53 protein-coding genes (1 of these 53 only partly in view) are annotated in these 56925 nt (G+C 72.0%); 20 read left to right on the top strand and 33 right to left on the bottom strand.

Annotated elements, in window-relative coordinates; translation table 11 throughout:
* The 3 genes from AB0B14_RS22600 to AB0B14_RS22590 form a co-directional block, all read right to left on the bottom strand.
* On the bottom strand, positions 1–392 hold the start of the coding sequence (locus AB0B14_RS22600; protein WP_357523992.1) for a type III polyketide synthase. Its footprint begins 658 nt before the window's first position; 392 of the gene's 1050 nt are visible here — the first part of the coding sequence; its start codon is at positions 390–392; its stop codon lies beyond the left edge, outside the window.
* A 94-nt stretch (positions 393–486) separates the two neighbouring features.
* Positions 487–1653 carry an acyl-CoA dehydrogenase family protein gene (locus tag AB0B14_RS22595; protein WP_357523990.1) on the bottom strand — a complete coding sequence of 389 codons (1167 nt, stop codon included), beginning with the start codon at positions 1651–1653 and terminating at the stop codon, positions 487–489.
* Between the two features lie 42 nt (positions 1654–1695).
* A complete protein-coding gene (locus AB0B14_RS22590; protein ID WP_357067989.1) occupies positions 1696–2466 on the bottom strand; it encodes a methyltransferase domain-containing protein in 771 nt (256 codons plus the stop codon).
* 46 nt (positions 2467–2512) lie between these two features.
* Between AB0B14_RS22590 and AB0B14_RS22585 the strand changes: the two genes are divergently transcribed.
* The 4 genes from AB0B14_RS22585 (at position 2513) to disA (ending at position 7162) form a co-directional block, all read left to right on the top strand.
* The gene (locus tag AB0B14_RS22585) at positions 2513–3352 is read left to right on the top strand and encodes a UbiA family prenyltransferase (protein WP_357067987.1); all 840 of its coding nucleotides are present in this window, start codon (positions 2513–2515) and stop codon (positions 3350–3352) included.
* A gap of 140 nt (positions 3353–3492) precedes the next feature.
* Entirely contained in the window at positions 3493–4302 is an 810-nt protein-coding gene (locus AB0B14_RS22580) for a hypothetical protein (protein ID WP_357523988.1), read from the top strand.
* A gap of 85 nt (positions 4303–4387) precedes the next feature.
* The gene (gene radA / locus AB0B14_RS22575; protein ID WP_357067983.1) at positions 4388–5845 is read left to right on the top strand and encodes a DNA repair protein RadA; all 1458 of its coding nucleotides are present in this window, start codon (positions 4388–4390) and stop codon (positions 5843–5845) included.
* A gap of 132 nt (positions 5846–5977) precedes the next feature.
* Entirely contained in the window at positions 5978–7162 is a 1185-nt protein-coding gene (gene disA / locus AB0B14_RS22570; RefSeq protein WP_124772010.1) for a DNA integrity scanning diadenylate cyclase DisA, read from the top strand.
* A 6-nt stretch (positions 7163–7168) separates the two neighbouring features.
* Here disA and AB0B14_RS22565 read toward each other — a convergent pair whose 3' ends face one another.
* The 3 genes from AB0B14_RS22565 to AB0B14_RS22555 form a co-directional block, all read right to left on the bottom strand.
* The gene (locus tag AB0B14_RS22565) at positions 7169–7885 is read right to left on the bottom strand and encodes a hypothetical protein (RefSeq protein WP_357067980.1); all 717 of its coding nucleotides are present in this window, start codon (positions 7883–7885) and stop codon (positions 7169–7171) included.
* Positions 7886–8003: 118 nt separating this feature from the next.
* A complete protein-coding gene (locus tag AB0B14_RS22560; RefSeq protein WP_357068429.1) occupies positions 8004–8570 on the bottom strand; it encodes a peptide deformylase in 567 nt (188 codons plus the stop codon).
* A 14-nt stretch (positions 8571–8584) separates the two neighbouring features.
* Positions 8585–9097, bottom strand: a complete 513-nt coding sequence (locus tag AB0B14_RS22555; protein ID WP_357067978.1) for an ACT domain-containing protein — start codon at positions 9095–9097, stop codon at positions 8585–8587.
* Between the two features lie 96 nt (positions 9098–9193).
* Between AB0B14_RS22555 and AB0B14_RS22550 the strand changes: the two genes are divergently transcribed.
* Positions 9194–10105 (top strand): A/G-specific adenine glycosylase, encoded by a 912-nt coding sequence (locus tag AB0B14_RS22550; RefSeq protein WP_357523986.1) that lies wholly within the window; start codon positions 9194–9196, stop codon positions 10103–10105.
* A gap of 753 nt (positions 10106–10858) precedes the next feature.
* Here AB0B14_RS22550 and AB0B14_RS22545 read toward each other — a convergent pair.
* The 3 genes from AB0B14_RS22545 to lysS form a co-directional block, all read right to left on the bottom strand.
* A complete protein-coding gene (locus AB0B14_RS22545) occupies positions 10859–13402 on the bottom strand; it encodes an ATP-dependent Clp protease ATP-binding subunit (RefSeq protein WP_357067974.1) in 2544 nt (847 codons plus the stop codon).
* Positions 13403–13927: 525 nt separating this feature from the next.
* Positions 13928–14272: an Lsr2 family protein gene (locus AB0B14_RS22540; RefSeq protein WP_110563841.1), complete on the bottom strand. Its 345-nt coding sequence runs from the start codon at positions 14270–14272 to the stop codon at positions 13928–13930.
* A gap of 111 nt (positions 14273–14383) precedes the next feature.
* The gene (gene lysS / locus AB0B14_RS22535; protein WP_357067971.1) at positions 14384–15892 is read right to left on the bottom strand and encodes a lysine--tRNA ligase; all 1509 of its coding nucleotides are present in this window, start codon (positions 15890–15892) and stop codon (positions 14384–14386) included.
* A gap of 88 nt (positions 15893–15980) precedes the next feature.
* Here lysS and AB0B14_RS22530 point away from each other — a divergent pair, with 88 nt between their 5' ends.
* Complete coding sequence (locus tag AB0B14_RS22530) at positions 15981–16718, top strand: class I SAM-dependent methyltransferase (RefSeq protein ID WP_357523984.1); 738 nt, start codon at positions 15981–15983, stop codon at positions 16716–16718.
* 3 nt (positions 16719–16721) lie between these two features.
* On the opposite strand, the gene AB0B14_RS22525 is transcribed toward AB0B14_RS22530, so the two are convergent.
* The 8 genes from AB0B14_RS22525 to AB0B14_RS22490 form a co-directional block, all read right to left on the bottom strand.
* Positions 16722–17480 carry a type III pantothenate kinase gene (locus AB0B14_RS22525; RefSeq protein ID WP_357067967.1) on the bottom strand — a complete coding sequence of 253 codons (759 nt, stop codon included), beginning with the start codon at positions 17478–17480 and terminating at the stop codon, positions 16722–16724.
* Positions 17481–17542: 62 nt separating this feature from the next.
* Positions 17543–18439 carry a carboxylating nicotinate-nucleotide diphosphorylase gene (gene nadC / locus AB0B14_RS22520; RefSeq protein WP_357067965.1) on the bottom strand — a complete coding sequence of 299 codons (897 nt, stop codon included), beginning with the start codon at positions 18437–18439 and terminating at the stop codon, positions 17543–17545.
* 53 nt (positions 18440–18492) lie between these two features.
* Positions 18493–20190: an L-aspartate oxidase gene (locus AB0B14_RS22515; protein WP_357523982.1), complete on the bottom strand. Its 1698-nt coding sequence runs from the start codon at positions 20188–20190 to the stop codon at positions 18493–18495.
* A 99-nt stretch (positions 20191–20289) separates the two neighbouring features.
* Entirely contained in the window at positions 20290–21186 is an 897-nt protein-coding gene (locus tag AB0B14_RS22510) for a septum formation family protein (protein WP_357067961.1), read from the bottom strand.
* A gap of 98 nt (positions 21187–21284) precedes the next feature.
* A complete protein-coding gene (gene panD, locus AB0B14_RS22505; protein WP_357067958.1) occupies positions 21285–21713 on the bottom strand; it encodes an aspartate 1-decarboxylase in 429 nt (142 codons plus the stop codon).
* A gap of 41 nt (positions 21714–21754) precedes the next feature.
* Positions 21755–22603, bottom strand: coding sequence for a pantoate--beta-alanine ligase (panC, locus tag AB0B14_RS22500; protein ID WP_357067956.1), 849 nt, complete (start codon positions 22601–22603; stop codon positions 21755–21757).
* Positions 22600–23556, bottom strand: coding sequence for a Rossmann-like and DUF2520 domain-containing protein (locus AB0B14_RS22495; RefSeq protein WP_357067954.1), 957 nt, complete (start codon positions 23554–23556; stop codon positions 22600–22602). The genes panC and AB0B14_RS22495 overlap by 4 nt, the downstream gene beginning before the upstream one ends.
* A gap of 125 nt (positions 23557–23681) precedes the next feature.
* Positions 23682–24251, bottom strand: coding sequence for a TetR family transcriptional regulator (locus AB0B14_RS22490; protein WP_357067952.1), 570 nt, complete (start codon positions 24249–24251; stop codon positions 23682–23684).
* Positions 24252–24371: 120 nt separating this feature from the next.
* On the opposite strand from AB0B14_RS22490, the gene AB0B14_RS22485 reads away from it, so the two are divergent.
* The 3 genes from AB0B14_RS22485 (at position 24372) to AB0B14_RS22475 (ending at position 27910) form a co-directional block, all read left to right on the top strand.
* A complete protein-coding gene (locus tag AB0B14_RS22485) occupies positions 24372–25280 on the top strand; it encodes an SDR family oxidoreductase (protein ID WP_357067950.1) in 909 nt (302 codons plus the stop codon).
* A gap of 156 nt (positions 25281–25436) precedes the next feature.
* Positions 25437–26726 carry an SAM-dependent methyltransferase gene (locus AB0B14_RS22480; RefSeq protein ID WP_357523980.1) on the top strand — a complete coding sequence of 430 codons (1290 nt, stop codon included), beginning with the start codon at positions 25437–25439 and terminating at the stop codon, positions 26724–26726.
* Positions 26723–27910 (top strand): NADH-quinone oxidoreductase subunit D, encoded by a 1188-nt coding sequence (locus AB0B14_RS22475; RefSeq protein WP_357067946.1) that lies wholly within the window; start codon positions 26723–26725, stop codon positions 27908–27910. Before AB0B14_RS22480 ends, AB0B14_RS22475 begins: the two co-directional genes overlap by 4 nt.
* An 18-nt stretch (positions 27911–27928) precedes the next feature.
* Here AB0B14_RS22475 and AB0B14_RS22470 read toward each other — a convergent pair whose 3' ends face one another.
* From AB0B14_RS22470 to AB0B14_RS22455, 4 genes are all read right to left on the bottom strand, one after another.
* Complete coding sequence (locus AB0B14_RS22470) at positions 27929–29932, bottom strand: hypothetical protein (protein ID WP_357523978.1); 2004 nt, start codon at positions 29930–29932, stop codon at positions 27929–27931.
* A gap of 108 nt (positions 29933–30040) precedes the next feature.
* Positions 30041–31045: a glycine betaine ABC transporter substrate-binding protein gene (locus AB0B14_RS22465; RefSeq protein ID WP_357523976.1), complete on the bottom strand. Its 1005-nt coding sequence runs from the start codon at positions 31043–31045 to the stop codon at positions 30041–30043.
* Positions 31046–31246: 201 nt separating this feature from the next.
* Positions 31247–31987: an ABC transporter permease gene (locus AB0B14_RS22460; protein ID WP_357067940.1), complete on the bottom strand. Its 741-nt coding sequence runs from the start codon at positions 31985–31987 to the stop codon at positions 31247–31249.
* Positions 31984–32670, bottom strand: coding sequence for an ABC transporter permease (locus tag AB0B14_RS22455; protein WP_357067938.1), 687 nt, complete (start codon positions 32668–32670; stop codon positions 31984–31986). The genes AB0B14_RS22460 and AB0B14_RS22455 overlap by 4 nt, the downstream gene beginning before the upstream one ends.
* 29 nt (positions 32671–32699) lie before the next feature.
* On the opposite strand from AB0B14_RS22455, the gene AB0B14_RS22450 reads away from it, so the two are divergent.
* Positions 32700–33677: an ATP-binding cassette domain-containing protein gene (locus AB0B14_RS22450; protein ID WP_357523974.1), complete on the top strand. Its 978-nt coding sequence runs from the start codon at positions 32700–32702 to the stop codon at positions 33675–33677.
* A gap of 102 nt (positions 33678–33779) precedes the next feature.
* Here the strand turns inward: AB0B14_RS22450 and AB0B14_RS22445 are convergent, their stop codons facing one another.
* The 7 genes from AB0B14_RS22445 to folP all read right to left on the bottom strand — a co-directional run bounded on the left by AB0B14_RS22445 (position 33780) and on the right by folP (position 38377).
* On the bottom strand, positions 33780–34283 hold the full coding sequence (locus tag AB0B14_RS22445) for a hypothetical protein (protein ID WP_357523972.1): 504 nt from the start codon (positions 34281–34283) through the stop codon (positions 33780–33782).
* Between the two features lie 53 nt (positions 34284–34336).
* Positions 34337–34645 (bottom strand): hypothetical protein, encoded by a 309-nt coding sequence (locus AB0B14_RS22440; protein WP_030489956.1) that lies wholly within the window; start codon positions 34643–34645, stop codon positions 34337–34339.
* A gap of 53 nt (positions 34646–34698) precedes the next feature.
* Positions 34699–35913, bottom strand: a complete 1215-nt coding sequence (locus AB0B14_RS22435; protein WP_357523970.1) for an ABC transporter permease — start codon at positions 35911–35913, stop codon at positions 34699–34701.
* Positions 35914–36032: 119 nt separating this feature from the next.
* The gene (locus AB0B14_RS22430) at positions 36033–36572 is read right to left on the bottom strand and encodes a DUF3180 domain-containing protein (protein ID WP_357523968.1); all 540 of its coding nucleotides are present in this window, start codon (positions 36570–36572) and stop codon (positions 36033–36035) included.
* Positions 36573–36591: 19 nt separating this feature from the next.
* Complete coding sequence (gene folK, locus AB0B14_RS22425; protein ID WP_357067927.1) at positions 36592–37119, bottom strand: 2-amino-4-hydroxy-6-hydroxymethyldihydropteridine diphosphokinase; 528 nt, start codon at positions 37117–37119, stop codon at positions 36592–36594.
* Entirely contained in the window at positions 37116–37484 is a 369-nt protein-coding gene (gene folB, locus AB0B14_RS22420) for a dihydroneopterin aldolase (RefSeq protein ID WP_357067925.1), read from the bottom strand. Before folB ends, folK begins: the two co-directional genes overlap by 4 nt.
* Entirely contained in the window at positions 37481–38377 is an 897-nt protein-coding gene (gene folP, locus AB0B14_RS22415) for a dihydropteroate synthase (RefSeq protein ID WP_357523966.1), read from the bottom strand. The genes folB and folP overlap by 4 nt, the downstream gene beginning before the upstream one ends.
* A gap of 354 nt (positions 38378–38731) precedes the next feature.
* Here folP and AB0B14_RS22410 point away from each other — a divergent pair, with 354 nt between their 5' ends.
* The 7 genes from AB0B14_RS22410 (at position 38732) to AB0B14_RS22380 (ending at position 47402) form a co-directional block, all read left to right on the top strand.
* Entirely contained in the window at positions 38732–39046 is a 315-nt protein-coding gene (locus AB0B14_RS22410; protein WP_074315118.1) for a hypothetical protein, read from the top strand.
* A 13-nt stretch (positions 39047–39059) separates the two neighbouring features.
* Complete coding sequence (locus tag AB0B14_RS22405) at positions 39060–39422, top strand: hypothetical protein (RefSeq protein ID WP_007466101.1); 363 nt, start codon at positions 39060–39062, stop codon at positions 39420–39422.
* A gap of 211 nt (positions 39423–39633) precedes the next feature.
* Positions 39634–43113 (top strand): ATP-binding protein, encoded by a 3480-nt coding sequence (locus tag AB0B14_RS22400; RefSeq protein WP_357067921.1) that lies wholly within the window; start codon positions 39634–39636, stop codon positions 43111–43113.
* Between the two features lies 1 nt (position 43114).
* The gene (locus AB0B14_RS22395) at positions 43115–45064 is read left to right on the top strand and encodes an MFS transporter (protein WP_357523964.1); all 1950 of its coding nucleotides are present in this window, start codon (positions 43115–43117) and stop codon (positions 45062–45064) included.
* Positions 45061–45618, top strand: a complete 558-nt coding sequence (locus AB0B14_RS22390; RefSeq protein ID WP_357523962.1) for a hypothetical protein — start codon at positions 45061–45063, stop codon at positions 45616–45618. The genes AB0B14_RS22395 and AB0B14_RS22390 overlap by 4 nt, the downstream gene beginning before the upstream one ends.
* Positions 45615–46790 carry a M23 family metallopeptidase gene (locus AB0B14_RS22385; RefSeq protein WP_357523960.1) on the top strand — a complete coding sequence of 392 codons (1176 nt, stop codon included), beginning with the start codon at positions 45615–45617 and terminating at the stop codon, positions 46788–46790. The genes AB0B14_RS22390 and AB0B14_RS22385 overlap by 4 nt, the downstream gene beginning before the upstream one ends.
* 12 nt (positions 46791–46802) lie before the next feature.
* Positions 46803–47402: a hypothetical protein gene (locus tag AB0B14_RS22380; RefSeq protein ID WP_357523958.1), complete on the top strand. Its 600-nt coding sequence runs from the start codon at positions 46803–46805 to the stop codon at positions 47400–47402.
* Between the two features lie 2 nt (positions 47403–47404).
* Here AB0B14_RS22380 and AB0B14_RS22375 read toward each other — a convergent pair whose 3' ends face one another.
* Positions 47405–47962 (bottom strand): hypothetical protein, encoded by a 558-nt coding sequence (locus tag AB0B14_RS22375; protein ID WP_357524108.1) that lies wholly within the window; start codon positions 47960–47962, stop codon positions 47405–47407.
* Between the two features lie 195 nt (positions 47963–48157).
* Between AB0B14_RS22375 and AB0B14_RS22370 the strand changes: the two genes are divergently transcribed.
* Both AB0B14_RS22370 and AB0B14_RS22365 read left to right on the top strand, forming a co-directional pair.
* Positions 48158–50719, top strand: a complete 2562-nt coding sequence (locus AB0B14_RS22370; protein ID WP_357523956.1) for an FtsK/SpoIIIE domain-containing protein — start codon at positions 48158–48160, stop codon at positions 50717–50719.
* A gap of 28 nt (positions 50720–50747) precedes the next feature.
* Positions 50748–51467, top strand: a complete 720-nt coding sequence (locus tag AB0B14_RS22365) for a hypothetical protein (protein WP_357067909.1) — start codon at positions 50748–50750, stop codon at positions 51465–51467.
* 173 nt (positions 51468–51640) lie between these two features.
* Here the strand turns inward: AB0B14_RS22365 and folE are convergent, their stop codons facing one another.
* From folE to AB0B14_RS22345, 4 genes are all read right to left on the bottom strand, one after another.
* Positions 51641–52306 (bottom strand): GTP cyclohydrolase I FolE, encoded by a 666-nt coding sequence (gene folE, locus AB0B14_RS22360; protein WP_357524106.1) that lies wholly within the window; start codon positions 52304–52306, stop codon positions 51641–51643.
* A 35-nt stretch (positions 52307–52341) separates the two neighbouring features.
* A complete protein-coding gene (gene ftsH, locus AB0B14_RS22355) occupies positions 52342–54360 on the bottom strand; it encodes an ATP-dependent zinc metalloprotease FtsH (RefSeq protein WP_357067907.1) in 2019 nt (672 codons plus the stop codon).
* 475 nt (positions 54361–54835) lie between these two features.
* Positions 54836–55411: a hypoxanthine phosphoribosyltransferase gene (hpt, locus tag AB0B14_RS22350; protein WP_179781302.1), complete on the bottom strand. Its 576-nt coding sequence runs from the start codon at positions 55409–55411 to the stop codon at positions 54836–54838.
* A gap of 100 nt (positions 55412–55511) precedes the next feature.
* The gene (locus AB0B14_RS22345; protein WP_357524120.1) at positions 55512–55700 is read right to left on the bottom strand and encodes a hypothetical protein; all 189 of its coding nucleotides are present in this window, start codon (positions 55698–55700) and stop codon (positions 55512–55514) included.
* A 99-nt stretch (positions 55701–55799) separates the two neighbouring features.
* Here AB0B14_RS22345 and AB0B14_RS22340 point away from each other — a divergent pair, with 99 nt between their 5' ends.
* Positions 55800–56762 (top strand): helix-turn-helix domain-containing protein, encoded by a 963-nt coding sequence (locus AB0B14_RS22340; RefSeq protein ID WP_357523954.1) that lies wholly within the window; start codon positions 55800–55802, stop codon positions 56760–56762.
* Positions 56763–56925 lie beyond the last annotated feature (163 nt).

Raw genomic sequence — 56925 nt, 5'->3', positions numbered from 1 at the left:
TGGGTGTCCGCGGCCATGCCGAGGTCCCGGGCGAGCAGGATGTCCAGCCCGGGCGTGGCGTAGCCGGTGCAGGAGCAGACGATGAACAGCCCGATGTCACCGGCGCCCAGCCCGGCGGCGGTCAGCGCGCGACCCACCGCCTCCTTGCCCAACGGCAGCGCCTCCACCTGGTAGCGGCGCATCCGGCGCTCGGTCGGCCAGTCCGAGACGTCCTCCAACAGCGGGTTGACCGCCGCCTGGCGCCGGGCCACCCCGGAGTTCGCGAAGATCCGCTGGGCCAACGACCGGGTGGTGCCGGTGAAGTGCCGGGCGAAGAAGCCCTCCCACAACTCGTCCTGCGAAGCGGACGGCGGCTGCGCAGCCCCGAGCCCCGCGATCACTGGTACGGACACGATCCCCACCTCTCGTCAGATGCTGTCCTCCCCCTGGCCGTCCCACCAGCCACCTCGGCTGGCCGTTCTTTCCTGCGAGCCGCGTGCGGTCGGCTCACCAACGCGGTGCCGATCCGTCACGATCCGGGTCGCCGCCCAACGCGGCGATGCCGAGCCAGTCGGCGCAGACATCCGACGTGGCCGGGTGCAGTGAGCCGCAGCGGGCATCCCGGTAGAGCCGCTCCAACGGGTGACCACGGCGGGTCGCCGAGGTGCCCGCCGCCTCCAGCACCGACGCGGCCACCTCCGCCGCCGTGCTGCCGGCGAGCAGCTTCGCCCGCCACACCCAGCGGTTGGTCTCCTCGTCGCCGGGTGCCTCGTCCACCCGACGGGCCGCCTCGGCGACCACCAGCTGGGCGGCAGCGGTCGTGGCGTCCGCTCGCCCCAGCCGGGCCCGCACCGCCGGCAGGCCGGCCAGGTTGCGGGCGTTGAGATGCTCCGCCGCCGCGTCGATCGCCGCGCGGGCGACCCCCACGTAGACGGCCGCGTAGCTGGCCACCAGCCAGTGCGGCATCAGCTGGGCGACCACCAGCGCCAACCCCTCCACGCCACCGAGCAGCCGGTCGGCCGGCACGCTCACGTCCAGGTGCAGGTCGTGTGAGGAGGTGGCCCGCATGCCGAGCGCGTCCCAGGTCGACTCCACGGTCAGCCCGTCGCCGGCCGGCACCAGGAACTGCGAGACCACCGACTGGTCGGCCGCGCTGCGCGCCGCCACCAGGTAGCCGTCGGCGTGCCCGGCACCGGAACAGAAGGTCTTGCTGCCCTTGAGATGCCAGCCCTCGTCGGTCGCCTCGTAGACAGTGCTCAGTTGGGACAGCCGGGCGCCGGCGCCACGCTCGCTCATCGCGACCGCGTACCAGGAGCCACCCGCGGCGGCGGTGAGCAGTCGGTCCCGGGCGGCCAGCGCCTCGTCCGGCACACCCAACGCCTCGGCCAACTCCTCGGTGACCGCACCCAGCGCGCCGGTCACCGAGGCGTGCATGTTGAACACCAGGGCGGTCGCCCCGTTGCCCCGGGCAAGCTCAGTGGCCACTGCGGTGTACTCGGCGAAGGTCGCTCCCATGCCTCCCAGCGCGCGGGGCACCAGCAACCCGAACAGGCCGGCCTCCCGCAGATCACGGAAGTCGTCCACCGGAAAGGAACCGTCCCGGTCGTGCTGGGCCGCCCGCGCGGCGAACCGGGGCGCCAACCGGCGGGCCGCCTCAAGCGCGTGCACCGTCATCTCGTCTCCTCCACTCCAGTGCCGTACCCCGCCACGGCCCGACTATCCGTTTCGGACTCCCCAGCCCTGGTAGAGCACGGCGGTGGACCTGGTGGGCACGATGCGCGGAACGGGGCCGGCTGGCGTCGCACCCGACCGGTTTGCCCGGGCGCGTCGCAGCAGCCAGGCGACCAGGCCGCCGGCCTGCGGGCGGATGCCGCGCACCCGCAGGTCGACGCCGTGTCGAGCACACTCGGCGACCAACGCCCGAGCATCCACGAACAACCGTGGATCGTGGATGCCGCGCGGCACCGTCGGCAGTCGCTCGGCGATCCGTACCGCGACGAGCCGGGCCAGCGCCGTGTCGTTCAGCGTGTCCAACACCAGCAGGCCGCCCGGACGCAGCAGCCGGCACGCCTCGGCCACCACGCGCGGCCAGGCCGGCACGTGCTCCAGCAACTCGCCAGCGGAGACCACGTCGGCACAGCCGTCCGGGAGCGGCACGGCTGTCGCGTCACCCTGGACGACGCGCACCCCGTGCTCGGCCGCCTGGACCAGCGCCGAGCGGGTCAGATCCACACCGACGTGGCGGTAACCCCTGCCGGTCAGGTGCGGCGCGAGCAGGCCGGCACCGCAGCCCAGGTCCACGAGCAACGCGCCGGGGCGGGTCGCCGGTGGCACCAGCGCCGCGCGGGCCGCGGCAAGCCAGTGCAGCATCGCGAACGCGCCATCCGGCCGCCACCACTCACCGGCCAGGTCGTCGTACTGGCGCGGGTCGTTACGCGGCAACACCCTCGGGCCGGCGGGCGCCGCGGCCGCAGCCACGTCTCGCATGGCACCGAGCGTGGCACGACTGCTCGGTAACGACCAGACTTCCCTTATGTCGTCGAGGGTGTTAGGGCTGGTCAGAGCGAGCCATCCAGAACCGGCCGCAGCGGTGACCACGGTCGCCGGTCTGCTGGCGTGGGGAGTGGGCCACCGGGCGTCCGGAATCGTCTCGGTGGTGCTCGCCGTGCTGGCCAGTCAGCTCGCCGTCGGGTGGACCAACGACGCCCTGGACGCCGAGCGGGACGCCACTGTGGGGCGTACCGACAAACCGGTCGCCGCCGGCGCGGTCGGCCGGCGCGCCACGGCCTGGGCGGCGGCGGTGGCCGCGGTCGCCTGCCCGCTGCTGGCGCTGACCACGAACCCGACGGCGGCGTTCTGGCTGACCGTCGCCCTGGTCTCCGCGCTGCTCTACGACTGGCCGCTCAAGGCCACCGCCTTCTCGGTGCTGCCGTACGCCGTCTCGTTCGGCGCCCTGCCCGCCTTCGTGGTGCTGGCGCTGCCCGGCCAGCCGACCCCACCGCTCTGGTTGGTGACGGCGGCGGCCTGCCTGGGAGCCGGGGCGCACTTCGCCAACGTGCTGCCCGACCTGGCCGACGACGCCCGGACCGGGGTGCGCGGCCTGCCCCACCGGCTGGGGGCCGCCGGCAGCCGGGCGGCGGCGGCCGGCCTGCTGCTCGCGGCGACCGCGACCCTGGTCCTCGGACCACCCGGGCCGCCGTCGGCCATCGGGCTGGCGGCGGTCGGCACGGCCGCCGTGGTGCCGGCACTGAGCTGGTACGCCGGACGCTCGGCGGTCCGGGCGGGCCGGCGGCCGGTGGCGGCCTTCCGGGCGGTGATGCTGGTGGCCCTGATCGACGTGGTCCTGCTGGTGGCGAGCGGTCGGGTGGTCTGAGCGGCACCCGGCCAGGTGGCATTGCCGGGTCCGCGTGCGGGCCTCGATCAGCCCCAACTACCCTGGAGCGCGGTCTGCGCGGGTATGGCCACCGTGCCCGGCATGCGGTCCGGGTGGGGATTGTGACGAGGAGGACCGACGTGACGCGCTCGATCAGGGGATCCCGGCGGGCGGCCCTGTTGCTGTCCGGGATTGCGGCAACCGGCCTGCTGGCGTCCGGATGCGGCACCGGTCAGATCGCCGAGACCGCGTTGAAGGAGCCGTCGGTCCAGGGCGCCAACCTCACGACCAGCAACGGTTTCTTCTCCGTCCGGGGCCTGCTGGTGAACTACCCGGGCGTCGAGGGCTACAAGGCCGGCCAGGATGCTCCGCTGAACGCCGTGATCTACAACGACTCCAAGGAGACGGTCACCGTCACCGTCACCACCGAGGGCGCTCGCGAGGTGCGGATCAGCGACGGCTCGGCGTCCGCGTCGGCCAGCGCGTCCGCGTCGGCCAGCGCGTCCCCGTCCGGCAGCGTGTTGCCGTCCGGCAGCGCGTCGCCGTCCGGCTCACAGAGCCCGTCGGTGTCCACGTCCCGCCCGGCCAGCCCGTCGGCTACCCCGTCCGAGACCGGGTCGTCCTCGGCCACGCCGTCCGCTCCGGAGTCGGCGCGGGCGTCGGGCTCGGCCAGCCCCGCGGCCCCCGGCGAGCTGGCCCGCATCGAGCTGGCTCCGCTGAGCTACCTCCAGCTCAACTCCGAGGCCACCTCGCAGCTCCGGCTGATCGGCCTGACCGAGGCGCTGCGTTCCGGTCAGAACGTCTCGGTGACCTTCGACTTCGGCAACGGCATCAAGCTGACCGGCCAGGCGCCGATCGCGGTGCCGCTCACCCCGGCCGCACCCCCCTCGCCGATCATCGAGCGCGAGGGCGGCTACGAGGGCGACGAGGGCGGCACGACCCACGAGTGACACGACCTCCGCATCGACAGACGCCCCGGCGTGGTGACCACCACGCCGGGGTGTTTTCGTCGTACGCGAGGGCTAGCGTCCTGATGTGACCACCTCCCGATCGACCCCTCCGCGTGGCGGCACGACAAATGCCGCCCGTGGTCGGTCCACCGCCCGCGAGCCTCGTCCGGCCTACCAGTGCGACGCCTGTGGGCACCAGCCGCCCAAGTGGGTGGGGCGCTGCCCGGAGTGCGGCGAGTGGGGCGCGGTGGTCGAGAGCACGGTGACCGGCCCGACCGTCTCCGGTCGGGTGGTCAGCTCCCGGGTGCCGTCCGAGCCGGCCCGGCCGATCGCCACCATCAGCGCCGCCCCGGCCCGCGCCGTGCCCACCGGGGTGAGCGAGCTCGACCGGGTGCTCGGCGGCGGCCTGGTGCCCGGTGCCGTGGTGCTGCTCGCCGGCGAGCCCGGCGTGGGCAAGTCGACCCTGCTGCTGGATGTGGCCCAGCAGTGGGCGGTCAATGCCGGCAGCCCTTCGCTGGTGGTCAGTGGCGAGGAGTCGGTCAGTCAGGTGCGGTTGCGCGCCGAGCGGATGGGCACCCTGCACGACCGGCTCTACCTCGCGGCCGAGAGCGACCTGGCGTCGGTGCTCGGCCACCTCGACGCGGTCAAGCCGGGCCTGCTGGTGCTCGACTCGGTGCAGACCATCTCCACCACCGGCACCGAGGGGGTGCCCGGCGGGGTGACCCAGGTGCGCGCGGTCACCGCCGCGCTGGTCTCGGTCGCCAAGGAGCGCGGCATCGCCACCGTGCTGGTCGGGCACGTCACCAAGGACGGCCAGGTGGCCGGGCCGCGGGTGCTGGAGCACCTGGTCGACGTGGTGTTGCACTTCGAGGGTGACAAGCACTCCTCGCTGCGCCTGGTGCGCGGCGTGAAGAACCGGTTCGGCGCGGCCGACGAGGTCGGCTGTTTCGAGATGCACGAGGGCGGCATCAGCAGCCTGGCCGACCCGTCCGGGCTGTTCCTGACCCGCTACGCGGAGCCGGTTCCGGGCACCTGCGTGACGGTGGCCATGGAGGGGCGGCGGGCCCTGGTCACCGAGGTGCAGGCGCTGATCGGCGCGACGGTGGCCGGCTCTCCCCGGCGCACCGTCTCCGGCCTCGACTCGGCGCGCCTGGCGATGGTGCTCGCGGTGCTGCAACGGCGCACCGAGCGGCTGACCCTGCACGACCGGGAGGTCTTCGCCGCCACGGTGGGCGGCATCCGGGTGGTGGAGCCGGCCGCCGACCTCGCGGTCGCGTTGGCGGTCGCCTCCGGCGGGCTCAACCTGGCCATCGCCCCGCACCTGGTGGCGATCGGCGAGGTGGGTCTGACCGGCGAGGTGCGTCGGGTCGGTGCGGTGCCTCGCCGACTGGCCGAGGCGGCCCGGCTGGGGTTCAAGGTGGCCCTGGTGCCGCCCGGTTGCGGCCCGACCAGCGCGGGCGCCGGTCCCGAGCAGATGCGCGTGACCGAGGTCACGGATGTCCGTTCTGCACTGCACCATGCGGCTCGCGCGTCCGCTGAGTGACCCACCGTGCCGACGGAGACGGCGAAACCGGACAGCACGTCGCAACCAGGAAACGGGTTGGAAGGGCCGCATCGTGACACATCACAGTAACCACGACAGCACCCACCGCACGGCAGTCCGTAGACTGTCCCCGTGCCGATCGACCGCGATACCACCAAGCCAGCCGGCGCGCCGCCCCAGGCCCGCACCGGCGCCGTGGGCTCGCCCGCCCGCACGATCAGCGTGAGCGTGACCGCGGGAGCCACCGGGAGCGCCGGGGACCCACTGCGCGCCAACCTCGCCCTGATGGCCCCGGGCACCGCCCTGCGCGACGGTTTGGAGCGCATCCTGCGCGGCCGCACCGGCGCGCTGATCGTGCTCGGCTACGACAAGGTCGTCGAGGGCCTGTGCACCGGTGGCTTTCCACTGGACGTGGAGTTCTCCGCGACGCGGGTCCGGGAGCTGTGCAAAATGGACGGCGCCGTCGTGCTCTCCAGCGACGGCACCAGGATCGTCCGGGCGGCCGTGCACCTGATGCCCGACCCGTCCATCCCGACCGAAGAGTCCGGCACCCGGCACCGCACCGCCGAGCGGGTGGCCCGGCAGACCGGCTATCCGGTCATCTCGGTCAGCCAGTCGATGCGGATCATCAGCCTCTACGTCAACGGCCAGCGGCACGTGCTGGACGACTCGGCGGCGATCCTCTCCCGGGCCAACCAGGCGCTCGCCACCCTTGAGCGATACAAGCTCCGGCTGGACGAGGTCTCCGGCACGCTCTCCGCACTGGAGATCGAGGATCTCGTCACCGTCCGGGACGCGGTGGCCGTGGTGCAGCGACTGGAGATGGTTCGCCGGATCGCCGACGAGATCGCCGGCTACGTGGTGGAGCTGGGCACCGACGGCCGCCTGCTGGCCCTGCAGCTCGACGAGCTGATGGCCGGCGTGGACGCCGACCGGACGCTTGTCATCCGGGACTACCTCCCGGTCGGCCGCAAGTCGCGCACCCTGGACGAGGCACTTGTCGAGCTGGACCTGCTCGGCGCCACCGAGCTGATCGACCTGGTGTCGGTGGCCAAGGCCATCGGCTACCCGGCCGCGTCCGACGCACTGGACGCCGCGGTCAGCCCTCGCGGTTTCCGACTGCTGGCCAAGGTGCCGAGGCTGCCGGTGGCGGTGGTCGACCGTCTGGTGTTGCATTTCGGCAGCCTCCAACGGCTGCTCGGCGCGACAGTCGAGGATCTGCAGGCCGTCGAAGGGGTCGGCGACGCCCGGGCACGCGGCGTCCGTGAAGGGCTGTCTCGGCTCGCCGAGGCATCGATCCTGGAACGCTACGTCTGATCCGGCTCAGCCGGTGACGGTGAGCTTCACCGGCGCGCTGAGCTTCGTGCCGACCCGGGCGAACACCTCGTACGCGCCGGTCGGCGGGAACGGCCCGGCGGCCAGCCCGCTGCCGTCGCACCGGCTGGTGTCCCGCCCGTTCCACGCCACGGTGTAGGAGCGCTCCAGGTTCGGGGTGAAGGACTGCACGTCCGAGCCCTGGACCTTGCCGCAGGTGTCCGAGGACCAGACCTTCTCGGCACCGGACTTGATGAAGATCTCCTGTGCCTCGGCACCGACGTTCCGGCTGCACGTCCGGTCCGACGTGTTTTTGATCTTGAGGTGCAGATCAACGAGCGCCCCACGCTGGGCCGAGGTCGGACTCGCCACCGAGACCACCCGGATCTCCGCGTCGGTGCAGGTGCCGTCGTCCTCCGCACCGGCGGCCGCACCCGGTGGAGGCGTGTTGCTGGTGATCGCGGGGCTCGGGGTCGTCGCACCGGCATCGGCGGAAGCGGGCGGCGGCGGAGCCCCGGTCTGTGGCGTCAGCAGCGGCCCGCCGGGACCTGTCGTCCCGGTGGGCGTGGCCGTGGACGCCGCCCCCGTCTTCCGGTCGTCGTCGGAGCGACCCGAGCCGGTGCAGGAGTAGAGCAGGACAATCAGGAAGAGAAGCCCCGCTCCGAGTACGACGACGCGACGCCGCCAGTACACGGCGGGTGGCAGGGGGCCGACCGTCAGACGCATGATGCCCCCCACCGTAGCCGCGCTGCGCCCGCCAGTGGAGCGCGACGCGCCGGAGCCCTCCCGGGACACCCGCTCCACCCTCCACTGAGGACGGACAGTCCGATCGTCCGGCACCCGATCAGAGGTAGACCTTGCGCTGATAGACGGCGTGCGCACCCGCCACCCGATCCAGAAAGAGCAACCCCGCGCAGTGGTCGATCTCGTGCTGCAACGCCCGCGCCTCGAAGCCGTCGGTCACCAACCGGACCGGCGTACCGGTGCCCGGCAGGTCACCCTCCACCACCAGCCGGCTGGCTCGCTTCACGTCCCCGGTCAGGTCCGGCACCGACATGCAACCCTCCCGGCCCGGTTTCCACCGGGTCGCCTCGACCACGCGCGCATTGCACAACACGAAGGTCCCGTGCACCGTGACCGCCTTCGGATGCCCCGTCACGTCCACGGCGAAGACACGAGCACCCACCCCCACCTGCGGTGCCGCCAGCCCGACACAGCCCGGCGACACCCGCATCGTCGCCACCAGGTCGGCCGCGAGCTGGACTGTCTCGTCCGCCGTGGGATCGACCTCTCCGGCGGCCCGACTCAGCACCGGATGCGGAGCGGACAACACCGCCCGCACCACACCCGGCAGGGCCAACGCCTCGGGTGTCCAACCGCCCAGACCGGCGTACGCCTCGGCGTCCGGCACGCTCTCCGCGCCGGTCACAGCAGATCCGGGTCCGCCGGACGGAGCGTGACCTCCACGCCCAGCTCGGCAGCCGTCCGATGCAGCCGGTCGACGAGTGCGTCGGCCACACCGGCCGGCAACTCGACCTCGGCCAACACCACGTAGAGCGAACCCGCCAACCGGGTGCTCAGGTCGGTGACATTCCCGCCCGCGTCGACAAGCACCCGCGTCATCGCCGCCACGATGCCCATCCGGTCCGAACCGTGCACCGCCATCACGTACGGCTCACCCACCGCGGGTACCTCGCCGTCGGGAGTCACCGCGCGTACCGTCGCCAGCAGTTGACCCTCGGCGGCCAGCGGCGCCAGCGCGGCCTCGACCTCGGCGACTGCCGGTCCGGTGCAGATCAGGGTCATCGCGAAATGCCCCCGCAGTCGTGTCATCGTGCTGTCGGTGAGGTTCGCGCCCAGTCGGGCGAGCACCTCGGCGACGTCGGCCACGATGCCCGGCCGGTCCCGACCGATGACGGTGATCGCGAGCTCGTTCATCCGCGCATTCTCGCCGATCCGCCCGACTCCGTCCGGACACCCCGCCCGAGCCGCCCATCCAGCGGGACCGCACCACGTGACATCATCGACGGCGCCATGACTCAACCCGATTTCGCCACCCTGGTCAGCCGATGGTTCCAGCAGCACGCCCGTGACCTCCCGTGGCGTGCGCCGGGCACCAGCCCGTGGGCCATCCTGGTCAGCGAGGTCATGCTCCAGCAGACACCCGTGGTCCGCGTGGTGCCGGCCTGGCAGGCATGGCTGGCCCGCTGGCCGGAGCCGGCGGCGCTGGCCGCGGACACCCCCGCCGAGGCGATCCGGATGTGGGGACGCCTCGGTTACCCCCGTCGGGCGGTCCGGCTGCGGGAATGCGCGGTCGCGATCGTCGACCGGCACGGCGGCCAGGTGCCGGACCGCCTGGAACAACTGCTGGCCCTGCCCGGGGTCGGCACGTACACGGCGCGGGCGGTGGCAGCCTTCGCGTACGGGCAGCGGCACCCGGTGGTCGACACCAACGTGCGTCGGGTGGTCTGCCGGGCCGTAGCCGGCGAGCCGGACGCCGGACCGGTCACCCGACCAGCCGACCTGATCGCCACCGAGGAGCTACTCCCGGCACAACCGGCCGCGGCCGCGCTGGCCAGCGCCGCGTTCATGGAGCTGGGCGCGGTCATCTGCACCGCCCGGTCACCGCGCTGCACGGCCTGCCCGGTCGAGTCGATCTGCGCGTGGCGGGCCTCCGGCCAGGAGGCCCCGGCCGGGCCAACCCGCCGACCCCAGCGGTACGCGGGCACCGACCGACAGGTACGCGGCCTGCTGCTCGGGGTGCTCCGGGAGACCACCGGACCGGTGCCACACGAACGGCTGGACCAGGTCTGGACCGACGACGTGCAGCGCGCCCGTGCCCTGGCCGGCCTGGTGCAGGACGGGCTTGTCGAACCGGCCGGCACCGACTCCTTCCGCCTCGTCGGCGACGGCCCGTCCCTCCCCACCGCCGACCTGACCACCTGACCCACCACAGTTGCGCTAACGGTCAGCTGAGTGGCGCGAAACTCGCGCCTCCGCACGTTCGTCACCCCAGGAACGCCCCACCCTCGCCGATCTTGCACTTTCGGTCGCCGTTATGCCCTGAACACCCCCTTATGCCGCGACAGCAAGTGCAAGATCGCGGAGAAGGAGCAGTTCGGTCTCGTCGATCATGGGGTTGTGGTGCCTGATTTGATGCTATTAGGGCGGTTTGTTGCCCACCGCAACTCCATGATCGACCAGGAGTGCGGGTTGACGAGCAGCACCGCCGCCCCGGATCAGCCCCGCCGCCCCGATCAGGCCACAACATCAGGGAAATTGCTGCCTCCGGATGCTTCGAGGCAACACTTTCCCTGATGTTGTGGGGATCTTGTGCCAGCCGGGCGCAGGCGCGAGCATCGCGGCACAAGGGGCGAGCATCGCGGCGCAGCACTCAGGCGCAGGACGCGGACGCGGGACACGGGACACGGGACACGGCACACGGCACACGGCACACGGCACACGGCACACGGGCGCACCCGACTGGCGCAGCGGGCGCGGGCGCGGCCCACGGCGCGGGCCGAACGCGGCGGGCGCGGGCCGAACGCGGCGGGCGCGGGCCGGTGCGGCGGGCACGGGCCGGTGCGGCGGGCACGGGCCGAACGCGGCGAGCGGGTGTGGCCTGTGGGCGTAGCGCAAAAAGGCGGGGCCCCGATGGCTTTCGCCACCGGGGCCCCGCCCCTTGCTGTGCTGGTTGTGCTACTCGTCCGCGCCTGCGGCGGCGGTGCCAGCGGCAGTGCCACCCAGGTCGGCCGGGACGGCGTCCGGAACTTCGACCGGCTTGTCCGCGCCGTGGAAGACCAGCTTGGACTTGTCGATGTCGTTCGGGTCGCCCTCACAGTCCACCACGACGATCTGACCCGGGGTCAGCTCGTTGAACAGGATCCGCTCGGAGAGGTTGTCCTCGATGTCGCGCTGGATCGTGCGACGAAGCGGACGGGCACCGAGCACCGGGTCGAAGCCCTTCGCCGCCAGGTACTTCTTGGCGTTGTCGGTCAGCTCCAGGCCCATGTCCTTGTTGCGCAGCTGGCCCTCGATCCGCTGGATCATGATGTCCACGATCGAGAGGATCTCGCTCTGGCGCAGCTGGTGGAAGACGATGGTGTCGTCGATCCGGTTGAGGAACTCAGGCCGGAAGTGCTGCTTGAGCTCGTCGTTGACCTTCTGCTTCATCCGGTCGTAGTTGGACTCGGCGTCCTCCGACTGCTGGAAGCCCAGCGACACCGCCTTGGCGACGTCACGGGTGCCCAGGTTGGTGGTCAGGATGATGACCGTGTTCTTGAAGTCCACGATCCGACCCTGACCGTCGGTGAGCCGACCGTCTTCGAGGATCTGGAGCAGCGTGTTGAACACGTCCGGGTGGGCCTTCTCGATCTCGTCGAAGAGGACCACCGAGAACGGCCGACGCCGCACCTTCTCGGTCAGCTGCCCGCCCTCGTCGTAACCGACGTAGCCGGGAGGGGCACCCACAAGCCGGGAGACCGTGTAGCGGTCGTGGAACTCGGACATGTCCAGCTGGATGAGGGCATCCTCGCTGCCGAAGAGGAACTCGGCGAGCGCCTTGGACAGCTCGGTCTTACCGACACCGGACGGGCCGGCGAAGATGAACGAGCCCGACGGGCGCTTCGGGTCCTTCAGGCCGGCCCGGGTACGCCGGATCGCCTTCGAGACCGCCTTGACCGCATCCTCCTGGCCGATGACGCGCTTGTGCAGCTCGTCCTCCATGCGCAGCAGGCGTGAGGTCTCCTCCTCGGTCAGCTTGTAGACCGGGATGCCGGTCCAGTTGCCGAGCACCTCGGCGATCTGCTCGTCGTCAACCTCGCTGACGACGTCCAGGTCACCGGCCTTCCACTCCTTCTCCCGCTGAGCCTTCTGGCCGAGCAGCTGCTTCTCCTTGTCGCGCAGCTGGGCGGCACGCTCGAAGTCCTGAGCGTCGATCGCGGACTCCTTGTCGCGCCGCACCTGGGCGATGCGCTCGTCGAAGTCACGCAGGTCTGGCGGCGCGGTCATCCGACGGATCCGCATCCGGGCACCGGCCTCGTCGATCAGGTCGATCGCCTTGTCCGGCAGGAAGCGGTCGGAGATGTACCGGTCGGCCAGCGTCGCCGCAGCCACGAGAGCGGCGTCGGTGATGCTCACCCGGTGGTGCGCCTCGTAACGGTCACGCAGGCCCTTGAGGATCTCGATGGTGTGCGCCAGCGAGGGCTCACCCACCTGGATCGGCTGGAACCGACGCTCGAGAGCGGCATCCTTTTCCAGGTGCTTGCGGTATTCGTCAAGCGTGGTGGCACCGATGGTCTGCAGCTCACCACGGGCCAACATCGGCTTGAGGATGCTCGCGGCGTCGATCGCGCCCTCGGCGGCACCCGCACCCACCAGGGTGTGGATCTCGTCGATGAACAGGATGATGTCGCCGCGGGTGCGGATCTCCTTGAGCACCTTCTTGAGGCGCTCCTCGAAGTCACCGCGGTAGCGGGAACCGGCGACCAGCGCACCCAGGTCGAGCGTGTAGAGCTGCTTGTCCTTCAGAGTCTCGGGCACCTCGCCCTTGATGATCTTCTGGGAAAGCCCCTCCACCACGGCGGTCTTACCGACGCCGGGCTCACCGATCAGGACCGGGTTGTTCTTGGTACGGCGGGAGAGCACCTGCATGACCCGCTCGATTTCCTTCTCGCGCCCGATGACCGGGTCGAGCTTGCCCTCGCGGGCGGCCTGGGTCAGGTTGCGGCCGAACTGGTCCAGCACCAGGCTGGTCGACGGCGCGGCCTCACCCGGCGCGGCGCCCGCCGCGGCAGGCTCCTTGCCCTGGTAGCCGGAGAGCAGCTGGATCACCTGCTGGCGGACCCGGTTGAGGTCGGCGCCGAGCTTGACCAGCACCTGGGCGGCGACGCCCTCGCCCTCACGGATCAGCCCGAGCAGGATGTGCTCCGTGCCGATGTAGTTGTGGCCGAGCTGCAGCGCCTCGCGCAGCGACAGCTCCAGCACCTTCTTGGCCCGCGGCGTGAACGGGATGTGCCCGCTCGGCGCCTGCTGACCCTGGCCGATGATCTCCTCGACCTGCTGGCGGACGCCCTCCAGGGAGATGCCGAGGCTCTCCAGGGCCTTCGCCGCGACGCCTTCACCTTCGTGGATCAGGCCCAGCAGGATGTGTTCCGTACCGATGTAGTTGTGGTTGAGCATCCGGGCCTCTTCTTGGGCCAGGACGACAACCCGTCGCGCTCGGTCGGTGAACCGCTCGAACATGCCCTCGTGCTCCTCACGTGCCGTGCGCCTTGATGGTCAAGATCTTGGCGGGGCCGGTGCACGAACGTCCGGGACGGGCGTCCGTGCCTCCTTACTCTATCGTCGCTGACCGACTCAGCTGAGGTCGTGTGTCTCTGGTCTGGGTCGGTTGCACGTCGTTTTGGACAACCGTCCGCGCTCAGGAGGTGTTCCGGTAGTCCTGTCGCTACGCGCAGAGCGAAATCCGACTGGGGCGACCGACGCCCGATCCGGGCTTCGGAGGCGTTCCGGAAGCCCTCGGGAGGGCGGACCGCCGGTCGCGGCAACGCCGCGCACCGAGCTTGGGGAAGGTTGTCCACAGGCTGTGGATAGTTGCTCCACTGGTTGTGGACAACGTCGGTGCACGCGGAATGCTTCCCGGCCCGCAGACACGGCGACGCCGGCCCGCAGACGGCCCGCAGACACGGCGACGCCGGCCCGGAGAAACTCCTCCGGCCCGGCGTCGGTGTCGCCTACGGTGGCGACTGACCACCAACTGGTGCTGGATCAGCGCTTCGCGTGGTACTCGTCGACGATCTCCTGCGGGATACGACCCCGGTCCGAGATGTCCTTGCCGGCCTTCTTGGCCCACTCCCGGATCGCCTTGTTCTGTTCGCGATCGGCCGTCGCGCCGCCCCGACCACGGGCGGCCCGCCCACCGATCACCACGCCGCCCCGGCCGACCTTGGTGCCGGCGCCCACGTACGAGGCAAAAGCGTCGCGCAATTTAGCCGCGTTGGCACTCGACAGGTCGATCTCGTACTGAACGCCGTCGAGGGCGAACTTGACGGTCTCGTCCGCGTCCCCGCCGTCCAGGTCATCGACCAGCTTGTGAATGATCTGCTTGGCCACGTCCCACATTCCTTTCGAGCAGGGCACTCCTGCTAACGAGAGCACAATAACCCCCGCAGTGCTTGCCGCGTCAATAGGATGCCGTTACGGCACGGCGCGTGGCGGGCGAGACTACTCCGGGCGGACCAACGGGAAGAGGATCGTTTCCCGAATTCCGAGGCCGGTCAGGGCCATCAACAGCCGGTCGATTCCCATTCCCATACCGCCGGCCGGCGGCATTCCGTACTCCATCGCCCGGAGAAAGTCCTCGTCGAGGCGCATCGCCTCGTCGTCGCCACGGGCCGCGAGCTGCGCCTGGGCCACCAGCCGCTCCCGCTGCACGACCGGGTCGACCAGCTCGGAGTACCCGGTGCCCAGCTCGAAACCGAGCACGTAGAGGTCCCACTTCTCGGCCAGCCCCGGCTCGCCGCGGTGGGCCCGGGTGAGCGGGCTGGTCTCCTCCGGGTAGTCCCGCACGAAGGTGGGCGCCTCCAGGCTGGGGACGACCAGTTCCTCGAACAGTTCCTCGGCCAGCTTGCCCGGCCCCCACTTCGGGTCGACCGCCAATCCCACCTTGTCCGCGTACTCGACCAGGCGGGTCCGCTCGGTGCGGACCGTGACCTCCTCGCCGAGCGCTTCGGAAAGCACGCCGAACAGCGTGACCGACCGCCACTCGCCCCCCAGGTCGAACTCCCGCCCGTCGGCGTGGGTCACCACCGTCGAACCGCTGACCGCGATCGCCGCCTGTTGCACGAGATTACGGGTCAGGTCGGCGATCGTGTCGTAGTCGCCGTACGCCTGGTACGTCTCCAGCATCGCGAACTCGGGCGAGTGCGAAGAGTCGACACCCTCATTACGGAAGTTGCGGTTGATCTCGAAGACTCGGTCGACACCGCCGACCACCGCGCGCTTGAGAAACAGTTCCGGAGCGATTCGCAGATACAGATCAGTGCTCAACGCATTGCTGTGGGTCACGAACGGCCGGGCCGTCGCCCCGCCATGCAGCAGTTGCAACATCGGTGTTTCCACCTCGATGAAGCCCTGTCCGTGGAGTGAATCGCGCAGACTGCGTACGGCGGCGGCTCGGGTACGGACCATCTCCCGTGCCTGCGGCCGGACGATCAGGTCGACGTAACGTTGCCGGACGCGGGCCTCCTCGGAGAGCGGCTTGTGTGCCACCGGCAACGGCCGCAGCGCCTTGGCGGTCATCTCCCAGCGCTGCGCCAACACCGACAGCTCGCCCCGGCGGCTGGTGATCACCTCACCGGTGACGCCGACGTGGTCGCCGAGGTCGACCAGGCGCTTCCACGCCTCCAGCCGCTCCGGCCCGACCCGGTCCAGGGAGAGCATCGCCTGCAACTCGGTGCCGTCGCCGTCGCGCAGGGTGGCGAAGCACAGCTTGCCGGTGTTGCGTACGAAGATCACCCGGCCGGTGACCGCGACCTGGTCGCCGGTCGCGGTGTCGGTCGGCAGGTCGGCATAGCGGGCCCGGACCTGCGCCAGGGTGGTCGTCCGGGGAAAACCGACCGGGTAGGGCTGGACGCCCTCGGCGAGCATCCGGTCCCGCTTCTCCCGGCGGACCTTCATCTGCTCGGGAAGGTCGTCGGCGGGGTCCACTGGCACGGCGTTCTGCTCGCTCACGGCACGCTTCCTCGTCACGAAGATTCAGGGGGTCAGGGCCGAGCGTACTCAAGCCGTCCGGGGGCTGTTACCGGATAACCTGCCCGTCATGGTCGATCACACTCACGCCCTGTCCTTCGGTGCCGCGGCGAGTAGTTACGACCGGTTTCGACCGCACTATCCGGCAGCTGCCCTCCGGTGGGCACTCGACGGGTTGCGCCGCGCCCGGATCGTCGATCTCGGCGCGGGCACCGGCATCCTGACCCGGGACGTGCAGGCGCTGGGCCACGAGGTCGTACCCGTCGAACCCGATCCGGGGATGCGGGCGCAGCTCGCCGAGAGCACCCCGGGCACGACGGCGCTGGCGGGCAGCGCCGAGGCGGTGCCGCTGCCCGAAGCGGTGGCGGACGCGGTGCTGGTCGGGACGGCGTACCACTGGTTCGACCGGGAGCCGGCGCACGCCGAGATCGCCCGGGTGCTCCGCACCGGCGGCACCTTCGCCCCCATCTGGAACATCCGGGACGACAGTGTCGACTGGGTGGCGGAGCTGGGCCGGATCGCCCACCTCGACGACAAGTCCGCCGGCCTGGTCGAGAGGAACACGGACTTCGGGCCCGCGTTCGGCGCGATCGAGGCGCGCGAGTTCGTACACCGCACGACCCTCACCCCGGACGAGGTGCTCGGCATGGTCCGTACCCGCTCGTACTGGCTCACCGCCTCCGGCGAGGATCAGCAACGGGTGGAGCGGGAGCTGACCGAACTCCTCGACACCCACCCCGACCTGGCCGGTCGGGAGACCGTCGAGCTGCCGTACCGGACGTTGGTGCTGCGCGCCCGGCGGCACTGACTGTCACAGGTTGCGTTCGTAGACCATCCGGAGGCCGATCAGCGTGATCATCGGCTCGTGGTGGGTGATGGTGCGGCACTCGTTGATCACCAGGGAGGCCAGGCCGCCGGTGGCGATCACCGCCTTCACCTCGCCCAACTCCTCGGTCATCCGCTCGACGATGCGGTCCACCTGCCCGGCGAACCCGAAGTAGAGGCCGGCCTGGAGGCACTCCACGGTGTTCTTGCCGATCACCGAACGGGGCTTGGTGGCCTCGACCTTGCGCAGTTGGGCGGCGCGGGCGGCCAACGCGTCGAAGGAGATCTCGATGCCCGGGGCGAACGCCCCGCCGAGGAACTCGCCCCGGCCGCTGATCACGTCGAAGTTGGTGGTGGTGCCGAAGTCCACCACGATCGACGGCCCGCCGTAGAGGGAGTACGCGGCAAGCGTGTTCACCACCCGGTCGGCGCCCACCTCCTTCGGATTGTCGATCGCCAGCTGCACCCCGGTCCGTACGCCTGGCTCGACGATCACGCTCGGCAGGTCCGCGTAGTAGCGGCCGAGCATGGTGCGCAGCGAGCGCAGCGCGGCAGGCACCGTCGAGCAGGCGGCCACGCCGGTGATCTCGACGTTGTCCCCGGCGAGCAGCCCCCGGAACATCAGGCCCAACTCGTCCGCCGTCGAGCGGGCATCGGTCTTGATCCGCCAGGAGTGCACCAGCTTGTCGCCGTCGAAGGTCGCCAGCACGGTGTTGGTGTTTCCGATGTCGATGCAGAGCAGCACGCACGCAGCCTAGACAACCGGAGCATGCGTCCAGGCCACTGGCCGCCCGGCTCGACCGGGCTCTACCCGGTGCGCAGGTCCAGCGCGATGTCCAGGATCGGCGACGAGTGGGTCAACGCACCCACCGAGAGGAAGTCGACGCCGGTGGCCGCGTACCGCCCGGCCACCTCCAGGGTCAGCCCGCCGGTCGCCTCCAGCTCGGCCCGGTCACCCACCGCGGCCACCGCCTCGGCCAGCACCTCCGGCGTCATGTTGTCGCAGAGCAGGAAGTCCGCACCGGCCTCGACCGCCTCCACCGCCTCGTCGACGGTTGTCACCTCGACCTGCACCGGCACCTCCGGGAACGCCTCCCGGACCCGCCGGTAGGCCGGTGTGATGCCGCCGGCCGCCAACTTGTGGTTGTCCTTGATCATGGCCACGTCGTAGAGGCCCATCCGCTTGTTGGTGCCCCCGCCGGCGCGCACCGCGTACTTCTCCAGCGCCCGCAGGCCCGGCGTCGTCTTGCGGGTGTCCAGCACCATCGCCTTCGTGCCGGCCAGGGCGTCGGCCCAGGCCCGGGTGTGGGTGGCCACCCCGGACATCCGGCAGAGCAGGTTGAGCGCCGTCCGCTCGGCCGTCAGCAGCAGCCGGGTCGGGCCGGTCACCGTCGCCAGCACGTCGCCGCGGGCCACCCGCTCGCCGTCGCGGGCCGACACCGACACCTCGACGGTACGACCGAAGCCGGTCACCTCCCCCACCAGCTCGAACACGGCGGCGGCCACGGCCGTCCCGGCCAGCACACCATCCGCGCGGGCCACCAGGTCGGCGGTGTCGGTCTGCTCCGCCGGAATGGTGGCCACACTCGTGACGTCCAGGAAGTCCGGGCCCAGGTCCTCGACCAGCGCGGTCTCGATCACCTGCCGCACCTGTACCGGATCCAGCCCGGCCGCCCGCAACGCCGCCTCTGTCGACCCCGTCAATGCCGTCCCCGTTCGCGACTGCGGGGCTCGCAAAACCGGCTCACTCCTCGCGCTCACTGTGAGTTCCCCTCCCACTGTTGGCCCACCCGACCTCCTGCCCCGACCGACCCGACCAGGTGGCCCAGCCACCGCTCGTCGGCCGTCGGGAAGTCCTCCCGCCAGTGGCAACCCCGGGTCTCACCCCGCGCGTACGCGGCGGCGACAAGCGTCGACGCCACGGTGAGCAGGTTCGTCGCCTCCCAGTCGGCGGTCCGGGGCCGCCCCCGGGCGGCGCCCAACTCTTGCAGTGTCCCGGCCGTCTCGGCCAGCGTCGCCGCGGATCGGAGCACCCCGGCGCCCCGGCTCATCGCCCGTTGCAGGGTCGGCGTCGCCGCCGCGGGCAGCACCCAGCCCGCGCCCCCACGCCAGGCACCGGTGTCCGCCGGCTGCGCCTGCTCGGGCAGGCCGGCCGCGATGTCCTCGGCGATCCGCCGGGAGAAGACCAGGCCCTCCAGCAGCGAGTTGCTGGCCAGCCGGTTCGCGCCGTGCACACCCGTGCAGGCCACCTCGCCGCAGGCGTACAGGCCGGGGATCGAGGTGCGGCCGCGCAGATCGGTGCGGACGCCGCCGGAGGCGTAGTGGGCGGCCGGTGCCACCGGGATCAGGTCGGTCGCCGGGTCCACGCCGATCGCCAGGCAGGACGCCACGATCGTGGGGAACCGGCCGGCCAGGAAATCGCCGCCCAGGTGCCGTGCGTCGAGGTAGACGTGGTCCGCGCCGGTGGCCAGCAACACCCGGTGGATGCCCTTGGCCACCACGTCCCGGGGGGCCAGCTCGGCCAGCTCGTGCTGGCCCACCATGAACCGCTTGCCGTCGGCGTCCACCAGGTAGGCGCCCTCGCCGCGCAGCGCCTCGGAGACCAGCGGCTGCTGCGCGTGCCCGGCGCCGGGCACTCCCGCGCCGGGCGGGGTGATCAGGGCGGTCGGATGGAACTGGACGAACTCCACGTCGGTCACCGCCGCGCCGGCCCGCAGCGCCAGCGCCACCCCGTCGCCGGTGGAGACGGCCGGGTTGGTGGTGGCCGCGAAGACCTGGCCCATTCCGCCGGTGGCGAGCACCACCGCACGGGCCAGCAGTGCGCCGACGCCGTCCTCGCTGCCCTCGCCGAGCACGTGCAGGGTGATGCCGCAGGCCGGGCCGAGCCCGTCCGGGCCGTCGCCGGGCGCGCGCAGCAGGTCCAGGACCAGGGCGTGCTCGACCAGGCGGATCCACGGGTCGCGTTGCACCGCGGCGTGCAGGGCCCGCTGCACCTCCGCGCCGGTGGCGTCACCGCCCGCGTGCACGATCCGGTCCGCCCGGTGCCCGCCCTCGCGGGTCAGCATCAGGGAGCCGTCCGGATGGCGATCGAACTCGGCACCGACGCGCATCAGCTCCCGCAGCCGGGTCGGGCCCTCCTCGACGAGCACCCGGACCGCCGCCGGGTCGCAGAGCCCGACTCCGGCGATCTCGGTGTCGCGGGCATGTGCCGCCGGGGTGTCGGTGGGGTCGAGCACGGCGGCGATGCCGCCCTGCGCCCAGCGCGTCGAGCCGTCGTCGATGTTGACCTTGGTGACCACCGTGACGTGCAGGCCCGCCTCACGCAGGTGCAGTGCGGCGGTCAACCCGGCCACCCCGGAACCCACCACGATCACGTCGGTGGTCTCCACCCAGCCGGGCGCGGGCGCGGCCAACAACGCGGGCAGGGTCGGCAGGTCGACGGTCGGAACGTCCATCCCCTCAGTCAACCCGAACCATCCTCGCTCGGGGCGGCGGGGGCGGGACGAGTGTTCTGGGCTACCCCGTCCGGCGTCGTGCCGGCCGGCTGGCCATTGTCACTTCGTCCGGATGGGAAGACCAGCCGGGCCCGCGCCCTTCAGCGAGGCGGTCACCATACGGTCGCTGAGCCAGAGGTAGCAGCGGACACCCCGGTCGCCGACCCGCCAGCGCCCCGCACCCGGTGGGCGGGCCACCACACCGCTGCGCAAACGCAGCTTGGCGTCGTCCGGCACGCCCACGTACCGGCCGAGGATGCTGCGACAGCCGGTGTAGAGCCGCGCCCAGTCGGCGCCCCTGGTCGGGTACGCCATGTCCGGCGCGCGCCACACCCCGACGAACTCGGCGTCGTGCTGTTGCGCGCACTCCACCGGGACCAGTGTCTGCACGCCCGCACCGGCCCCCGTGCGGGTCTGCTGGCAACCGAGCCGCAGCCCAGCGGCCCCCTTCAACGCGTCCCGCAGGCTGCCCGACCGGACCACCACGGTGGCCGCGGACTCGACGGTGGTCAGCTCGGTGAGGTCGCACCGGAACCAACGGGAACCGGCCGTCCAGCCCGGCCCGGAGGGCAGCGCCACCGACAACCGCAGTCGGCCGGCCCGCCAGTCGTCGCCCACGTACCCCGTCGCCCGGGTGTCGCACTCGGTGAACGCGCCCCGCAGCTCCGCCGAGCCACCCGCCGGGGCGCTCGCCCGCTCGACCGGAAACGCCCCCACATGCACGGTCTCCACCCGGTGCGGGCCGGCGCAGTCCACCGGCTCGTAGGCGGCGAGGGTGACCACATCGGTGAAGTCGGCGGCCTGACAGACGCCGGCGGCCGGGGTGAACGCCGACGCCTGCGGCAGCGCCGCCCAGTCGTCGGTCAGGTCACCGTCCAGGCCGCCGGACCCGGCACAGCCCACCAGCAGCACTGCCGTCACGGCAGCGGCGAACAGGGTCGTCGTGGCACTGCGCATATAGCGGCCTCCCCCAGCCACCGACCGGCTTCCGCCAGCGCGCCAAGGGTAACCGGTAATGACCTTCCGGTGACAGACCGGAATTGCGTCGCGCGCGATCAGACTCCAGACACGGCGAACGGACTGGGCACCGGGTCGCCGGCCATGCCGGGTGCCACACCGGCCGGGTCCCCGCCCAACTCGATCACCCGGTTGTCGGCGTTCACGTGCACCACAAGTGGCCGGTACGACCGGGCCTCGGCGTCGTCCATCTGGCCGTACGAGATCAGAATGACCAGGTCACCGGGGTGCACCAGGTGCGCGGCGGCACCGTTGATGCCGATCACGCCGCTGCCCCGCACGCCGGGGATCACGTACGTCTCCAGCCGGGCACCGTTGGTGATGTCCACGATCGCCACCTGCTCGCCGGGGAGCAGGTCGGCGGCGTCGAGCAGATCCTCGTCCACTGTCACGGAACCGACGTAGTGCAGGTCGGCCTGAGTCACGGTGGCTCGGTGGATCTTCGACTTGAGCATGGTCCGGAACATCGGGGTGGCCTTTCGCGGATTGGTGGAGGGTGGCGGCCGGGTCAGGCGCGCGGGGCGAGGTGGACGGCCGCGTTGTCGATCAGGCGGGTGGCGCCCACCCAGGCGGCGATCACCAGCCGCGCCGGCCCGCTGACCGGCCCCGGCTCCAGCTCGGGATCGGTGAGCACCAGGTAGTCGAGGCGTGCTCCCGGCGTACCTGCGCCGAACGCGGTGTGCGCGGCGGTCAGCACCGCGCCCGCGTCCAGGCCGTCCTCGGCGGCCCGGGCACCGGCCCGCAACGCGGCGGACAGGCTCAGCGCGGCGGCCCGCTCCGACTCGCTCAGGTAGCGGTTACGGCTGGACAGCGCCAACCCGTCCGGCTCCCGGACGGTCGGCACGCCGACCACCTCGACCGGCACGTCCAGGTCCCGGGTCATCCGCCGGACCAGGGTGAGCTGCTGGTAGTCCTTCTCGCCGAAGAACGTCAGGTCCGGTCGGGTGAGCTGGAGCAGCTTCAGCACCACGGTGAGCACCCCGTGGAAGAAGCCGGGGCGGCTCGCGCCCTCCAACTCCGCACCGAGCGGGCCCGGGTCGAGGCGTACGCGGGGCTGACCGTCCGGGTACATGTCCGCCACCGACGGGGCGAAGACGAGGTCCGCCCCCGCCCGCCGGCACACCTCCAGGTCGGCGTCGAGGGTGCGCGGGTAACGGTCGAAGTCCTCGTTCGGCCCGAACTGCAACGGGTTCACGAAGATCGTCACCAGCACGTGGTCGGCCTGTTCCCGGGCCGCGCGCAGCAACGTCTCGTGCCCGGAGTGCAGCGCGCCCATCGTCATCACCACGCCGACCGTGCCCTTCAGCCCGGCCCGGGCCTCGGCCAGCTCGGCGCGCGAGTGTACGAGCTGTGTCATGCGGCCACCTCCCGGGCAGTGTCGGCGAGCACGCCGAGCAGCGACTGCGCGTCCACCGGCCGCAGTCGGCCGGCGGCGATCGCCCGGTCGGCGGTACGCCGGGCCAGGGCGAGATAGGCGGGGACGGACTCCGGAGCGGTGGCGGCCAACCGGGCCAGGTGCCGCTGGACGGTGCCCGCGTCGCCCCGGGAGACCGGGCCGGTCAACGCGTCGTCACCGAGCCGCAGCGCATTTTCCAGGGCGGCTCGCAGCAGCGGGGCCAGCACCTTCTCCGGTCGGGCCACCCCGGCGTCGCGCAGCCGGTCGGTCGCCTCGTTCACCAGGGTCACCAGGTGGTTCGCGCCGTGGGCCAGCGCGGCGTGGTACAGCGGGCGGTCCGACTCGGCCACCCATTCGGGCACGCCACCCAGGTCGGCGACCAACCGGGCGGCGAGGGGACGCAGCTCCGCCGGGGCGGTCACCCCGTACGAGATGCCGCCCAGCCGGGCCAGGTCGTCCGGCGTACCGGTGAAGGTCATGGCGGGGTGCAGGGCGAGCGGGCGGGCGCCGACCGCGGCGGCCGGCGACAGCACGGCCAGGCCGTGCGCGCCCGAGGTGTGCGCGACGATCTGGCCCGGACGCAGCGCGCCCCGCTCGGCGAGGTCGGCCACCACACCGGCCAACGAGTCGTCCGGCACCGCGATCAGCAGCAGGTCGGCGGCGGCGTGGGCGACGGCGGCGGCCGGGCGGCGGGGCACCTCGGGCAGCAGCAGGGCGAGGCGGGCCCGGCTGGCCCCGGAGTCGCCGGTGACGGCGACCACCCGGTGCCCGGCGGCGACGAGTGCGGCACCCAGGACGGCTCCGACCCGGCCGGCGCCAACGACACCGACGGTGAGCAGACGGGAGGTGGGAGGGGTGCCGGGAGCGGCGGGCCCGGACAGGGCGGCCGGACGCGGGCGCAGCGGTGCGCTCATGACGACGATCCAGTCCTCGAGAAGGGGTACCGGTCGATCGCAAGTATGCGCCCGCGTCACGGGGCCGAAACAGGAGTGTGAAAACGTTCACCACCGAAGAAGGGCCCGGTGGTGACCGGTCGGGCTCAGGCCGGGGCCGTCGTGAGCGTGCGTAGCTCGGTGGCCACCTCGGCGATCAGGTCGGCGAGCGAGCCGCCATCGCTCTCGGGTGCGACCCAGCGGGCGAGCGCCACCCGGAAGACCAGCACACCGGACTCGGTCGCCAGGGCGGCGGTCGTCTCGCTGAGGCCCTTGGCACGCAGAGCGGCGGCGACCGCGGCCGTCAGCGAGCTCGTCTTGCGCAGCTCACGCTCCTGCAACTCGGGACTACCGGCAATGATCGACTGGCGCATCCGGACCAGCTCGATGCGATCGGTGAAGATCTGCTCCGCCACCCGGCGGAAGGCGGCGACGACCGCCTCGAACGGCCCGGCGTCCGTCTCGGCCACCGCCTTGACCAGAACCTCCTCCAGCTGCTCGCCGCCGCTGAAGAGCGCCTCGCGCTTGTCGCCGAAGAGCCGGTAGAAGGTGCGCTTGTCGAGGCCCGCGCGGGCGGCGATGTCGGCGACCGTCGTCTGTTCGAAGCCGCGCTCGCGGAACAGCTCGAAGGCAGCCGCCTCCAGGCGGCCGCGCGCGTCCGGTTGCCAGCGGGCCATCCGCCGATGGTATCCGATGTCACGTTGCGACATTCTTTCCGGCCGAGCCATGTCACATCGCGACATCGTGGAGTACGGTGATGTCACAAGGCGACATGACCATCTCACAAAGGAACTGCCATGCGCGTATTCGTCACCGGCGCCTCCGGCCACCTCGGCTCCGCAGTCGTGCCGGCACTGCTCTCAGCCGGACATGACGTCGTCGGCCTGGCCCGCTCCGACACGTCCGCCGCCGCGATCGAGAAGCTCGGCGCTGAGGTACGCCGCGGCGACCTGTCCGACCTCGACGTGCTTCGCCAGGAAGCCGCCGCCTCCGACGGGGTGATCCACCTGGCGTTCCGCCACGACCTCATGATCAACGGCGACATGGCCGACGCAGCCGAAACCGACCTGGCCGCCCTCGGGGCACTCGCCGACGGCCTGGACGGCTCCGGCAAACCCCTGGTCGGCACCAGCGGGACAGCCATGCTCGCGATGGGCGGCATCGTCGGTCGCCCCGGCACCGAGCGCGACGCCTTCCCGAGCGGCTACCGGATCGACGCGGAGAACTTCGTAGTCGACCTCGCCGCCCGCGGTGTGCGCTCCTCCATCGTCCGGCTCGCGCCCACCGTGCACAGCACGCTCGACCACTACGGCTTCATCACCGCCATCATCGCTGCCGCCCGGCAGAACGGGTACGCCGCATACGTCGGCGAGGGCACCAACCGGTGGCCGGCCGTGCACACGCTCGACGCGGCCGAGCTCTACCGGCTCGCCCTGGAAAAGGCCCCGGCCGGTGCACGCCTGCATGCAGCCGCCGACGAAGGAGTCTCCTTCCGGCAGATCGCCACCGCCATCGGGCGCAACCTGGACATCCCGGTCCGAAGCACCAGCCCCGACGAGGCAGACAACTTCTTCGGCTTCCTCGGGTCGTTCGCGCAGATGGACAACCCGACGTCATCCGCGCTCACACGCGAGCTGCTGGGCTGGTCCCCTGTCCGCCCCGGCCTGATCGCGGACCTGGACGAAGGGCACTACTTCCAGGCCTGAACAAAGTTCCGGGGAGCCCACCTTGATCAAATGATGAAAAGTAGGTGCGGGGAGCTTTCCTGACCTACTTTTCAGCAACTGATCACCGCGCGCCCCTCCGCTGCCGAGCGGGACGGCGCGGATGATCGTGACGTGGGCCGGAATCGGAGTGGGTGGATGTCGATCACCTGGCGGGACGCCATGAGCAGAGCCCTCTACGGGCCGGGTGGCTTCTTCGTCGCCGGCACCGGGCCGGCCGACCACTTCCGCACCAGCGTGCACGCCGCACCGGCGTTCGCCACCGCCCTGCTACGGCTTCTCGAAAACGTGGACTCGGCCCTCGGCCATCCGCCACGGTTCGACGTGGTCGACGTGGGTGCCGGGCGGGGGGAGCTGCTGCAACGCCTGCTGGCGTCCGTCGGGGTTGCGGTGGGGGTTTCCGGGGAGCCCACCCGCTCCGGGCGGTCAGGCTTGATCCCTGCGCGGGCGGGCTCCCCGGAAACCCCGACTCCCCCGGCGTCCGCCCGTCCGTCGCCGAACGAGCCGTCGCCGGTCACCGTCCGACCGTCGCTTGCGGAGCGGGTCCGCTTCACAGCAGTCGAGTACGCCGGCCGCCCGGAGAACCTGCCCGAAGAGATCAACTGGACAGCCGAGATCCCAACCAAGATCACCGGAGTACTGCTGGCCACCGAGTGGTTGGACAACGTCCCGCTGGACATGGCGGTACACACCGAGGACGGCTGGCGATACCTGCTGGTCGACCCCGAGAGCGGCACAGAGACGGTCGGTGACCCGGTCAGTCCCGCCGATCTCGAGTGGCTGACGAGGTGGTGGCTGCACCCCGCGAGCCCGCCCAGCACGGACAGTGACCCGAGTCCGGGGATGGCCGGGACAGACCCGACCAGCGGAAGCGAGTCGGGTTTCCGGGCAGCCCGGCCGGCGCAGGGATCAAGCCTGACCGCCCGGAGCCGGCCGGGCTGCCCCGAAACCCCCCACAGCGACTACCCACGAGCCGAGATCGGCCGAAGCAGGGATGAGGCCTGGGCCAACGCGGTCCGGAAGATCAGCCGGGGTCTGGCGCTGGCCGTCGACTACGGGCACGTGAGCGAGGCACGGCCGGTGTACGGGACGTTGACCGGTTACCGCGCTGGGCGGCAGGTGCCTCCGGTGCCGGACGGGTCGAGTGACGTGACCGCGCACGTCGCCATGGACTCGGTCGCCTCCGCCGGTGCGGCGGTCGCCCGGTGTGCGTACTCCCTGGTCTCGCAGGCCGAAGCGCTGCGGGCGCTCGGGGCCGACGGCGGCCGACCGCCGCTGAGCATGGCCGGCACCGACCCGGCGGGGTACGTGCGGGCGTTGGCCGCCGCGTCGGCGGTGGCCGAGCTGACCGACCCGGCCGGGCTCGGCGGGCACCTGTGGCTGCGCCAACCGGTCGGCATCCCGTTCGACCCGTCCGTGGCACGATGACGGGCATGACCACCGACGCCGGGGACCTTCGTGAACTGACCGTCGGCACCGGGGCCGGGCTGATCGCCGGCACCGGCGATCAGCAGCTCGGCACCGACATGGTGCTGAACATCGGCCCGCAGCACCCCTCCACGCACGGTGTGCTGCGGCTCAAGCTGGTGCTCGACGGCGAACGGGTGGTCGCCTGCGAACCGATCATCGGTTACATGCACCGGGGTGCGGAGAAGCTCTTCGAGGTACGCGACTACCGGCAGATCATCGTGCTGGCCAACCGGCACGACTGGCTCTCGGCGTTCTCCAACGAGCTGGGTGTGGTGCTCGCGGTGGAACGCCTGATGGGCATGGAGGTGCCGGAGCGGGCCACCTGGCTGCGGATGGCCCTCGCGGAGCTGAACCGGGTGCTCAACCACCTGATGTTCCTCGGCTCGTACCCGTTGGAGATCGGGGCGATCACACCGATCTTCTACGCCTTCCGGGAGCGGGAGACGATCCAGGCGGTCATGGAGGAAGTCTCCGGCGGCCGGATCCACTACATGTTCAACCGGGTGGGTGGCCTCAAGGAGGAGGTGCCGTACGGGTGGACCGGCCGGGCGCGCGCGGCGATCGGTGAGGTACGTCGGCGGTTGCCCGACCTGGACCACCTGATCCGGCGCAACGAGATCTTCCTGGCCCGGACGGTGGGCGTGGGCGTGCTGTCCGCCGCCGACGCTGCCGCGTTCGGCGCGTCCGGGCCGGTGGCCCGCGCCTCCGGGCTCGACCTGGACCTGCGCCGCGACGACCCCTACCTGGCCTACGACGAGCTGGACGTGCCGGTGGTGACGAAGACCGCCGGGGACTGCCACGCGCGCTTCGAGGTGCTGCTGGACCAGGTGTACGCGTCGCTGGACCTCGCCGAGCAGTGCCTGGACCGGGTGGACCGGCTGACCGGGCCGATCAACACCCGGCTGCCGAAGGTGCTCAAGGCGCCGGAGGGGCACACCTACGCGTGGACGGAGAACCCGCTCGGCATCAACGGCTACTACCTGGTGTCGCGGGGTGAGAAGACGCCGTGGCGGTTGAAGTTGCGCACCGCCTCGTACGCGAACGTGCAGGCGCTGGCCACCCTGCTTCCCGGCTGCCTGGTGCCGGATCTGATCGCCATCCTCGGTTCGATGTTCTTCGTGGTCGGCGACATCGACAAGTGAGCCGGGCCGTCTGAGGTGTCAGCGCCAGCGCTCCGCGGGCGGGGTGCCGCCGGCCCGCGGCACGTCGTCCTGCGGCGGATAGCCGTAGCGCTCGTCGACCCGGCGTCGGCCGGTCCGCTCGGGAGCGGGTTCCGCCTGGTGGCCGCGCTGGTGCGGAGGACGCCACTCGTCCGGCACCGGCACCCCGCCCACCGGTAGCGCCGGCCGGCCCGCCGGCTCGGCCCGCCGGCCACCGTCGCGATCGTGCCGACGCGCCGGCTCGTCCCGCTGGTACGACTCGCGCTGCTCGTGCCGGCGCGGCTCCTCGTGCCGGCGCGGCTCCTCGTGCCGGCGCGGCTCCTCGTGCCGGCGCGGCTCCTCGTGCCGGCGCGGCTCCTCGTGCCCACGCGGCTCGTCATGCCCACGGGGCTCCTCATGACGACGGGGCTCCTCGCGCCGACGGGGCTCCTCGCGCCGGACGGCGGCCCAGCGGTCGGCCATCCGGTACTCGGTGCCGGTGGCGTCGGTGCGCACCTCGGCCCGGCGTTCGCCGACCCGCAGCTCGTGGCCGTCCTCGTCGTCACGGACCGCGGCCCACCGGTCACCGGCCCGCAACTGCGACCAGTACTCGCCCGTGTCGTCGGCCCGCAGGGCCGGCCCGGGCTGCGGAGCGGCAGCGCTCGCCCGGTCGCGCCGCTCCGACCAACCGCGATCGTCCGGGTTGTCCCAGGAGCCCGAGGTCGGCCTCTGCGGCGCCTGGTGCGGCCTGGCGGCCGGGCCGGGCTCGTCGTACGTGTCGCGAGAGTCGGTCCACTCCGGCTCGTCGCGGCGACCCGTCCAGCCCGGCTCGTGCCCGTCCGGGTCCGACTCGTTCCGGTCCGGGCCCCAACCCGACGCTTCCCGCGCGCCGCTCCACTCGGGCTCGCCACCGGCCGGGGGCTGCGGCCCCCGCACCCGGCTGTCACCGGGGCGAGCCCGGTCGTCGCCGTACCCGGCTCGGGGGCGCTCCCCCGGTTCGCCCGCCGGCCGGCCGGCCGCGCGGGCACGCTCATCCACGCCGCCACCCCGGGTCCACTCCTGCGCCGGCGGGGTCCACCGACCCGAATGTTCGCCGCCGTAGTGCCCACCCGGCTCGGCGCCGTAGCGCCCACCCGGCTCGCCGCCGTAGTGCCCACCCGGCTCGGCGCCGTAGCGCCCACCCGGCTCGGCGCCGTAGCGCCCACCCGGCTCGGCGCCGTAGCGCCCACCTGGCTCGGCGGGCCCGCCGTCCACCACCGTGTGCCGGGTGGTGACGTGCACGGTTTCGGTGTGCCGGACCACGCCGAGGGGTCGGTGCGCCGGCTCGGGGCGGTCGTGCTCCTGGCGGCGGGCTGAGCCGTACGTGGCGTCGGCCGGCCGTTGTGCGCCGTATGTCCCCGCCGTCGCCCGCGGCTCGGCGGCCTCCCGTGGGTGGGCCGGCCCGTCGTCCGGATGTGCGGGCTGACCCCACCGGGACGCGTCGTCCGGGCCGGACACCCGGGCGCGGCCCGGCGGCGCGTCACCCGGCACCGAAACGCGGCTACGGGCCACCGGAGCGTTGTCCCCCGGCGGCTCGACGCTCGGCACCCGCGCCCGGCCGGCACCCGCCGGCTCCGCCACCGGAGCGGCGGCGGCAGCAACGGGTGCGGCACCGGCGAGAGCGGCACCGCTGGCGTCGAGACGGCGGCGGACCGCGGCGATCCCCTCCTGTGCCCGGTGCGCCTGGTCGAGGGCCTGGCTACCGCGCTGAGCGGCGGTCGCGATCTGGGTACGCAGCTCCTCGATCTCATCCTGCAGCTCGTCGGCCCGGGCCGAGGCACCGGCATCGTCGGCCCGCAGCGCGATGGAGAGGCCGATCAGCACCACGGAGACGATGGCGAGCACCGCGGCGAAGCGCAGCGGGCCGTTGCCGTCGGCGACCAGCAGGATCAGCGCCGCCACCGGCGCGAGAGCCACCCCCGCCCAGAAGAGCACGGTCAGCAGCGATGGTCGACGCCGGGTGTCAGAGGTGACCGGGGCTGGCATGGATGTGCAGCCTACCGACGAGGTTCGTCGGAGGGAACGGGGTCCCCGGACGCGCGGACGCCCCCGCCCGGTCGGGGCGGGGGCGTCCGCGGCACGCCCGGCGACGGGTCAGCTGGTGGCGAACGCGCCGTCCGAGGAGAAGATCAGGCCCACGCTGATCGAGCCGTCACGCAGACCGCTCTTGGTCAGCGGCCCGCCCTGGTCCAGTGAGGAGAACGAGCCGACCTTCAGCCCGTACGTCTTCTCCAGACCCGGCTTGCAGAACGGACGCTGCTCGCACTCCGGCGGGCCGCCCAACTTCGTCGCGCTGCCCGAGCACTTCGCGGCGAGCTCGGAGAGGGTCCGCACGCCGTACTTGTCGGCGAAGGCCTGGGTGACGGCGAAGGCGTTCTGGTCCTGTGCGGCGGCCGGGGCGCCGAAGGTGATGCCCACCTTGTCGCCCTCGGCCTTGAGCGCGGTCACCGTGGTGTTGATGTCGGGCGAGGAGATCGGCGGAGGGGTGCCGCCCTTGGCCTTGGTGTTGAGGAACTCGGCCATCGTCGCCGCGTACTCCGGGACGACCTGGATCTCGCCCTTCACCAGCGCCGGCTCGTACAGCTCACGGTTGCCGATCTGCTGCACCTTGACCTGGTAGCCGGCGGCGGTGAGCGCGATCCGGTACAGCTCGCCCAGGATCTGACTCTCGGCGAAGTTGGCGGCACCCACCACGATGTCGCCGCCCGACCCCTTGGCGATGCCCGCGGTGACGTTGTTGGCGCTGGCGAACTCCTCGGCCGCCACCTTGGCGGTCTTGCGGTCCTCGTTGACGGCCTTGTTGAGTTGGATCAGCTTCGGGGTGTCGAGGGACGCGGAGACCTTGTCCAGTGCGGCGATCAGCTGCGGGTTGGCCGCCTTGCTGTTGACCGCGGGAATGACGTTGTCGGAGTTCTGGAGCTTCTTGTCGTCCTGCAGAGCGATGAGCTGCTTGCCGGCGACCGGGGCGCACCCGGCGCCGGAGGCGCTCTGCTGGGGTGCGTCGGTGCCGGACGAGCCGGCGTCACCGCAACCGGTGAGAAGTGCTGCCCCGGCGACGGCGCCGATGGCGCCGATCGCCAGACGTGTACGTGCGCGCATGTGCCCGCCTTCCGTGTCCCGGCGCGGCCCGTCCCGGGCCGGCCGCGTGTCCGACGGGCGATCCTGACTGTCGGTCGCCCGCGAATGTCCACCCAACATGCTCCGCAACCGACCGACAACCTGGGATGGACTTCGTCACCTCATCGTCACCGATCGGACCAGCGTCGGTGGCCGGCCTGACGCGGGGCTCACCCGGACGGGTCAGGCGCGCCCGGTGGCGTCCGCGGCTCGGGGCCGCCCCAGCCGCTGCCGCCCGCGCCGCAGCGGACGCGGGGTGACCAGGCGTTCGACACCGCCGAGAATCACCTCGGCCAGCAGCGCCAGACCCGCCACCAGCACACCGCCGGCGACGATCTGCCCGCCGCCGGCCGCGATACCGATGCCGAAGCCGGTCCGGATGATCTGACCCAGGCCGCCGCCGTTGACGAACGAGGCCAGCGCGGCGGTCGCGATCACCTGCACCGCGGCGGTCCGGAAACCGGCGGCCAGGTAGGGCACCGCGAGCGGCAACTCGACGCGGCGCAGCAACTGCCCGCCGGACAGGCCCATCCCCCGGGCCGCGTCGCGGGCCTCCGGGTCCACCTGCCGCACCCCGGTGTACGCGTTGGCCAGCAGCGGCGGCACGGCGAAGACGGCAAGTGCCACCACGACCGGCGTCCGCCCGAAGCCGCTGGCGAAGGCCACCGGCAGGATGGTGAGCAGCGCCAGGGTGGGGATGGCCAGGGTGGCGTTGGACACCAGCACCACCAGGCCACCGCCCCGGCCGAGGTGCCCCAGCCAGAGCCCCAGCGGCCACGCCACCAGGCAGCCGAGCGCCACCGCCAGGGCCGAGATGGTCAGGTGCTCACCGAGCCGGTCCAGCATGCCGCCGGGGTTGGTCCAGTTGAGTGGGTCGTTGATCCAGGTGATCCCCTGGCCGATGGGATTTTCCGCGACGGTCACCGTGCCCTCCGGGCGGACCAGGGGGTCACCAGCCGGGCGACCAGGACGAGCAGGAGGTCGAGCACGAGCGCGAGCGCCACGCAGAGCAGCGCGGCGGTCATGATCTCGGCCTTGTAGAGGTTGTTCTGGAAGCCCGCGAAGATCAACTGCCCGAGGCCGCCGTGCCCGACGAGGACGCCGACTGTGACCAACGCCACGGTCGAGACGGTCGCCAGGCGTACGCCGGTCACGATGCCCGGAAGCGCCAACGGCAGGTCGATCCGGAACAGCCGACCCCACCGGCCGTAGCCCATCCCCTCGGCCGCCTCGCCGACCTCCGGGGGCACCTGGTTGAGCCCGGCCACCACGTTGCGCACGATCAGCAGCAGCGCGTAGAGGACCAGCCCGACCAGCACGGTGGTCGTCCCGGTGCCCAGGTAGGGCGCGATGAACGCGAAGAGCGCCAACGACGGGATGGTGTAGACGATCCCGCTGACGGCGAGGATCGGCCCGGCGAGCGGCCGGAACCAGTACGCCAGCACGGACAACGGCAACGCGATCAACACGGCGAGCAGCACCGCCCGCCCGGTGAGGGTGGCGTGTTCACGCACGGCGGCAAGGATCGTGTCAGAGTTGTCCCGCACGTACTGCCAGGAGAACCAGGGGTTACCCGGGTCGGCCCGGTAGCTCAGGCGGAAGGACATACGTGGACGTTACCCCGGAGGCTGCCGACGTGGCCTCATCCCCTCGCGCGGCGTCGATCTCCCTACAGGGCATCCAGAAGCGCTACCCGAACGGCACCGAGGCGGTCCGGGACCTCAGCCTGGACGTCCGGGCCGGCGAGCTGGTGGTGCTGATCGGCCCCTCCGGCTGCGGCAAGTCGACGGTGCTGCGCATGATCAATCGTCTGATCGAGCCGTCCGCCGGCCGGATCACGCTCGGCGACGAGGACGTGACGGACGCCGACCCGGTGCGCCTGCGCCGCCGCATCGGGTACGTGATCCAGAACGTCGGCCTGTTTCCACACCAGACGGTCCGGGCCAACGTGGCCACCGTGCCGGGCCTGCTCCGGTGGCCCAAGCGCCAGACCCGGGCCCGGGTCGACGAGTTGCTCGACCTGGTCGGCCTGGACCCGGCCCAGTTCGGCGGCCGCTATCCGCACGAGCTCTCCGGTGGCCAGCGGCAGCGGGTCGGGGTGGCCCGCGCGCTCGCCGCCGACCCGGTGGTGCTGCTGATGGACGAGCCGTTCTCGGCCGTCGACCCGATCGTCCGGACCCGCCTCCAGGAGGAGTTCCTCCGGCTTCAGGCCGAGGTCCGCAAGACGATCGTCCTGGTCACCCACGACCTCGACGAGGCGGTCCGGCTCGGCGACCGGATCGCGGTGCTCTCCGAGGGCGGGCACCTGGAGCAGTACGACACACCGGCCGCCCTGCTCGGCGCCCCCGCCACCCCGTTCGTCCGCGAGTTCGTCGGGGCCGACCGGGGCATCCGCCGGCTGGCGGTGACCCCACTCGACCGGGAGGACCTGGAACCCGTACCCGGCGACGCCGCGGCGGACCTGCCCACGGTGGCACTGGACGGCACCGCGTACGACGCGCTGGCGGTCCTGCTCACCTCGGGACGGGACCACCTCGTGGTGACCGACGCCGGCCGACCGGTGGGTGCGCTCAGTCGACACCGCCTGCTCGACCTGGGCCGCGCGCCGAACTGACCGGACGACGACCGGGGCTGCCGCGTCGGCGGCCCGGTCCCGGCCACCCCAGCACAGGCGCGACCGCGCCGGCCAGGTCAGGCGCGACCGCGCCGGGCCAGCTCAGGCGCGGCCGCCCAGGCTGGCGGTGCCGATGATCCAGCCGGTGAGGAAGCCGTAGCCGGCGCCGGTGCTGGCGTCCTGCAGGGCAACCAGCAGTGACGGATCCGGGCCGAGCAGCGCCGACAACACGGCGGCGAGCCCGCCGGCGAGCACGTACGCGGCCCAGCCGGAGAGGAACTGGCTGACCGAGCCGGGCACCCGGGCCACCTGCGCGGCGGGCAGCAGGTAGAGCAGGGCCACCGCGAGGACCACCAGCAGCACGGCTCGCAGGTCGGCGGCGAACAGGCCGCCGGCCTGACCGTCCGCGTGGAGCCGCCAGGCCGGCCACGCGAGCAGGCGCAGGTAGAAGGCGCCGCCCGAGTCCGGGTCGGTCTGGGCGGCGGCCCAACCGGTGTACGCCGGACTGCCGCAGATCCCGACAAGCAACAACACGGCGAGCGCGCCGGTGCCGGCCGCCGTGCCGTAGCGGCTGACCGGGCCGGAGCGGTGGAAGATCGACGCCATCCGCCCAGGCCCCGAACCTGTCGTTCGGGCGGACCTGGGCTGCCCCGCGCGGCTCAGTGCTTCAGCAGGTAGTCGATGAAGGCGGCCCGCAGCAGCGGCGCGGACTCCTCGTAACCGTGACCGGTCAGCTCCCGCCACAGCGCGTTGGCCTCGTCGATGGTCGGGCCGATCGAGTTCGGTGCACCGTCCAGCACCGTGGCCTCGTCCGCGTTCGGCAGGTGCCGCAGCACCGACCAGTAGAACTTGACGTCGCGACGCTCCCGGGCCAGGGCGAACGCCCGCTCCCGCAGCTCCTCGGTGGACAGCGCGTCAAGCTCGGCGAACGAGGTTCCGCCGGGGGCGGCGGCAGGTGTGTCGGTCATGTCGCCGAGCCTAACGGTCGAGATCAGCTCCGGCTCAGCGGACGCCACCGTGGTCACCGCTCGTCGACGTCCCACCGACGCGGGCCGTCCTCCCAGCGCGGATCCCGCCACGGGTCGACCGGTTGCGGCGCGGCCGGCGTCGGCAGCGTCGGAGGCCAGTTGTCGACCGACTGCGACTGCGGCATGGTCCAACCCGTGCTGATCGTGCCGTCGGCGACCGGTTCGGGTTTGTCGGTGCTGCCGGGTCGGGGCCGACCGAACGTCTCGACGAGCCGGGTGACCAGCAGCCCGGCGCCCAACACGGCGCCGCCGACCGCCCAGGTGCTCAGCGTCCAGCCCCGCTCCGGCGCGTACGCCCGGAAAACGGTGACCAGGCTGACCGCCAGCACCACGCCGAACACGCCGCCCCGGCGGCCGTACGCGCTGGTGCCGGCGAGCAGGGCCACCCCGATCGCCAGGACCGTCCAGTCCAGCCCCGAGGTGGGTGCCACCGGCCCAGGGTCGTTGGCCGCGATCAGCACACCGGCGAGGGCGGCCAGCACGGTGGAGCCGACGAGCGCGGCCCCGGCGACCACGGCGGCGACCGCGCCCCGCCGACGGGCCGGGTCGGCGACCGGCCGATACCGGCTGACCAGCCGGCGAATCGCCCGGATCGCGCCGAACAGCCCGCCGAGGACGGCCACCGCCGCGAAGCCGGCGAAGAGGTATCCGGCGCTGCGCCCCGGGTCGTAGTCGCCCTGCACCAGCACGGGCGCCGAACGGCGTTCGATGAACACCACCACACCCGCCGCACCGGCCAGGCTGGCGGCCCACGCCGGCACGTGCAGCACCACCACGACCAACGCCAGCGCGAGCCCACCCAGCGCGGCGACCGCCACCGCCGGGCCGACCGACGCCGGCAGACCCCGGTCACCCTGCTCGGCGTAGTGCAGGGCGGTGGCGACCGCGACCGGCCCGACGGCCAGGTTCGGTGCCGCGGTACGCAGACTCAGCCCGGCGGCCAGGGCGAGCAACCCCAACCCGACCGCGTCGACGAGCAACGCGCGCAGGTTGTCGGCGCGCAGGGCGGCCTGATCCTCCCGCCAGAGCAGCCAGCCCAGGGCGGCCAGCCCGGCCAGCAGCACGAACTCCCAGCCCAGCTGCACGCCGATCCGGTCCCGGCCGGGCTCACCGTGGGTGGGGTCGTCGAAGACGTTCTCCAGAACGGCGGCGGGCACCCCGGACGAGGGCTCGGCCGAGCGCTCCCGGCCCGCTTCTTCGTACCCCATGACGCCGCCTCCCAGTGGCCCGGCCGTCCCCGGTCCGGCGCGCGGACGGACCGTGGGCGGCCCTTGCTCTCCGATCGCAGGCACCGTACCCGCGCCCGGAGCCGGGCGTAACCCCCTGCTCAGCGCTGGCCGGGACGGCTCTCGCGTGGGTCCTGGTCGCGTTCGTCGTCCGGGCGTTCCGGCACCCGGCAGGAGCGCTCCAACCACAGCGCGGCACCCACCAGAGCCAGCGAGGCGAGCAGGCCCCCGCCGGCGGCCGGACGATCGTCCAGGGCGGCGCGGGTGGTCTCCAGGAAGAGCCAGCCGGCGAGCCCCGCGTAGAAGCCGGCGAAGATGGCCGCGGCCAGCGCCGACGCCTTGGCCAACACCACGAAACGGGCGACCAGCAGTGGGTTGACCGCGTCCCGACCGGGCTTGCGCTCGATCCGGCCCCGGGTGTTGATCGCGGCGTACGCCTCCAGCACGGCCAGCCCGGCCAGCGTCACCACCGGCAGCCAGGGCAGCCGGGGGATGCCGCTGTAGTAGAGGGAGCTGATCAGCAGCCAGGCCACCGCCGCCGCGGCCAGGGCGGCCACGACCAGTGTCGAGATCCGGGTGGGGCCCATCCGGGACCGATCCGGGTCGGACCCGCCCGGTGGTGGGGACTTCGCCTGCGTCATGCCGGCCGACTCCGCTCGGTCATGACGTCGACTCTAACGCCAACTCCGGCCGGGGACGCAGTTCCAGCGCGTCGGCCGCCGCGGGGCCGGTGGTGAGCAGGTCAGTCAACCAGCCGTGACCGGGCAGCCGACCGTACGGCTGGATGTCGATCCACGGCCGCAGCACGAAGGCGCGCAGGTGCGCCCGGGGGTGCGGCAGGGTCAGCTCGTCGTCGTCGCTGAGCACCGGCTCGTCGTCGTCGCCCCAGACCGCGATCACGTCCACGTCGAGGGTGCGCGGCCCGAACCGCCGCTGCGGGTCACGCACCCGGCCGGCCGCGCGCTCCGCGGCGCGGGCCCGCTCCAGCCAGTCGCGCGGAGTCGCCGTCGCGTCCTGGGCGAGCAGCACCGCGTTGAGGTACGCGGGCTGGTCGGCGTCGCCCCACGGTGGAGTCTCGTACACCCCGGAGAGCACGAGTACGGCGTCGCCGAACGACGTGACCGCCGTGCGCAGGTGGCCCAGCCGGTCGCCCAGGTTGCTGCCGAGCGACAGCACCGCCCTGGTCACTGGGCCCGCGTCCGGGTCATGGTGACGGCCACGTCGGTGAACGTGTGCGGCACCGGGGCCTCCGGCTTGTGCACGGTGATCGTGGCGGTGCCCACCCGCCCGTCGGCCAGGCAGACCGCGAGGAGTCGATCGGCCAGCGTCTCGATCAGGTTCACCGGCTCGCCGGTCACCACCGCGACCAGGCGTTCGGCCAACTCGCCGTAGTGGACGGTGTCGGTGACGTCGTCGCTGGCCGCCGCCGGAGCCAGGTCCATTTCGAGGACGGCGTCGACCACGAAGTCCTGTCCCTGGGCCCGCTCGAAGTCGTACACCCCGTGTCGGCCGTGGGCCCGCAGGCCGGTCAGCTGGATCCGGTCGGTCGTCATCGCCGTACCTCCTGCTCGTGATCGTGTCGTGCCCGCTCCTTGTCGTGCGGCGGCACGGCCAGGCGCGGGCTGCCGGTCGCGACCCAGACCGCCAGGGCGTCGGCGGTGGCCCGCACGTCGTGCACGCGGACGCCCCAGGCTCCCGCGGCGACCGCGAGCACGCTGGTGGCCACCGTGGCCGCCTCCCGCTGGGCGGTCGGTCGTGGGGTGCCGTCCGGGGCCGCGAGCAACCCGCCGAGGTACGACTTGCGGCTGGCCCCGAAGAGCAGCGGGCAACCGAGATCCAGCAACTCCGGCAGACGGGCGCTGAGTTCCCAGTTGTGCGCGGCGGTCTTGGCGAAACCGAGCCCCGGGTCGACGATGATCCGATCAGCGGCCACCCCGGCGGCCAGCGCCGCGTCGATCCGTTGGGCCAGCTCGGCCCGAACGTCGGCCACCACGTCGGTGTAGTGGGCCAGCTCGCGCATCGCGCGGGAGTGGCCACGCCAGTGCATCAACACCCAGGGGCAGTGCGCGTCGCGGACCACGCGGGCCATGTCCGGGTCGGCCAACCCACCGGAGACGTCGTTGACCACCGCCGCCCCGGCGGTCAGGGCGGCCTCCGCCACCCGGGCGCGGCTGGTGTCGATGCTGACCGCCACCCCGGCGGCGGTCAGCTCGCGGATGACCGGCAATACCCGGGCCACCTCGGTCGCGGCGTCGATGCGCTCGGCACCCGGCCGGGTCGACTCACCGCCGATGTCGACCAGGTGTGCACCGGCGTCGCGCAGACGGACGCCGTGTCCGACGGCCGAGTCGAGGTCGGCGTACCGTCCGCCGTCGGAGAAGGAGTCCGGTGTGACGTTGAGGACGCCCATCACCACCGGGCCCGAGGCCCGCACCAGATCGGTCACCACTAGACGGTACCGGTCGCGGCGGCGGCGCCAATCGACCCGGGTCGGCTCCCCCGACCAACCCTGACGTGCTGATTAGAACAGGTGTACGATCGGTCATCCGGGCAGCATCGGGCAGCCTCTTCGCGGCTTGTCGCAATCCGGGGCGGCCCGTACGCTTTGGAATTGGCCAGCATCGAGATGGCGAAGCTTGGAGGGAGGGCCGAAGCGGGAAAAATCCGCCCAAACCTCGCCACGCTACGTGGTGAGTAACGAACGCAGGGTCAAGAACGCTGCGCCCTGTGGAGCAGATTTCCGCCAGGCTCGCCTTTTGCACCGCCGCGGCACCGCCGGCCGCGCTATGGGGAGGTTCCAGTGATCGCCTTCGAGCTCATGGAGACGGCGTCGTCCGGCGTCGCCCACGCGCTCTCCACCCTGGCGTCGACTCCGCTCGCCGAGCCGGCACCGAAGGGGATCGACACCAACAGTGTGGTCACCTTCTTCGCCAGCAAGATCGCGCCGATCCTGCTGGCCGTCCTGGGCGTCATCTTCATCGGCCGGGCCAGCCGGGGCGAGATCTCCAAGGTGCTGACCAGCTCCGCGATCGCGATCGTCGGGCTCGCCTTCATCGCCGGCGCGGCAACACTCTTCTTCGTCGGCGATTACCTGATCGACCTGATCTTCGAATAGGCGCGTTCACCAGATGCGGCTGCGCACCGACGACGACATCTACCGGGCCCGCCTGGTCTACCTCGGGCCGCCCGGTTACACCCTTCCGGTCCACCTGCCCTACGCCCAGTACGGGCTCTTCATGCTCCTGGTTCCCCTCTACATGTTCATCCACTGGCTGTTCACGTTGACGGTCGAGCTCTTCCCGGCCTGGGAGATCGCGCTCGCCATCGTGACCACGTCGTTCATCTTCCGGCACGTCGACCCCGACCGGCCGGCGCGGGTGGTCATCCGCACCGCGCTGACCGACTGGCGACGCACTCGGGAGCCGGCGATCGAGCAGCGCGACCCGCGCCTGGTCGGCAGCCGGATCAGGATCCGGGAGGAGCTGGCATGACCGGGCGTACGCCGATCGGTCCGTGGCACGACGCGGGCAGGGCCTGTTTCATCAGGGCGGTCGAGCCGAGGCGGAGCCCGGGCGGCGATCCGGCAAGGCACGGTTTCGTCCGGATACCGGTGTCGTATCCGGACGAAACCGCAACGCCGCCGGTCGTCGTTCGGGCCCGCCGCAGGCTGGCCAGCCTTCCGCCGGTTTCGAGGGCTGTCGTATGAGTCGCTCGTCCACGCCGGGTCCCCCGGCCGGCCACTCGGCCGTGCCGGCCGGTCACCGTGCGCAATCGTTCGACTACGCCGAAGACGAGGACGAGGTGGCGCTCGATCCCGCGCTGGTGACGTCGCCCGGCCACGGCGCGGTGGGTGTGTTCCAGGCACCCCGGCCGGTCCCCCGCCGGACACCACCCGCCGAGCCCAGTGCGGTCTCGGCCGGCGAGAACGCCGACATCGACTCCCCCTTCCTGGACCTGTTCGGCGGGGCACGACCCAACGCCGCGCGAGCCCTGCCGGCCGGCCCGGGCACCCGGGAGCAGCCGGCGATCCCGGCCCAGCCGCCGACGGCCAGCCCGGCACCGGCCCGCCCGGTTCCCGAGCTCGAACCACCGTGGACGCCCGACGACCAGCCCCGCAGCGGCCGCCGGTCCGTCGAGCCACGACACGGCGGCGGCCACCCGGCCAGCGAGTCCCGGGTGCCGCACCAGGCCGGCGATCGGCTGCCGATGCTCCGTCCGTCGGATGAGCCCGACCCCGCCCCCACCACACCACCGGCGAGCACCGGTCCGGTCAGACCACCGGCGAGCACCGGTCCGGTCAGACCACCGGCGGGCACCGGTCCGGGCAGCGGCCCGGCGAGCACCACGCCGGGCAGCCGCTCCACGGCCGCGCCACTCAGCCGGCCAGCACCCCAGTCCGGCCGACCGGCAGCTCAACCGGCCCCGGCCGAGCAGCCGCCCAGCGCCGGCCGCACGGACCGGCCGGCGCTGGAGGGCACGGGACGCCGCGCCACCGACTCGGACCGACCCGAGGACTCCGGCACCGAGCCGAGCGGGCGGGAGATCGCCCCGCCCCGGCAGCGCGCCGCCAGCCGACCGGACCGACCCACCAAGCCAACCCGGGTCCGCGCCCCGAAGATCAAGTTCGGGGATCGGGACCCGTCGGTCGAGCTGGCCATCACCGAGATCGCCGGCCACCTGACCTTCACCCCCAACACCGTCACCGCCTGGTATTGGCTGCCCGAGGTCCGCTGGGCATTCCGGCCGGACGCCGAGCGGGAAGCGCTGCTGTCGGCCATCTCCGAGCAGTACGCCGGCCTGGCGGGCTTCCGGCTGCACCTGCGCCGCACCACCCGGCCGTTCCCCGCCGACGAGTGGGCGCGCACCATCGACGCACACACCCACGCACCCCTCGCCGACGTGCCCGGCACCACCAGTTGGGCCGATCACCTGGTCGCCGCCCAGCGGCACCTGATGGCTGTCAACCACGCCGAGGGGCAGACCTACCTGGGCGTCACCTTCGCCCGGCGCTCCCTCGGCGACTCGCTCACCGAACGCCTGCTACGCACCTTCGGCCGGGGCACCGCCGAGGGCGAACGCCGCAAGCTGGGCCGCACCGTGGAGCAGTTCGACGAGGTGCTCGGCGCGTTCGGCATGCGCGGCCGGCGGGTCACCGCCCAGGAGTTGGAGTGGCTCCTCTACCGCTCGGTGGCGCTGTGCATGGCACCGCCCGGCACGCTCTCCCCGGTCACCGACGGGCGCTGGGAGCGCGGTGACCTGCTCGCCCTCACCGAACAGGTCGAGCGCTACCGCACCCCGTACGGCTCGACGGTGAAACTCGTCAACCGGATGACCGGCGAGGAACGGCACGTCGCCGTGCTCGCCGTGGGCCGGATGGAGCCACTGGAGATTCCCGAGCGGCACGAGCCCTGGCTGCACTTCCACGAGCGGCTGCCCTGGCCGATGGAGATCTCCACCCGCGTCGACATCCTCGGCTCCGGCGACTCCTTCCGCAATCTCGAACACCGGCTGCGGATGATCCGCTCGCAGCAACTCGACTACGCCGAGCACGGCATCGACGCACCCCCGGAGCTGGAGCGGCTGGCCAAGCGCGCGCTGGTGATCGGCGACGAGATGACCACCGGCCTGCCGGTCGACTCGGCCCGTGCACACGGCTGGCACCGAATCGCCGTCGGCGGCCGGACCAGGGAAGAGTGTCTGGAGCGCGCCCGCCGGCTCATCCAGCTCTACTCCCGGGAGCTGCGCATCTCCCTGCAGCACCCGAAGAACCAGGACTGGCTGGCCCGCGAGTTCATCCCCGGCGAGCCGATCGCCAACACCGGCTACGTCCGCCGCATGCCGGTGCCGTTGCTCGCCGCCGCGCTTCCCCAGGCCGCCTCGAACGTGGGCGACCGGCGGGGTGACCTGATCGGCCGGACCGCCGGCACCTGCCGCCGCCCGGTCTTTCTCGACCTGCACTTCCCCATGGAGGTCCGGGAACGCTCCGGGCTCGCGGTCTTCGTCGCCGAACCGGGCGGTGGCAAGTCGACCCTGCTCGGCGCACTGGGCTACCTGGCCGCCCGCCGAGGTGTCCAGGTGACCCTGCTCGACCCGTCCGGGCCGCTGGCCCGACTGTGCGCGATGCCCGAGCTGCGACCGTACTCCCGGGTGTTGAACCTGACCGGCTCGGAACACGGCACCCTGGCCCCCTACTCGCTTATCCCGACGCCGCTGCGCAGCGAGTTCGGCACCGGGGCCTCCGGTGACCGCGAGTTCGAGATCGCCGTCTCCAACGCCCGAGCCGAGCGGCGGATGCTGGTCCAGGACATCTGCATGATGCTCGTGCCGCCGCAGGTGGCCCGGGAAGCGTCAACCGCCACCCTGTTCCGGCACGCGGTCCGTCAGGTTCCCGCCGAGGAGACGTCCACCCTGGACGACGTGGTGAGCTGCCTCGGCCGTCTCGACGACGACGCCGGCAAGGAGCTGGCCAACCTCCTGCTGGACACCGCCGAGATGCCCCTGGCGATGCTGTTCTTCGGCCGGCCACCGGAGGGGCTGCTCGGCGCCGACGCCGCACTCACCGTGATCACCATGGCCGGCCTGCGGTTGCCCGACCTGAAGATCGAACGGGAGTACTGGTCGGCCGAGGAGGCCCTGGCGCTGCCAATGCTGCACACCGCACACCGGCTCGCCGTCCGCCGCTGCTACGGCGGGTCGATGTCGTCGCGCAAACTCGTCGGCCTGGACGAGGCCCACTTCATGGAGGGCTGGCGATCCGGGCGCTCCTTCCTGGTCCGGCTCGCCCGAGACTCCCGCAAATGGAACCTCGCCGCGCTGGTCGCCTCGCAGAACCCCCGCGACATCCTCGGCCTCGACGTGCAAAACCTGGTCTCCACCGTCTTCGTCGGCCGGATCGCCGAGGACGCCGAGATCGCCTCCGAAGCGCTGCGGCTGCTGCGGGTGCCGGTCAACGACGGATACGAAGCCACCCTCGCCGCACTCTCCGCCGCCGACACCAGCTCGTCCAGCCGCCTCGGCTTCCGCGAGTTCGTGATGCGTGACGTCGACGGCCGAGTGCAGAAGGTCCGCGTCGACGTCTCGTACGTCGAAGGGCTGCTGGACCACCTCGACACGACGCCCGCCGCGATCGCCGCAGCGGCCGGAGTGCTGCCGAGCATTCCCCTGCCAGACCTGGAGGCGTGACATGGCGAGGGCTTGGGCAAGGATCGCGTCGTTCCTGCTCGCCCTCGGCGTACTGGCCGGGGCCACCGTCACCTGGCCGCTGCTCGGCGGGGGGACCGCAGTCGCCGCACCGCCCGTCGCCCAGGCCCGCGCCGACCTCTGCACGACCGCCGAATGGCAGGCCGACTTCCGCGCCTGCGTGGGCAAGTTGCAAGCGGTCAGCGAGGACGAGGTCAAGTGCCGCAACGCGCCGACCCCGGGTACGCCGGACTCCGGACTCGCCGGCTGGTTCGCCGCCGCGCCACCAACAGAGGCGGCAAATGGAGTAGCAGGTCGCTACAGCCTCTATGGATACGCGGGCTACAGCTACAACACCTACGACATCGAGGGTGGATGCGCGTCGAGCGTGCTTCATCCGGACTATAAGTTCACCACCACGATCGCGAACGGCGAGTTCATGGCCGCTACGGCCATCATCGGCGCATCGAACGCACTCAGAGAGCGTGCCTGGGATCCCGGTTCGATGTGGGGATGGGCCGACCCGCTGGTGGAGCAAGCAACCAAGGCCGTATACGAGAAGGTATTCAGCGTCTTCGGGATCGTCACCCTTTGCGTAGTGGGGCTGTACCTCCTCTGGCGCTCCCGCCAGTCGGACATGAGCAACGCGATGACCACAGCGGGTTGGGCTCTGCTGGTTATGGTCGCGGTCACGGCGCTGGCCGCCTGGCCGGTCAAGTCAGCAAATGTCGCCGACGGTGCACTCGTCACCAGTCTCGGGGTGGTGCACGACGCCGTCGGCCCGCAGGCAAGGGAACCGGCGCCCGGGCGATGCATCGATTCTGACCGGTGCAAAGACCTCAGGACTCCTGCCGTCCGAGCCAGCGATACCGCGACCGAGACCATGCTCTATCGGAACTGGGTACGGGGAGTGCTCGGCTCGGCCGACAGTGAAACCGCTCGCAAGTATGGGCCGGCGCTCTACGACGCCAAGTCGCTGTCCTGGGACGAGGTCGGAAAGCTGCGTGCCAACCCGGCCACCCGCGAACCAACGATCAAAGCGAAGCAGCAGCAGTGGGCTCGGGTGGCCCAGCAGATCCAGACCGAGGACCCGGAGGCCTACGAATACCTCCAGGGAGTACGCGACATGGACCGGGTCGGGGCGGGGTTCATCGCCGTGCTGGCCTCGGTGCTCTTCGCCATGTTCGATCTGACCGCGTCGCTGCTGGTCCTGCTGGGCTTCCTGATCTTCCGGTGGGCGGTTATCGCGGCACCCATCCTGGGCACGGTCGGCCTGCTCCGGCCGGCCAGCGCCGGGCTGCGGCGCTTGGCGAACGCCGTGGTCGCCGCAGTCTTCAACATCGCCATCTTCGGCACCGGGGCCGCGATCTACCTGTTTGCGGTCGATCTGATCATGAGCACGCCCACCCTGCCCGGTTGGCTTCAGGTGGTGCTGGTCTGGCTCTGTGGGGTGGTCGGCTGGCTGTTGCTGCGCCCGTACCGGCGGATCACCCAGCTCGGCGGCAAGGACAGCAGCGAGGCGGTCAGCTCGGCCGGCTCCTGGCACCGTCGTTTCTTCCGGGACATGCGTGTCGCGGCGCGGCTCGACGTGGTCGAGCCCGGCGGCACGGCTGAGCCGGCGGGTGGACGTCGTCGGTCGCCGGACGCCGAGCAGACCCGGCTGCGCCCGGAGGCGCGCAGGGAGGACCCGGTGTCGACGCCAACCGCGCCGTTGGAGGCCCAGCGTCCCGGCAACGCACGCCCGGACGGCCGGGAGCGCGCCGACGAGGCCACCAGCGCGGAGACCGGCGCCAGGAGAAGTCAAGTCCCGCCCCAGCCTCGGCGTCGGCAGCCGGCGACCTGGACCGAACCGGACGTGCCGGCCGAGAACCCGTCGTTCGTGGTCTACCGGCCAGGCTCCACGGAGCGTGCGCCAGACCGCGCCGGACCGCGGGTGCGCTCAGAGGCCCGGTGACGGCGATGCGACGGGCCCTGGAGTTCCTCTTCACCCGGGCGCTACGGTCCCGACTGGGGGTGGCGCTGGTGATCGCAGTGCTCATCCTCGGTGTGATCGGGGCTGCCCGCCTGGTCTCGGGCCCGCCCGATCCCGCGGACGGGCTCAGTAACCGGCCGGAGCGGCCGATCACCACCGTGGACCCGACGGCCGGTGACGACGGGGTGACGTCCACCGAGGCTCCGCCGTCGCCGTTCACTCCCGTGGGCGCCCGCACACCCGAGCAGACCGCCGACCGGTTCGCCAGGGCCTGGCTCGGCCGGCCCGGTATGGTCGCCGACCAGTGGCAGGCCGGCCTGCGGCCGTTGTCGACGCCGGCGCTGACCGAAAAGCTGTCCGGCGCCGACCCCGCCGGGGTCCCGGCCGAGGAGGTCACCGGGCCACCGGACGTGCGGGCACGCACCGAGACGTTCGTCGAGGTGTTGCTGCCGTTGGACACCGGTCGGCTCCGGCTGGAGTTGGTCGCCGCGAAGGACGGCTGGTTGGTCGATGTGGTGGATTGGGAGCGGCTATGAGCGTCGCCGGAAGCGGGGGTGTCCTTCGCCGACCACTGCGCATCGGAGTGATCGCCACGATGGTCACCGGGGTGCTGCTCCTGCTCTGCTGCACCGGTGGCACCGCGGCGTTCTTCCTCAGTGGGCTCGGTGGCGACGCGGAGAACGGTGACACCCTGGCGGGTAAGGGGTGTGGCCCAGTCCGCCCGGTGGACATCGCCGGCGAGTTGCCGAGGTTCAGCGAGTACGGCGACGCCCAGGTCCGCAACGCCGCGATCATCATCAAGGTCGGCCAGGATCTGGGGATGCCCTCGCGAGGGTGGGTGATCGCCCTGGCCACCGCGATGCAGGAGTCCGCCCTGCGCAACCTGGCGAACAGCGACGTTCCGGCCTCGCTGGCCCTGCCGCACGAGGGCGTCGGGGCCGACCACGACTCGCTGGGCCTTTTTCAGCAGCGGCCGGGGTGGGGCTCCATCGCGGAGCGGATGACGCCCGCGTACACGGCTCGCAAGTTCTACGAGAAGCTCGGCAAGGTGCGGGGCTGGCAACGCCGGCCGCTGACCGTGGTGGCGCAGCAGGTGCAGGTCAGCGCCTATCCGGACGCGTACGCCAAGCACGAGGAGTTGGCCAGCAAGCTCGTCGACGCTCTGGCCGGCGGGGCGGCCCGCACCGTCGAGATCAACGGTAAGGCGGTCTGCGACGCGGCCGAGCACGGCCAGATCGCGGCCTCCGGCTGGACCGCACCGATTCCTGGGAAGGTCGGCTCCGGTTTCCGCACCGCGAGCCGACCCGGCCACGACGGCGTCGACATCGGCGCGGCCAAGGGCACCGAGATCCGGGCCGCAGCGGCTGGTCGTGTGCTGGTCTCCACCTGCGATGAGGACTACCGTGGCCGGCAGGACTGCGACGTGGACGGGTTCCCCGGCAAGAAGGGCTGTGGCTGGTACGTCGACCTGCTGCACGCCGGTGGTTACATCACCCGGTACTGCCACATGGTGGTTCAGCCCTTCGTCGACCTAGGTCAGATGGTGGCGGCCGGCGAGGTGATCGGAAAGGTCGGCAGCAGCGGCAATTCCTCCGGCCCGCACCTGCATTTCGAAGTACACCTGCGCAACAACCGCCACGCCTCAGGCGCGGTGAACCCGGTCCCGTTCATGCGCCAGCGTGGCGCCCCGCTGCGCGGCGCTGAGTAAGCCACCACGGACATGACCGGACCGTTGCCGGACCCGTTCGCCGATCAGCCCGACTGGGCGCCCCGGCCACCTCGGCCGTTGGCCATCGTTCCCGCGACAGAGCGGGTCGAGTTGCGCGGACAACGGGTGCTGGTCGGGCTGCCGGGGTTGGGCTGGCGTGGTGACCTGCGCGCGGACGACCGGGTGGTCCAGAGCGCCCGGACCTATGTGCCGGTGATCCCCGAGCACGAGTGGTACCGGGCCGAAGCCGACCAGGTCGAGGTGTTCGCGCCATTGGTGCCGGTGGAGCGGGTCTGGGTGGAAGCGGTCGGTGACCGGGCAGCGGAGGACCGTTCTCGGGACACCGGCATCCGGTTGGTGTCGCTGGACGGCCCGGCACACCGGACCCCGACACCCGTGTTCGAGGCTGACGCCGTCACCGGCCGTCGGGTGGTGCACGTCGAGGGCGGGTTTGAGCACCGCGATCTGCGAGCGGTCACCGAAACCTACTCCGGTGCCGAGGGGGATATCTGCGTCCGGATCACGCCGGAGGCGGAGTGGTACCGCTGGGCCTGGCGCGGCCAGTCACCCACCACGCTGGAGGTTCCAATCCATCTGCTGTGGGTTGAATAGGGTCAACCTACTTTGACGCCCCCACAGACCCGCCAGTCTTCCTGTTTCCTAACGTCGAACTGCCACGTGTCGGTCAGGCTCTGTTGAATACCATCGACAGTGGCGCTGCGGCGGATTACCGTCGCGACGGCAGCCGTATCACCTTCGTCCTTGACGTCGAGGCTGCCCCAGCTGACCAAGATTGTGACGTTAAGTTCCTGCTCACGGGTAAGCAGGTCGGCCCGCAGCGAGCGAAGCGACTCCAACTGTGGCTCGCCCTCGCAGGTGAAGAGGTTTGCTCGCGCGTCGTTTCGGTCCACGAGAAACGCACGCAGATAGTTGTCCACCACCACGTCGGGCGCGCTGCGGTCCGGGGCGGATGCGCGGTGGTAGAGAACGAGGCCCGTGACGAGCCCGCCGAGGCAGAGCAGCGCGAGCACCCCGGCGACGACCGTGAGCACCGTGCGCATTCGGCGGCGCGGCGGCTGCGACTCTGGCGGCCCTGGGGCGGGCGGCAGCTGCTCGGGTGGTGTCCGCTGGGCCGGTACGCGGGAGACCTGGGAACCGGCGGGGGGCTGCACTGATTCCACCTCCTGACGTTATCGGCTGGACGGCCCGGAGCCAATGCCTCAGATCCAGCGGATCGTGACGGACCCCTACCCATCGGTGAGATCCACGACATCACCGGCGCAGCGCCGTGGCACCTCCCGGAGGAGCAGCCTCGACTGGGATACCGTCTCTGCTCGGGGAGGGGTTGCCAACCTCGGGCAGAGGGGGTGGACGCGGTGGCCGGTCCGAAGTCACGCACGAACCGCGCCGCGGCTCTGCATCGCCGGGCGGCGGCTGTCGCGACCGCTGCCGCCGGGATCCTGGACGAGACGCGGCCGGCCCCTGCCGACCAGCGCCGCCAGTACGAGCTTGCCGATCGCCTTCGGGCGGTCGCCGCGCGGTTGGCCCCGGGCTGGTCGGGCGCCGCGTTGGATTCCCTCACCGTGGACTCGCCGGCGGGTGACGGCCCGCCGCCGTTCGTCCGGGTCGGCACGGCGGCACCGTTGGACGACGCCCGCTTTCCCGCGTTGGTGCCACTTGTCGGCACGGGTCACCTGAGTGTGGACGCCGACGCTCGGGAGCCACGGGTGGCCGGCTTGCTCCGATCCGTACTCCTGCGGTTGTTGGCCGCGACGCCGGCGGGCGCGTTGTTGATTCGCGCGGTGGATGCCACGGGTGCCGCGCTGACCCCGTTCGGAGCGCTCGCTGATGCTGGCCTGCTGCCGCCGCCGGCGGTGGATGTGGCGGGTCTGCGTGCGGTGCTGACGGAGGCGGAGCAGTGGATCACGCCGGGGGCGAGTGGGCGACGCCGCCACGACCGCACGCTGTTGCTCGTGTTCGCCGCTCTGCCGGAGTCGACCGGCCCGACCGATCTGGCGCGGATCGAGGCGCTGGCCGAGCAGGGGCCTGCCGCCGGCCTGCACCTGATGGTGGCGGGCTGGCCTCCGGCCGGTCCGCACGCGGTTCGGGCACCGCTGCCGCACAGCACACCGCTGGCGCTGCGCAACTCGTACGCGCTGCTCGGTGACCCGCCGTCGGCGTCCTTTGCCGGTCCGGGGGCGGATCCGCCGGGCGGATTGAACTCACCGGTCTTCGTGGAGTCGGACCCACCGGCTGACCTGGTCGACGCGGTCTGTCGGCGGCTTGCCGAGCAGGTGGAGGCCGGCTCGCGGTTGGGGTTGGCGGCGTTGCTGCCGCCGACGGGTGACCGGCTGTGGGAGTCGGAATCCACGGACGGGCTGACCACCACGGTTGGTGATGCCGGCGGGCGGTCGGTGCCGCTGGGCTTCACCGAGCTGACCCCGCACTGGCTGGTCAGTGGGCGGTCCGCGGCGGGTCGCGCGGCGTTCCTGACCACCGCGATGCTTGGGCTCGCCGCCCGTTACGGCCCGGACGAGCTGATGCTCTACCTGGTGGATCTCGGCGACGGTGAGTCGTTCGTGGAGTTTCTGCAGACCGAGCGGGACCGGTCGTGGATTCCGCAGGTGCGTGCGGCGGCGATGGCCGCCGATCGGGAGTACGTGCGGGACCTGCTCGACGAGTTGACGGCCGAGGTGCAGCGTAGGGCGGAGGCTGGGGCGCGGGCCGGCGGCCAACGCTTCGCCGAGCTGCGTCAGCATCAGCCGCTGCCCCGGATCGTGTGCGTGTTGGATAATGTGCCGCTGCTCTTCGCCGAGGAGGACCGGCTGGCCGCCGAGGTGGCCGCCCAGTTGGACGGGCTGGCTCGGGCCGGACGGGCATACGGCGTGCACCTGGTGTTGGCCGGTGCGGGCGAGCTGGGGTTGAGTGCCCGCGCGGAGAAGGGGCATCGGGATTCGGTGCTCGGGCAGTTTCCGGTGCGGGTGGCGCTGCCGGGCGGCAGTCCGGTGCTGGAGCCGACGAACGACTCGGCCGCGGGCCTGCCGGTGGGCAGTGCGGTGGTGAACACTGCCGGCGGGCTCGGCGGCCCCCGGGGCGCGATCCGAGGTCACGAACGGCTGATTCGGCACCCCGATCCGCAGGATCACCCGCAGGTGGTGGAAGGGCTTCGGCACGAGCTGTGGGAGGCCCGTCCGGCCGGGTCGGTGCCGCCGGTCGTCTTCGCCGGGTACGCCCGCCCTCTGCTCGGCAACGATCCGCGGCACCGGGCCGCGTTGGCGGGGCAGTCGCACGGGCCGGCCGCCCTGCTGGGCCGCGCAGTGGACGTGGCCCGTTCGACGGTCGCCGTACCGTTGGGGCCGGCCGCGGGCCGCAATCTCGCGGTGCTCGGATCGGGTGCGGCGGCGGGCGGGCTGTTGGCGACGGCAGCTCGCAGCACCGCGGACCATCATGCGCCGGGCACCGCCCGTTTCCTGGTGGCGGCACCGGACCCGGGCGCCCGGGCACTGGCGGAGGCGTTGACCGCGGAGCTGGCGATCCGGCATTCGGCGGAGCTGGTGGATGTGCCGACGCTGCTCGCGGATCCGGCCGACGACCTGCCGACGTATTTGGTGGTCTTCGGTCTGGACCGGCCGGGCCCGCGGGAGTTGCCGGTGGACCGGCTTCGTGCGCTGCTGCGGGACGGGCCGCCGACGGGCCGGCACCTGCTGGGCTGGTGGCGTGCGGTGCCCCCGTTCGCCGCACTGCTCGAACCAGCTGGCGAGATCGACAAGCTGGCCGCCGTGGTCGTGCTGGACGTGCCGGTCGCGCAGCTCACCGCGGTCTTCGGGCGGGCGGTGGAGTGGCGGGGCCGGCCCGACCGGGCGGTGCTCTGGGACGGTCCGGACGAGCGGGGCACGGTCCTGGTGCCGTTCGCCGACGAGGCCGGGTGATCCGGTGGCGCGGGCAGGGGGTGTCGAGATGGGTCCGAAGGCGACGGTGACCGGGCCGGGGCGGCAGCGGGTCCCCGCGGCGAACGAGGACGCCACGCAGGCGACGGTCGAGCCCAGCTCGGCCTGGGCGGAATACCTGGCCGCGGCCCGCCAACTGGACGGGGTACGCCGCAGTGCGGCTGCCGCCGCCGGCGAGCAGGCCCGGTCGGCGGAGACCGCCCGGGAGGAGTTGACGGTGGTCCGTACCGGGCTGGCGAGCCAGCAGGAACGGCTGCGTGAGCTGGGCGTACCAGCGATTTCCCTGGTGCCGTCGCCGCCGGAGCTGAGCGAGGCGTCCCGGTCGATGGCGGGCGGCCCGGCGGCCGTGCTGGCGGCGCTGCGGGTCGCGCGGGGCCGGGCCGAGGCGGCCGACGCGGCCCTGGCCGCGCGGCGCCGGTTCCGACCGGGGTCCTGGCCCGCGCGGCTGCGCAACCTGCTGGTGTACGGGCCGTTCGCGCTGGTGGTGCCGCTGATCCAGATCGCGGTGTACGCGGCGACAGGAGTGGGAGCGGCAAGTGTGTCCGCGTTGATCTGTGGGTTGCCGATGCCGGCTGTCGCGTTCGTCGCCGGCTGGGTGGGCATTGGGCGGTTGTTCCGCGTGAGCCCCGCCGAGCGACTGGACCGGACGGTGCGCTTCGGCGCGCTGGTGTGCCTGGTGCCGGCGGTGCTGGTAACGGCAGGCCTGCTGCTGGTCCTGCTCGCCGGCTGATCCGCCGGCTCGCCTGGGACAGGCCGGACGCACCGCCCGGCTCGCCGGGGACAAGCCGGACGCACCGCCCGGCTGGCCGGGGACGGCAGGCAGACGCATCCGCCGGGGACGGGCCGGAACGCAGTGGCCGGCCGCCCCTGGAAGGGGTCGGCCGGCCGTCGTGCACCGGAACGTCAGCGGGGAATGATCAACGCCATCGCCTCGGCACGGGACTTGGAGTCCGACTGCAGGACGCCGCGCACCGCTGACGTGATGGTCTGGGCACCGGATTTCTGGATGCCGCGCATCGCCATGCACATGTGCTCGCACTCGAGCACGACGACGACGCCGCGTGGGGCGAGTTTGTCCATCAGCAGGTCGGCGACCTGCGAGGTGAGCCGCTCCTGCACCTGGGGCCGGCGGGCGAATACCTCGACCAACCGGGCCAGCTTGGACAGGCCGGTGATCCGCCCGTCCGGGCCCGGGATGTAGCCGATGTGCGCGCTGCCGCGGAACGGCAGCAGGTGGTGCTCGCAGAGGCTCATCACGTCGATGTCCCGGACGATCACCAGCTCTTCGTGGTTGGCCTCGAAGGTGGTCTTGAGCACCTGGGCCGGGTCGACGCGCAGGCCGGCGAAGAGTTCGGCGTACGCGCGGGCGACCCGGGCCGGGGTCTGCTGGAGCCCGTCGCGGTCCGGGTCCTCGCCGACCGCGATGAGGATCTCCCGGACGGCCTTCTCGATGCGGCCCAGGTCGACGGCGTCCTCGACGGGACGGCCGGTCAACCGGCCGCTGATCAACCGGGCGGCAACGTAGTCCAGCCCGTCGTCGCCGTCGGGCTCGGTCGCGGAGACGGCCAGCTCCCGGTGGGGGGAGCTGGCCGTCGAGTCGTCGCTCAGTGCGTACCGTCCGAGTTGTTGGACGGCGCCCCGCCACCGACGGACGCCTGCGCGCCGTCGGCCTGGGCCTGCGCCTTGAGCTTGTCCTTCTCCGCAGGGGTGAGCACGGGCGGCTCGGTGGAGGGCTGGCGCTTACCGAAGCCGTTGTACGGCGCCAGCGGCGGGCGCTTGACCACCCGGGAGCAGATCCGCGCCATGTCGGCCGTGGAGAGGGTTTCCTTCTCCATCAGCTCGAGCACGATGTTGTCCAGGACGTCCCGGTATTCGACCAAGATCTCCCAGGCCTCGTCGTGCGCCAGCTCGACAAGTGCCCGCATCTCGCCGTCGATCTCGGCGGCCACCGAGTCGGAGTAGTCCCGCTCGTGGCCCATGTTGCGGCCGAGGAACGGCTCGTCCCCGCTGGTGCCGTACTTGATCGCGCCGAGCTTGGAGCTCATGCCGTACTGGGTGATCATCGCGCGGGCCAGCTGGGTGGCCTTCTCGATGTCGTTGCCGGCACCGGTGGTGGGCTCGTGGAAGACCAGCTCCTCGGCGGCCCGGCCGCCCAGCGCGTACGCCAGGGTGTCGATCATCTCGGCGCGGGTCTGGGTGTACTTGTCTTCGGTCGGGAGCACCAGGGTGTGGCCCAGCGAGCGACCACGGGACAGGATCGTCACCTTGTGCACCGGTGCGGCGTGCGGCAGCGCCCAGGCGACAAGCGCGTGGCCACCCTCGTGGTACGCGGTGATCTTCTTTTCCTGGTCGCTCATGACGCGGGTCCGACGCTGCGGACCGGCGACCACCCGGTCGATCGACTCTTCGAGCGAGTCGTTGCTGATCGCCCGCTGGTCCTTGCGAGCGGTGAGCAACGCGGACTCGTTGATCACGTTGGCCAGGTCGGCGCCGCTGAAGCCCGGGGTGCGCCGTGCCACCGCGTCGAGGTCGACGTCGGGGGTGAACGGCTTGCCCTTGGCGTGCACCCGCAGGACGGCCTTGCGGCCCTCCATGTCGGGGGCGTCCACCGGGATCTGCCGGTCGAACCGGCCCGGGCGCAGCAGCGCGGGGTCGAGGATGTCCGGCCGGTTGGTGGCCGCGATCAGGATGACCCCGCCCTTGGTGTCGAAGCCGTCCATCTCGACGAGCAGTTGGTTGAGCGTCTGCTCGCGCTCGTCGTGACCGCCGCCCATGCCGGCGCCACGGTGCCGGCCGACGGCGTCGATCTCGTCGACGAAGACGATCGCCGGGGCGTTGGTCTTGGCCTGCTCGAAGAGGTCGCGGACTCGGCTGGCGCCGACACCGACGAACATCTCCACGAAGTCGGAGCCGGAGATCGAGTAGAACGGCACCCCGGCCTCGCCAGCGACCGCGCGGGCCAGCAGCGTCTTGCCGGTACCGGGTGGGCCGAACAGCAGCACACCCTTCGGGATCTTGGCGCCCAGAGCCTGGTACTTCGCGGGGTTCTGGAGGAAGTCCTTGATCTCGTGCAGCTCCTCCACGGCCTCATCGGCACCCGCGACGTCCGCGAAGGTCGTCTTCGGAGTGTCCTTGGTGATCATCTTCGCCTTGGACTTGCCGAAGTTGAGCACCCGGGAGCCGCCGCCCTGCATCTGCGACATGAAGAACAGCAGCAGGAGGACGAGCAACGCGATCGGCAGCAGGTTGACCAGCAGGCTCACCCAGATGCTGTCCGAGGAGACCTTGGCGTCGGCCGGACCGGTGACGCGGTTGGCCGCCTTGGCGTCCAGCACCTCGTTCCAGATCTCGTCGCCGACCTGGTACGGGAACTGAGCCTCGATCTTGTTGGTCTCGGTCTTGCCGAACTTGGTCTTCTGGGCCAGGTCCAGTTGGAGCGTCTGCTCCTTGTCCTGGAAGACCACCTTGTTGATCTTGGCGGTGTGGAGCTGATCGAGCGCAACGGAAGTGTCCACGCGGTGGTAGCTGGGACCAGCGGTGAACAGCTGACTGAGCACAACTGCGCCGAGGATGACCAGGATGATCCAGACCACCGGTCGGCGGAAGAAACGCGTACGTTCCATACTGTTGTCGAGCGCCGGAGCGCCCGCATCCTCCTGATCGACGTCCTGACCATCTGATTGGTGTCGCCGCGGTGAGCGGCGGCCGGAGCTGCCATGCGGGGCGGCCTCGACCCCCGAGGCGCGAAAACTGCCGCGCCGCGGTCATTCGACGGTACACCGTGTACGCGAGGAGCGAGCTCGCGAGCCCCGCACTGGGCGCACCTTTGATATCGATGGCACGCACCGTGGGCAGGCCCACCAGCCCCGCGACCCGCGTACGGCGGGTCCGGCTGAAACCGGCGTGGCGGGGAGTCCGGCCCGGCCGCCTGGCGGCCCGGTCGAGCGGCCGAGAGGGGTCGGGCGCGGAGTAACCTCCGGGCCACCGGGTCCACGGTAGTCGCAACAGCTGAGAGCGCGCTGAACGTCGGCTTGATGGGTGCCGATGCGAGTCGACCTCACGCTCCCCCGGGCCCCGCCCGGAGGGTCGCGGCGGGCGTCAGGAGCGGGCGTAGACCTCGGGCTTGAGCACCCCGACGTAGGGCAGCTCCCGGTAGCGCTCACCGAAGTCCAGGCCGTAGCCGACGACGAACTCGGTGGGGATGTCGAAGCCGACGTACTTGACCGGGACCGGCACCTTGACCGCGTCCGGCTTGCGGAACAGCGCGACGACCTCGACGCTCGCCGCGGAGCGGGACTCCAGGTAGCGCAGCAGCCAGGAGAGCGTGAGCCCGGAGTCGACGATGTCCTCGACGACCACCACGTGCCGACCGGCGATGTCCCGGTCCAGGTCCTTGAGGATGCGGACCACCCCGGACGAGGTGGTGCCCTGGCCGTACGAGGAGATGGCCATGAAGTCGAGCTCGGCCGGGGGGCCGTTGCGGCCCAGCGCCCGGGCGAAGTCGGCCATGAACATCACCGCGCCCTTGAGTACGCAGACCAGCAGCAGGCCGTCAGTCACGTGGGAGTAGTCGGCGGAGACCTGCTTGGCCAGCTCCGCCGTCTTCTCGCGGATCTGCGCCTCCGAAATGATCACGTGGTCGATGTCGGCGTCGTACCAGGAGCCGTCAGCCATGACTCCTAGCCTGCCGTACGTCGGATGGCCTCCGTCGGCGGGGCCGCACCTTTTGGCGCGGTCCCGCCCGGGATTTTCTGGGCAAATGATGCTAATCGCATCAGTTGGTGCGTGACCGCCAGCGGCGACCGCCGTCGCTGGGCTTCCAGTCGGCCGAATCGTGACTGTCGGCGGTGAGGCCGGCCGCCGAGGCGGCGACGAGCAGGACGAGGAACAGGAGGAAGAACAGGAACTCCATGGCGGCGCCCGCTTTCGCATGATTGCTGTCGGTTTCGCCGCCGGTGCGCACCGGACTGACACCAGTCTCCGACCACTCGACCCGATCGGACAGTGGCAGTGATGCCACTGAGCATCGATTTACTGCCACCACTGGGGTTACCCTCGTCACATGCTCCGATCCGTTGCCGTTCTCGCCCTCGACCAGGTCGCCCCCTTCGAGCTCGGCGTGCTCGCCGAGGTGTTCGGCACCGACCGGACCGCCGACGGTTTTCCCGGCTACCGCTTCCAGGTGTGCAGCCCGGACGGCGCTCCGGTGCGTACCTCGTCCGGCTTCCACCTCACCCCGCACGCCGACCTCGGCCCGGTCGACGAGGCCGACCTGGTGGCCATTCCCGCGCACAGCCAGGGCACCAGCGTCCCCAGCCCGGTGCTCGACGCGCTACGGCGGGCCGACGCCCGCGAAGCGCACCTGTTCAGCGTCTGCTCCGGAGCCTTCCTGCTCGGCGAGGCCGGGCTGCTCGACGATCGGGAGTGCACGACCCACTGGCGGTACGTGGACGAGTTGCAACGCCGGCACCCACGCGCCCGGGTGCGCTGCAACTCGCTCTACGTCCAGGACGGCCGGCTGCTCACCAGCGCCGGCACGGCCGCCGGCATCGACGCCTGCCTGCACCTGATCCGCCAGGAGCACGGCTCGGCCACCGCGACCCGGCTGGCCCGGCGGATGGTGGTCCCACCGCACCGCGACGGCGGCCAGTCCCAGTACGTCGAGGCACCCATCCCGAAGGCGCCCGAGGCCCCCACCCTGGAGCCGGTGCTGGAGTGGCTGATGGGGCACCTGGACCGAACGACCACCGTGGAGGAGTTGGCCGCCCGCGCCGGCATGGCACCACGCACGTTCGCCCGCCGGTTCCGCGCCGAGACCGGCACCACCCCACACGACTGGCTCACCAACCAACGGGTGCTGCTCGCCCGGCGGCTGCTCGAAGAGACCCCGTTGAGCGTGGAGGCCGTCGCCGACCAGTGCGGCTTCGGCGACGCCGCGGCGCTACGCCACCACTTCACCCGCCGGGTGGGCGCCACCCCGCACAGCTACCGGACCACCTTCCGGGACCGGGCGCACAGCGGCTGAGGCCCTCGGCACCGGCTCGTACCGCTGGATGACCCGGGCAGGCGGCCGACCGATGCACCACCCGCGCCGCCTAATGAGTTCTGGGAGTTGGCTGGTGGGTGCGGCAGACTCCTGGTGGGTAGCCGCTGGCGGATGAGCACTCGCGCAGCCTGGACGTGGTGAG

This window comes from Micromonospora sp. NPDC049171, from assembly GCF_040648275.1.
Lineage (GTDB): Bacteria > Actinomycetota > Actinomycetes > Mycobacteriales > Micromonosporaceae > Micromonospora.
Note: the sequence above shows the minus strand (reverse complement) of the source record. Positions and strands in the feature narration are given on the sequence as shown.

What these genes read in the sequence shown, in the direction of transcription:
- AB0B14_RS22515 (WP_357523982.1), bottom strand. Translation starts at nt 20,190, where the DNA reads ATGGACGTTCCGACCGTCGACCTGCCGACCCTGCCCGCGTTGTTGGCC.
- AB0B14_RS22430 (WP_357523968.1), bottom strand. Translation starts at nt 36,572, where the DNA reads ATGACGCAGGCGAAGTCCCCACCACCGGGCGGGTCCGACCCGGATCGG.
- AB0B14_RS22340 (WP_357523954.1), top strand. Translation starts at nt 55,800, where the DNA reads ATGCTCCGATCCGTTGCCGTTCTCGCCCTCGACCAGGTCGCCCCCTTC.
- AB0B14_RS22365 (WP_357067909.1), top strand. Translation starts at nt 50,748, where the DNA reads ATGGGTCCGAAGGCGACGGTGACCGGGCCGGGGCGGCAGCGGGTCCCC.
- ftsH (WP_357067907.1), bottom strand. Translation starts at nt 54,360, where the DNA reads ATGGAACGTACGCGTTTCTTCCGCCGACCGGTGGTCTGGATCATCCTG.
- AB0B14_RS22400 (WP_357067921.1), top strand. Translation starts at nt 39,634, where the DNA reads ATGAGTCGCTCGTCCACGCCGGGTCCCCCGGCCGGCCACTCGGCCGTG.
- AB0B14_RS22550 (WP_357523986.1), top strand. Translation starts at nt 9,194, where the DNA reads ATGACTCAACCCGATTTCGCCACCCTGGTCAGCCGATGGTTCCAGCAG.
- AB0B14_RS22465 (WP_357523976.1), bottom strand. Translation starts at nt 31,045, where the DNA reads ATGCGCGCACGTACACGTCTGGCGATCGGCGCCATCGGCGCCGTCGCC.
- AB0B14_RS22435 (WP_357523970.1), bottom strand. Translation starts at nt 35,913, where the DNA reads ATGGGGTACGAAGAAGCGGGCCGGGAGCGCTCGGCCGAGCCCTCGTCC.
- AB0B14_RS22470 (WP_357523978.1), bottom strand. Translation starts at nt 29,932, where the DNA reads ATGCCAGCCCCGGTCACCTCTGACACCCGGCGTCGACCATCGCTGCTG.
- AB0B14_RS22555 (WP_357067978.1), bottom strand. Translation starts at nt 9,097, where the DNA reads ATGAACGAGCTCGCGATCACCGTCATCGGTCGGGACCGGCCGGGCATC.
- AB0B14_RS22595 (WP_357523990.1), bottom strand. Translation starts at nt 1,653, where the DNA reads ATGACGGTGCACGCGCTTGAGGCGGCCCGCCGGTTGGCGCCCCGGTTC.
- AB0B14_RS22530 (WP_357523984.1), top strand. Translation starts at nt 15,981, where the DNA reads ATGGTCGATCACACTCACGCCCTGTCCTTCGGTGCCGCGGCGAGTAGT.
- folB (WP_357067925.1), bottom strand. Translation starts at nt 37,484, where the DNA reads ATGACGACCGACCGGATCCAGCTGACCGGCCTGCGGGCCCACGGCCGA.
- AB0B14_RS22585 (WP_357067987.1), top strand. Translation starts at nt 2,513, where the DNA reads ATGTCGTCGAGGGTGTTAGGGCTGGTCAGAGCGAGCCATCCAGAACCG.
- panC (WP_357067956.1), bottom strand. Translation starts at nt 22,603, where the DNA reads ATGACACAGCTCGTACACTCGCGCGCCGAGCTGGCCGAGGCCCGGGCC.
- hpt (WP_179781302.1), bottom strand. Translation starts at nt 55,411, where the DNA reads ATGGCTGACGGCTCCTGGTACGACGCCGACATCGACCACGTGATCATT.
- AB0B14_RS22395 (WP_357523964.1), top strand. Translation starts at nt 43,115, where the DNA reads ATGGCGAGGGCTTGGGCAAGGATCGCGTCGTTCCTGCTCGCCCTCGGC.
- AB0B14_RS22490 (WP_357067952.1), bottom strand. Translation starts at nt 24,251, where the DNA reads ATGGCCCGCTGGCAACCGGACGCGCGCGGCCGCCTGGAGGCGGCTGCC.
- AB0B14_RS22565 (WP_357067980.1), bottom strand. Translation starts at nt 7,885, where the DNA reads ATGCGTCTGACGGTCGGCCCCCTGCCACCCGCCGTGTACTGGCGGCGT.
- AB0B14_RS22510 (WP_357067961.1), bottom strand. Translation starts at nt 21,186, where the DNA reads ATGCGCAGTGCCACGACGACCCTGTTCGCCGCTGCCGTGACGGCAGTG.
- AB0B14_RS22485 (WP_357067950.1), top strand. Translation starts at nt 24,372, where the DNA reads ATGCGCGTATTCGTCACCGGCGCCTCCGGCCACCTCGGCTCCGCAGTC.
- AB0B14_RS22405 (WP_007466101.1), top strand. Translation starts at nt 39,060, where the DNA reads ATGCGGCTGCGCACCGACGACGACATCTACCGGGCCCGCCTGGTCTAC.
- AB0B14_RS22380 (WP_357523958.1), top strand. Translation starts at nt 46,803, where the DNA reads ATGACCGGACCGTTGCCGGACCCGTTCGCCGATCAGCCCGACTGGGCG.
- panD (WP_357067958.1), bottom strand. Translation starts at nt 21,713, where the DNA reads ATGTTCCGGACCATGCTCAAGTCGAAGATCCACCGAGCCACCGTGACT.
- AB0B14_RS22475 (WP_357067946.1), top strand. Translation starts at nt 26,723, where the DNA reads ATGACGGGCATGACCACCGACGCCGGGGACCTTCGTGAACTGACCGTC.
- AB0B14_RS22480 (WP_357523980.1), top strand. Translation starts at nt 25,437, where the DNA reads ATGTCGATCACCTGGCGGGACGCCATGAGCAGAGCCCTCTACGGGCCG.
- AB0B14_RS22455 (WP_357067938.1), bottom strand. Translation starts at nt 32,670, where the DNA reads ATGTCCTTCCGCCTGAGCTACCGGGCCGACCCGGGTAACCCCTGGTTC.
- AB0B14_RS22545 (WP_357067974.1), bottom strand. Translation starts at nt 13,402, where the DNA reads ATGTTCGAGCGGTTCACCGACCGAGCGCGACGGGTTGTCGTCCTGGCC.
- AB0B14_RS22445 (WP_357523972.1), bottom strand. Translation starts at nt 34,283, where the DNA reads ATGGCGTCGATCTTCCACCGCTCCGGCCCGGTCAGCCGCTACGGCACG.
- AB0B14_RS22440 (WP_030489956.1), bottom strand. Translation starts at nt 34,645, where the DNA reads ATGACCGACACACCTGCCGCCGCCCCCGGCGGAACCTCGTTCGCCGAG.
- AB0B14_RS22590 (WP_357067989.1), bottom strand. Translation starts at nt 2,466, where the DNA reads ATGCGAGACGTGGCTGCGGCCGCGGCGCCCGCCGGCCCGAGGGTGTTG.
- AB0B14_RS22385 (WP_357523960.1), top strand. Translation starts at nt 45,615, where the DNA reads ATGAGCGTCGCCGGAAGCGGGGGTGTCCTTCGCCGACCACTGCGCATC.
- AB0B14_RS22495 (WP_357067954.1), bottom strand. Translation starts at nt 23,556, where the DNA reads ATGAGCGCACCGCTGCGCCCGCGTCCGGCCGCCCTGTCCGGGCCCGCC.